This is a genomic window from Actinacidiphila paucisporea (genome assembly GCF_900142575.1).
Lineage (GTDB): Bacteria > Actinomycetota > Actinomycetes > Streptomycetales > Streptomycetaceae > Actinacidiphila > Actinacidiphila paucisporea.
Genome location: NZ_FRBI01000042.1, coordinates 1 through 42,531, shown reverse-complemented (window position 1 = coordinate 42,531; position 42,531 = coordinate 1). Strand labels below are relative to the sequence as shown.

At 71.8% G+C, this 42,531-nt stretch carries 32 protein-coding genes and 2 pseudogenes; 17 read left to right on the top strand and 17 right to left on the bottom strand.

All coding sequences use genetic code 11. The annotated features are described in order from the left end of the window. Window positions 1-8: 8 nt before the first annotated feature. The 6 genes from BUE44_RS33890 to glgX form a co-directional block, all read right to left on the bottom strand. Complete coding sequence (locus tag BUE44_RS33890) at window positions 9-2,369, bottom strand: M4 family metallopeptidase (RefSeq protein WP_079190330.1); 2,361 nt, start codon at window positions 2,367-2,369, stop codon at window positions 9-11. Between the two features lie 496 nt (window positions 2,370-2,865). Continuing rightward, complete coding sequence (locus BUE44_RS33885) at window positions 2,866-4,734, bottom strand: ABC transporter ATP-binding protein (RefSeq protein ID WP_073502864.1); 1,869 nt, start codon at window positions 4,732-4,734, stop codon at window positions 2,866-2,868. Then, entirely contained in the window at window positions 4,731-6,557 is a 1,827-nt protein-coding gene (locus BUE44_RS33880) for an ABC transporter ATP-binding protein (RefSeq protein ID WP_073502863.1), read from the bottom strand. Before BUE44_RS33880 ends, BUE44_RS33885 begins: the two co-directional genes overlap by 4 nt. 122 nt (window positions 6,558-6,679) lie before the next feature. Beyond that, window positions 6,680-7,426 carry an SDR family NAD(P)-dependent oxidoreductase gene (locus BUE44_RS33875; protein ID WP_073502871.1) on the bottom strand — a complete coding sequence of 249 codons (747 nt, stop codon included), beginning with the start codon at window positions 7,424-7,426 and terminating at the stop codon, window positions 6,680-6,682. A gap of 43 nt (window positions 7,427-7,469) precedes the next feature. Further along, window positions 7,470-8,786: an MFS transporter gene (locus BUE44_RS33870; RefSeq protein WP_079190329.1), complete on the bottom strand. Its 1,317-nt coding sequence runs from the start codon at window positions 8,784-8,786 to the stop codon at window positions 7,470-7,472. A gap of 92 nt (window positions 8,787-8,878) precedes the next feature. Next, window positions 8,879-11,116: a glycogen debranching protein GlgX gene (glgX, locus tag BUE44_RS33865; protein WP_073502870.1), complete on the bottom strand. Its 2,238-nt coding sequence runs from the start codon at window positions 11,114-11,116 to the stop codon at window positions 8,879-8,881. 318 nt (window positions 11,117-11,434) lie between these two features. On the opposite strand from glgX, the gene BUE44_RS33860 reads away from it, so the two are divergent. From BUE44_RS33860 to BUE44_RS33835, 6 genes are all read left to right on the top strand, one after another. Further along, window positions 11,435-12,655 carry a L,D-transpeptidase gene (locus tag BUE44_RS33860; protein WP_073502862.1) on the top strand — a complete coding sequence of 407 codons (1,221 nt, stop codon included), beginning with the start codon at window positions 11,435-11,437 and terminating at the stop codon, window positions 12,653-12,655. Between the two features lie 473 nt (window positions 12,656-13,128). Then, entirely contained in the window at window positions 13,129-14,355 is a 1,227-nt protein-coding gene (locus BUE44_RS33855; RefSeq protein WP_079190324.1) for a L,D-transpeptidase, read from the top strand. 46 nt (window positions 14,356-14,401) lie between these two features. Next, entirely contained in the window at window positions 14,402-15,169 is a 768-nt protein-coding gene (locus BUE44_RS33850) for an enoyl-CoA hydratase/isomerase family protein (RefSeq protein ID WP_073502860.1), read from the top strand. Window positions 15,170-15,457: 288 nt separating this feature from the next. Beyond that, entirely contained in the window at window positions 15,458-16,063 is a 606-nt protein-coding gene (locus BUE44_RS33845; protein WP_079190323.1) for an ATP-binding protein, read from the top strand. A 453-nt stretch (window positions 16,064-16,516) separates the two neighbouring features. Further along, window positions 16,517-17,035 (top strand): GtrA domain-containing protein, encoded by a 519-nt coding sequence (locus tag BUE44_RS33840; RefSeq protein ID WP_073502859.1) that lies wholly within the window; start codon window positions 16,517-16,519, stop codon window positions 17,033-17,035. Window positions 17,036-17,040: 5 nt separating this feature from the next. After that, on the top strand, window positions 17,041-17,976 hold the full coding sequence (locus tag BUE44_RS33835; protein WP_073502858.1) for an NADP-dependent oxidoreductase: 936 nt from the start codon (window positions 17,041-17,043) through the stop codon (window positions 17,974-17,976). A gap of 69 nt (window positions 17,977-18,045) precedes the next feature. On the opposite strand, the gene BUE44_RS33830 is transcribed toward BUE44_RS33835, so the two are convergent. Then, window positions 18,046-19,479, bottom strand: a complete 1,434-nt coding sequence (locus tag BUE44_RS33830; protein ID WP_073502857.1) for a discoidin domain-containing protein — start codon at window positions 19,477-19,479, stop codon at window positions 18,046-18,048. 419 nt (window positions 19,480-19,898) lie between these two features. After that, window positions 19,899-20,660: a helix-turn-helix domain-containing protein gene (locus BUE44_RS33825; protein WP_073502856.1), complete on the bottom strand. Its 762-nt coding sequence runs from the start codon at window positions 20,658-20,660 to the stop codon at window positions 19,899-19,901. A gap of 161 nt (window positions 20,661-20,821) precedes the next feature. On the opposite strand from BUE44_RS33825, the gene BUE44_RS39050 reads away from it, so the two are divergent. From BUE44_RS39050 to BUE44_RS33810, 3 genes are all read left to right on the top strand, one after another. Then, window positions 20,822-21,847, top strand: a complete 1,026-nt coding sequence (locus BUE44_RS39050; protein ID WP_073502855.1) for a helix-turn-helix domain-containing protein — start codon at window positions 20,822-20,824, stop codon at window positions 21,845-21,847. A 234-nt stretch (window positions 21,848-22,081) separates the two neighbouring features. Continuing rightward, window positions 22,082-23,068, top strand: a complete 987-nt coding sequence (locus BUE44_RS33815) for an ATP-binding cassette domain-containing protein (protein ID WP_073502854.1) — start codon at window positions 22,082-22,084, stop codon at window positions 23,066-23,068. After that, a complete protein-coding gene (locus tag BUE44_RS33810; protein WP_235002738.1) occupies window positions 23,065-23,916 on the top strand; it encodes an ABC transporter permease in 852 nt (283 codons plus the stop codon). The genes BUE44_RS33815 and BUE44_RS33810 overlap by 4 nt, the downstream gene beginning before the upstream one ends. Before the next feature lie 58 nt (window positions 23,917-23,974). On the opposite strand, the gene BUE44_RS33805 is transcribed toward BUE44_RS33810, so the two are convergent. Together BUE44_RS33805 and BUE44_RS33800 are read right to left on the bottom strand one after the other, a co-directional pair. Continuing rightward, a complete protein-coding gene (locus tag BUE44_RS33805) occupies window positions 23,975-26,407 on the bottom strand; it encodes an endonuclease/exonuclease/phosphatase family protein (RefSeq protein ID WP_107415936.1) in 2,433 nt (810 codons plus the stop codon). A 318-nt stretch (window positions 26,408-26,725) separates the two neighbouring features. Continuing rightward, a complete protein-coding gene (locus BUE44_RS33800; protein WP_200804610.1) occupies window positions 26,726-27,382 on the bottom strand; it encodes a TetR/AcrR family transcriptional regulator in 657 nt (218 codons plus the stop codon). 149 nt (window positions 27,383-27,531) lie between these two features. On the opposite strand from BUE44_RS33800, the gene BUE44_RS33795 reads away from it, so the two are divergent. Beyond that, on the top strand, window positions 27,532-28,956 hold the full coding sequence (locus BUE44_RS33795; protein WP_073502852.1) for a DHA2 family efflux MFS transporter permease subunit: 1,425 nt from the start codon (window positions 27,532-27,534) through the stop codon (window positions 28,954-28,956). A gap of 262 nt (window positions 28,957-29,218) precedes the next feature. On the opposite strand, the gene BUE44_RS33790 is transcribed toward BUE44_RS33795, so the two are convergent. After that, a complete protein-coding gene (locus tag BUE44_RS33790) occupies window positions 29,219-31,516 on the bottom strand; it encodes a glycoside hydrolase family 3 N-terminal domain-containing protein (protein ID WP_235002737.1) in 2,298 nt (765 codons plus the stop codon). Between the two features lie 514 nt (window positions 31,517-32,030). On the opposite strand from BUE44_RS33790, the pseudogene BUE44_RS38155 reads away from it, so the two are divergent. Together BUE44_RS38155 and BUE44_RS33780 are read left to right on the top strand one after the other, a co-directional pair. After that, a pseudogene (locus BUE44_RS38155) lies at window positions 32,031-33,101 on the top strand (hypothetical protein); the annotation flags it as partial. 744 nt (window positions 33,102-33,845) lie between these two features. Continuing rightward, window positions 33,846-34,025: a DUF6191 domain-containing protein gene (locus BUE44_RS33780; protein WP_073502850.1), complete on the top strand. Its 180-nt coding sequence runs from the start codon at window positions 33,846-33,848 to the stop codon at window positions 34,023-34,025. A gap of 144 nt (window positions 34,026-34,169) precedes the next feature. Here the strand turns inward: BUE44_RS33780 and BUE44_RS33775 are convergent, their stop codons facing one another. From BUE44_RS33775 to BUE44_RS33755, 5 genes are all read right to left on the bottom strand, one after another. After that, a complete protein-coding gene (locus tag BUE44_RS33775) occupies window positions 34,170-35,000 on the bottom strand; it encodes a ferritin-like domain-containing protein (protein ID WP_235002735.1) in 831 nt (276 codons plus the stop codon). Beyond that, window positions 34,997-35,785, bottom strand: coding sequence for a ferritin-like domain-containing protein (locus tag BUE44_RS33770; protein ID WP_073502849.1), 789 nt, complete (start codon window positions 35,783-35,785; stop codon window positions 34,997-34,999). Before BUE44_RS33770 ends, BUE44_RS33775 begins: the two co-directional genes overlap by 4 nt. 189 nt (window positions 35,786-35,974) lie before the next feature. Continuing rightward, entirely contained in the window at window positions 35,975-36,973 is a 999-nt protein-coding gene (locus tag BUE44_RS33765; RefSeq protein ID WP_073502865.1) for a bile acid:sodium symporter family protein, read from the bottom strand. Window positions 36,974-37,088: 115 nt separating this feature from the next. After that, on the bottom strand, window positions 37,089-37,415 hold the full coding sequence (locus BUE44_RS33760; protein WP_143172649.1) for a hypothetical protein: 327 nt from the start codon (window positions 37,413-37,415) through the stop codon (window positions 37,089-37,091). Between the two features lie 82 nt (window positions 37,416-37,497). Beyond that, the gene (locus tag BUE44_RS33755; protein WP_073502847.1) at window positions 37,498-38,391 is read right to left on the bottom strand and encodes an isocitrate lyase/PEP mutase family protein; all 894 of its coding nucleotides are present in this window, start codon (window positions 38,389-38,391) and stop codon (window positions 37,498-37,500) included. Window positions 38,392-38,998: 607 nt separating this feature from the next. On the opposite strand from BUE44_RS33755, the gene BUE44_RS33750 reads away from it, so the two are divergent. After that, window positions 38,999-39,169 (top strand): DUF5670 family protein, encoded by a 171-nt coding sequence (locus BUE44_RS33750; protein WP_073502846.1) that lies wholly within the window; start codon window positions 38,999-39,001, stop codon window positions 39,167-39,169. A gap of 275 nt (window positions 39,170-39,444) precedes the next feature. Then, on the top strand, window positions 39,445-39,636 hold the full coding sequence (locus BUE44_RS33745; protein WP_073502845.1) for a CsbD family protein: 192 nt from the start codon (window positions 39,445-39,447) through the stop codon (window positions 39,634-39,636). 171 nt (window positions 39,637-39,807) lie between these two features. Here the strand turns inward: BUE44_RS33745 and BUE44_RS33740 are convergent, their stop codons facing one another. Next, entirely contained in the window at window positions 39,808-41,199 is a 1,392-nt protein-coding gene (locus BUE44_RS33740; RefSeq protein WP_235002733.1) for a tyrosine-type recombinase/integrase, read from the bottom strand. Between the two features lie 55 nt (window positions 41,200-41,254). Between BUE44_RS33740 and BUE44_RS38150 the strand changes: the two genes are divergently transcribed. From BUE44_RS38150 to BUE44_RS38140, 3 genes and pseudogenes are all read left to right on the top strand, one after another. Further along, window positions 41,255-41,914, top strand: a complete 660-nt coding sequence (locus BUE44_RS38150) for a transposase family protein (protein WP_200804608.1) — start codon at window positions 41,255-41,257, stop codon at window positions 41,912-41,914. Then, entirely contained in the window at window positions 41,877-42,014 is a 138-nt protein-coding gene (locus BUE44_RS38145; protein ID WP_200804607.1) for a hypothetical protein, read from the top strand. The genes BUE44_RS38150 and BUE44_RS38145 overlap by 38 nt, the downstream gene beginning before the upstream one ends. 39 nt (window positions 42,015-42,053) lie before the next feature. Further along, a pseudogene (locus BUE44_RS38140) lies at window positions 42,054-42,488 on the top strand (ISAs1 family transposase); the annotation flags it as partial. Between the last annotated feature and the right edge of the window lie 43 nt (window positions 42,489-42,531).

Sequence of the window (42,531 nt, the reverse complement as noted above, 5' to 3'; positions counted from 1 at the left end):
CGCCGGTGTCAGCTGACGTTGACGGCGGTGTCGTCGATCAGGAACGAGGTCTGCAGCGAGGCGTCCTCGGTGCCGGTGAACTTCAGGACGACGGTCTTGCCGATGTACGGGGTGAGGCTGACCGTCCGCTGGACGTAGCCGGTGCCCTTGTTGAGGTTGGAGTACGAGGCCACGGTGGTGGTGCCGGCCGCGACGGTGAGCTTGTCGTAGGCGGTCGTGGTGGTGGTCTCGTCGGAGGTGACGTAGAGGTAGAAGGTGAGGTTGGCGCTGGTGCAGGTGGCCGGGATGGTCACGGACTGCGACAGCGTGTCGGTGTGGGTGGCGCCGTAGCCGTCCAGCCAGGCCTTCGCCGAGCCCGAGTGCGCCGGGGCGCCGGTGCTGGTGTCGATCACACCGCTGGAGTACGTCCAGCCGGTGGCGCCGCTCTCGAAGCCGGGGCTGGTCAGCAGCTGGCCGGCGGTGCAGCCGCCGCCTCCGCTGGAGGTGATCGTCCAGGTGAAGGACGCCGTCCCGGTGGCGTTGGTGGAGTCCTTCGCGGTGACGACCACGCTGTAGGTCCCGGTGGTGGCCGAGGTGGTGCCGGAGATCAGGCCGGTCGAGGCGCCGATCGTCAGGCCGGGGGGCAGGCCGGTCGCGCTGTAGGTCAGGGCGCCGCCGTTACTGGTGCTGGCCGAGATCTGCAGGCTGACCGCCGTGCTGACCTTGGTGGACTGGTTGCCCGGGTTGGTCACCGTGACGCCGGTCGGGGTGGTGACCCGGCTGCCGACGCCGATCGCGGCCCAGGTGTTGGCCACCGTGTTGTACGTGGCGCTGTTGGCGCCCCACAGGTCGGCCGCCGCCTGCAGCGACTGGGTGCGGGCCGACGCGTAGTTGGTGGTCGAGGTGAAGCGCTCGGTCAGCGACTTGTACCAGAGCTTCAGTGCGTTGTCCCGGCCGATGCCCGGCACCGGCAGGTTGTCGTAGGTCGGGCTGTTGTAGCTGACCCCGCCGATGACCTTGGCGCCGCTGCCCTCGGAGAGCAGGTAGAACAGGTGGTTGGCCGGGCCCGAGGAGTAGTGGACGTCCAGGCCGCCGAGGCTGGAGGACCAGTTGTCCTTCGAGCCGCCGTCCTTGCTGGGCTGGTCCATGTAACGCAGCGGGGTGCCGTTGCCGTTGATGTCGATCTTCTCGCCGATGAGGTAGTCGCCCGGGTCGGCGGCGGTGTTGGAGTAGAACTCCACGCCCGTGCCGAAGATGTCGGACGTCGCCTCGTTCAGGCCGCCGGACTCGCCGGAGTAGTTCAGGCCCGCGGTGTTCGCGGTGACGCCGTGGCTCATCTCGTGGCCCGCGACGTCCAGCGCGGTCAGCGGGTGCGCGTTGCCGCTGCCGTCACCGTAGGTCATGCAGAAGCAGGAGTCGTCCCAGAAGGCGTTGACGTACGAGTTGCCGTAGTGCGTACGGGAGTACGCCGCCCGGCCGTCGTTGGCGATGCCGTTGCGCCCGAAGGTGTTCTTGTAGAAGTCCCAGGTCTCCTGGGCGCCGTAGGCGGCGTCCACCCCCGCGGTCTGCGCGGTGCTGCCGTTGCCGTCGCCCCACGTGTCGTCGGCGTCGGTGAACAGCGTGCCGGTGCCCGACGTGGCATGGCTCAGGTTGTACGTCTTGTGGCCGCCGCGGGTGTTGTCGGTCAGCTGGTAGGTGCTGCCGGACAGCGTCGTGGTGATGCTCACCTGGCCGCTGTACTCGCTGTTGCCGACGCCGGTCTCGATGCCCTGGTACTCGAAGAGCTTCGCCCCGGTGCCGGCGTCGGTGACCACGTGCAGCTGGTTGGGGGTGCCGTCCTCCTGGAGGCCCCCGATCACCGACTCCCAGGCGAGCACCGGGGTGCCGGACGCCGCCCAGACCACCTTGCGCGGCGAGTTCGCCACCGTCGGGGCCTTGGCGCCGTCGGCCTTCGCACGTGACAGGGCGAAGGTCTTCGCCGAGTCCGCGCTCTTGAGCGCCGTCGTGGAGGCCACCGCGACCGAGGCGTTGGTCGCCTTGTCCACGCCGGTGGTCGCGCCGACCGGGCTCTGGTGCACGATCAGGTCGCCGCCGAGCACCGGCAGTCCCTGGTACGTACGCTCGTAGCGGGTGTGGGTGCTGCCGTCGGCGTCCTGGGACACCGACTTGACGACCAGCTTCTCCTGGGCGCCGAGGTGCAGCGACGATGCGGTCGTCGCCGCCTGCGCCTGGGCCCGCGTCGTCAGCGCGGCCTGCTGCGCGGGGGTCAGCGAGGCGGGCAGGGCGCCCGGCCTGGCCTGCGCGTGGGTGTTCGCGGCCGGGGCCGCCGAGCCGGTGTGTGCGGCGGGTTCTGCCGCCGCGGTGCCGGCCGGCAGTGTCACGGCGAGCATCGCCGCACCGGCGATCAGCGCGCCGACGGCTGCTGCCGTACGGGCCGTACGGGGGGATCGTGCCACTCGTCACTCCTTCTGCGGCGGCCACGGGTGAGCGGCCGGAGACAGTCCGGGCGGGTGGGGTTGGTGATCCGCCCGGGTAGAGCTGTGGTGTTGCTGTGGAACGGGCCACAGAGTGGCACTCTTTACTTGTTCATGTCAGTCCTGTGGTGCCAACTTGGCTGAAATTCGTTCGGTGTCCGGAGGGCGCTGTCCGCATAGCGGGCAGGTGTGAGAACCGTGTTGCGCGCGGAAGAATTCTGCGGCTCCCGTGACGGCGGCGAATCGGGCCGTACCGGGCGGATCGCCCGAGGCGCCGTCGCATCGCGACCGCCGTGATCAGCGGGGCGGTTGCGGTGATCCGGGACAGAAGTAGGCGCGATAGCGCCAGTGGAGCCACCGCATGATCGACGGCTCCCTCGTCACCGCCCGCTCCCCGCGGTGGCCCGCGCGCTCACGCCAGGCCGTCGCGCCAGGCGGCGTCGAGCTGGGCGTAGTGGCCGTCGCCCGCGATGAGTTCGGCCGGGGTGCCGTCCTCCACGATGCGGCCGTCGCGCATCACCAGCACGCGGTCGGCGATCGCGACCGTGGACAGGCGGTGGGCGATGATGACGGCCGTGCGGCCGGTGAGCACCGTGCGCATCGCGTACTGGACCGCGCGCTCGCCGGGGATGTCCAGCGACGAGGTCGCCTCGTCGAGGATCAGCACGCCGGGGTCGGCGAGCAGGGCGCGCGCGAAGGCGACCAGCTGGCGCTGGCCGGCCGAGATGCGGCCGCCGCGCTTGCGGACGTCCGTGTCGTAGCCGTCGGGCAGCGCGGTGATGAAGTCGTGCGCGCCGATCGCGCGGGCCGCGTCCTCGACCTCGTCGCGGGTGGCGTCGGGGCGGCCGATGGCGATGTTGTCCGCGACGGTGCCGGAGAAGAGGAAGGCCTCCTGCGTCACCATGACCACTCCGCGGCGCAGGTCGGCCGGCGACAGGTCGCTCAGCCGTACGCCGTCGAGCAGCACCCGGCCGCCGGTCGGGTCGTAGAACCTGGCCAGCAGCTTGGCCAGGGTGGACTTGCCCGCGCCGGTCGCGCCGACCACCGCGAGGGTCTGCCCGGCCGGCAGCCGCAGGTCGAAGGACGGCAGCACCTCGCCGCCGGTCCGGTAGCCGAACCGCACCCCCTCGAAGACCACCTCGCGCCCCGGCCGCCCGCCGGCCGTCGGCGGCAGCGCGACCGGGTGCTCGGGCATGGGCACGGTCGGCGTCTGGGCGAGCAGGCCGGCGATCTTCTCCAGCGAGGCCGCCGCGGACTGGTAGGAGTTGAGGAACATCCCCAGCCGGTCGATCGGGTCGTACAGCCGCCGCAGGTACAGCACGAAGGCGGCGAGCACCCCCAGTGCCATCCCGCCGCCCGCGACCCGGTAGGCGCCCCACACCACGATGCCGGCCACGGCGACGTTGGCGATCAGCCGGGAGGTGACGACGTAGCGGGCCATCTCCAGGATCGCGTCGCCGTTCGCCCGGTAGTGCCGGTGGTTCAGCTCGTCGAAGGACGCGTCGTTGGGCTGCTCGCGGCGGAAGGCCTTGACCGGACGGATGCCGTTCATCGTCTCGGTGAACTTGACGATGACCGCCGCGATGGCTGTGGAGCGCCTGCGGTAGGCGATCATCGAGCGGCCCTGGAAGCGGCGGATCGCCAGGTACAGCGGCAGGTACGACACCAGGGTGACCAGGCCGAGCCGCCAGTCGAGGAAGATCAGCAGCACCGAGATGTAGACCACCGAGAGCACCACCCCGATCAGCTCCTCCAGGCCGTCGGTGAGCAGCTCCCTGATCGACTCGACGTCGGAGGTGGCGCGGGCGATCAGCCGGCCCGAGGTGTAGCGCTCGTGGAAGTCCAGGCTGAGCGACTGGGCGTGCCGGAACATGCGGGCGCGCAGGTCGATCAGCACGTCCTGGCTGATCAGCGCGGCGATCCGGATGAAGGCGCGCTGCAGGGCGCCGGCGGCGAGCCCGCAGCCCAGGTAGCCGCAGGCCACCGCGATCAGGGCGGTGTGCCGGCCGTCGCGGACCTGCGGGATCGCGTTGTCGATGGCGTACGCGACCAGCAGCGGGCCGGCCTGCACCGCGGCCTGCTGCACCAGCAGCAGCACCGCGGCCAGCCAGACCCTGCGGCGGTGCGGGCCCAGCAGCGAACGCAGCAGCGCCGCCTGCGCGTTCGCGGGTGCGGGCAGCCGGTCCTGGTCGAAGGCGTCCGGCGCCGGCGGCGCGGGCGCAGGCGCCCGCTCGGCCTCGTCGGGGCCGTCCCTGAGCTGCTGCTCGGTGGCGGACGTCATCGGGCGTCGCTCCTCTCCAGGGGCTCCACGACGGTGTCGAGGCCCGACATCAGGCGGCGGTATTCCGCGTTGTCCCGCAGCAGCTCGGGGTGGGTGCCGACCGCGGTGATCCGGCCGCCGGACATGAGCGCCACCCGGTCGGCGAGCTGTACGGTCGACGGCCGGTGCGCCACGACCAGCGCGGTCGTCTCCCGCAGCACGTCGCGCAGCGCCGCCTCGACCAGTGCCTCGGTGTGCACGTCGAGCGCGGACAGCGGGTCGTCCAGGATCAGGAACTGCGGCCGCCCGACGACCGCGCGGGCCAGCGCGAGCCGCTGCCGCTGGCCGCCGGACAGGCTCAGCCCCTGCTCGCCGACCTGCGTGTCGAGCCCGTCGGGCAGCGCATGCACGAAGCCGCACTGCGCGATCTCCAGCGCCCGCAGCACCTCGGCCTCCCCGGCGCCGTCCGGGCCCGCCCCCATCGCCACGTTCTCCCGGACGGTCGCGGAGAACAGCGTCGGCTCCTCGAAGGCCACCGCCACCAGCTCGCGCAGCCGGGCGACCGCCATTTCCGCGGTGTCCGCCCCGTCCAGCGTGATCCGCCCGCCGGTCGGCTCGTGCAGCCGCGGCACCAGCGCGGTGAGCGTGGTCTTCCCGCACCCCGTCGCCCCGACCAGGGCCATCGTCTCGCCGGACCTGATGTGCAGATCCACCCCGCACAGCAGCGCCGCGCTCCCGGCGGGCGCGTCGGGATAGCGGAACCGCACGCCTTCCATCCGCAGCCCGTCTCCCCGCGGCGCGGCCGGGTGCGTGCCGGCCTCGGCTCCCGCCGACGACTCCGCGCCGTCGGTCGTCATCGGCTCGAAGTAGCGGTCGGCGGCGGTGGCCGCCTCGTTGCTCATCGCGAGCAGGAAGCCGATCGACTCCACCGGCCAGCGCAGCGCCAGCGCGGTGGTCAGGAAGGCCACCAGGGTGCCGGCGGAGAGCTTGTCGTCGGAGACCTGGAGGACGCCGACGACCAGGGCGACGCCGATGGCCAGTTCGGGGAGCGTCATGATGATCGCCCACAGGTCGGACAGCAGGCGCGCCTTGTGCAGTTCGGTGCCGCGCAGATCGCGGGCCTGGCGGTGGAAGGCCTGGGACTGGGTGCGGTGGCGCCCGAAGGCCTTGATGATGCGGACCCCGAGCACGGACTCCTCGACCAGGGTGGCCAGGTCGCCCGCCTGGTCCTGGGCGCGGCGGGCCGCCAGGGCGTACCGCGTCTCGAAGCGCATGGAGAGCACCACCAGCGGGGCCGCCGGGCCGAGCAGCACCAGGGTCAGCAGCGGGCTCTGCGCCAGCAGGATGCAGAAGCCGACGAGCAGTGTCGTGGCGTTCACGAAGAGGAAGACCAGCGGGAAGGCCAGGAACATCCGCAGGATCTGCAGGTCGGTGGTGGCCCGGGAGAGCAGCTGCCCGGACGCCCACTTGTCGTGGAAGGCCACCGGCAGCCGTTGCAGCCGCCGGTAGAGGTCGCCGCGCATCGAGGCCTCGACGCCGGCCAGCGGCCTGGCGACCAGCCAGCGCCGCAGCCCGAACAGGCCCGCCTCCAGCACCCCGAGCAGCAGCACCAGGCCGCCGCCGAGCCACACTCCCGACGGGTCCTGGTCGGTGACGGGCCCGTCGACCAGCCACTTGAGGACCAGCGGGATCAGCAGGCCCGTACTGGAGGCGACCACGCCGACCACCGCGGACGTCGCCAGCCGGCCGCGGATGGGCCGGACGTACGGCCACAGGCGCAGCAGTGAGCGGATCGAGGACCGCGGGCGGGCGGCGGGCGCGGGGTCGGGGGTCGTGGCAGGCATCACTCCTGACACTACGGTTGCCCACTGACAGCTCTCACCTGGTTTTCGCCACCGGCGCCCCGCCCGGCCCCCGCGACCCGGCCGGGACGTACGGGTCGCGAGGGCCGGAAGGGGCGCAGGTGTCAGACGGTGAAGCCGCCGTCCGCGTGAACGACCGCACCGGTCACGTACGACGCCGCGTCCGACGCCAGGTGCGCCACGACCGCGGCGATCTCGTCGGCGGCGGCGTAGCGGCCCAGCGCGGTGAAGCCGCGGACGGTGTCCGCGTACGGTCCGTCCGCCGGGTTGGCGTCGGTGTCGGTCGGGCCCGGGTGCAGCAGGTTCACCGTGATGCCCAGCGGGCCGAGGTCCCTGGCCAGGCCCTTGGTCATGCCGGCCAGCGCGGTCTTGGTCAGGGCGTAGAGGGTGTGGCCGGGGAAGGTGGTGCGGTCGGCGACGTTGCTGCCGATGCTGATGATCCGGCCGCCCGCGCGCATGTGCCGGGAGGCGGCCCGGGCCGCCAGGTAGGGGCCGCGGACGTTGACCGCGACCGAGCGGTCGAATGCCGCCGCGCCCAGGTCGGCGATCGGGCCCACCGCGTAGGTCCCGGCGTTGTTGACCAGGACGTCGAGCCGTCCCCACTCGGCCGCCGCGCGGTCCACCGCGTCCTCGATCGCGGCCGGGTCGCCGCTGTCGGCACGCAGGGCGAGCGCCCCGCGGCCCATGCCGCTGATCTTGCCGGCGACGGCTTCGGCGGCCGCCCCGTCGTGCTGGTAGGTGAAGGCCACGTCGGCGCCGCCCTCGGCCAGCCGGAGCGCGACCGCCGCTCCGATGCCGCGGGCGCCTCCGGTGACCAGGGCGGTCCTGCCGTCGAACTCGGTGGTTTCCATGCCCTCGATCCTGGCCGGGCCGGGCATCCGAATCTGGCGGGAATCAGCCGTCGACCTGCCCGTGGGCCGCCTTGCCGGGCGCGGCCCGCCGCAGTCCGCGCACCGCGGGTATCGACAGCAGCGTGCCGCCCACCGCGAGGGTGATGGCGCCGCCGGCCATGAGGACGTGCCGGGCCCCGAAGGCCGCGGCGGCCGGCCCGGCGAGCGCCTGGCCGACCGGGAACATCGCCACCGACCCGGCCACCTCGTAGGCGTGGATGCGGTTGAGGATGTCGCCGGGGACCTGGGTCTGCACGCTGGTGGCCCAGTTGACGCCCCAGAAGGCCATGCCGACGCCGGCGGCGAACAGGCAGCCGCACAGCCCGGCCACCGGCAGGTCGAAGCCGACGGAGGCGGGCATCAGGGCGACCGCGAGGACGCCGAAGCTGCCCGCCCGCAGCGGCCGTTCCGCGCGCAGGCGCATCGCCAGCAGCGCGCCCACCGCGGTGCCCGCGCCGAGCGAGGAGTTGACCAGGCCGTACGCCCCGGCGCCGTGCTCGGGGATGACCTGGCCGGCGGCCAGTGGGGTGTAGGGGCCCATGACGCACAGCGTGTAGACCGTCCACACCAGGATGACCGCCCACATCCAGGTCCGCGCCCTGAACTCCCGCCAGCCCTCGACGAGATCGGCCCGGAAGGTGGTCGCCTCGCCTGCCGTGGTGACCCGCGGCGGCGCGGGTGCCAGCCGCAGGAAGAGCAGGCACAGCCCGCTGGTCAGGTAGGTGGCCGCGTGCACCGCGAAGACCACGCCCGCCGAGCTGAAGCCGACCAGCACACCGGCGAGCGCGGGTCCCGCCAGGCCGGCCCCGGCCTCCGCGGTCCTGGTCACCGCGTTGGCACCCTGCACATCGCGGGCGACCCGCACCACCGTGCTGGCGACGCCCGGTTGGAAGGTCGCCGCGCAGGTGCCGTTGACGACCGCGATCACCAGCACCTCCCACAGCCGCACGCTGTGGGTGAGGAAGAGGAAGGCGGCCGTCGACTGGGTGCCGACCCTGAGCAGGTCGGAACCGATCATCATGGCGCGGGCGTTGAAGCGGTCGGCCAGCACGCCGCCGAAGATGACGAAGCCGGCGAAACACGCGCTGGTGGCGGCCATCACCAGGCCGATGTCGCCGACCGAGTAGCCGTAGGTGAGCAGGCCCGCGGACAGCGCGACGGGCAGCATCGTGTCGCCGAGCATCGCGACCGAGCGGGCGGTGAAGTAGAGCCGGAAAGGGGTCGACCAGAGGGGTACCTCGGGCGGGAGGTACGCCGGCAGGCCCGGCGCGCCCGTGGCTGCCTGCCCGGGACTGGGTGCGGAGGAGGTCACCGGGCCCATGGTGGACTGGACCACTTGCGGAGTCCAGCCGGTTCCGCCTATTGGTCTGGTGATTGAACTCATCTCCACGGCACGCCGGTTCGCCCGGCTCCTCAGCCCGCCGCCACCCCCTCCCGCACCGCCCGGTAGAGCCGTACGGAGCGCGCCGCGACCCGTACCGCCGTACCCGCCGCGGCCGGCGGCACCCGCGGCGGCGCCGACTGCTCCTCGGCGGCGGTGTCGAGCAGCAGCTCGTACGACGAACCCCACGGCATGCCCGGCAGGGTGAAGGCCACCGGACGGTGGTGCGCGTGCACGATCAGCAGGAAGCTGTCGTCCACCACCGGCTCGCCCCGGGCGTCGCGGTGCGGGATGTCGGCGCCCGACAGGTACATCCCCAGCGTCGCGGACCGCGCGAACCACTCCTCGTCGGTCAACTCCCGCCCCTGCGCCCCGAACCACGCCACATCCCGCAGCCCCTCCGGCGCCGTGGCCAGCCCCGAGAAGAAGCCGCCGCTGCGCAGCACCGGATGCGCCCGGCGCAGCGCGATCAGCCGCGCCGCCAGATCGCGCAGCGCCGCCCAGCCGGGCTCGGCCAGCAGCGACCAGTCCACCCAGCTCGTCTCGTTGTCCTGGCAGTAGGCGTTGTTGTTGCCGCCCTGCGTGCGGCCCATCTCGTCGCCCGCGACCAGCATCGGCACCCCCGTCGACAGCAGCAGCGTCGACAGCAGGTTGCGCACCTGCCGCCGCCGCAGCGCCTCGACCGCCGGGTCGTCGCTGGGGCCCTCCGCCCCGCAGTTCCACGACCTGTTGTCGTCGGTTCCGTCCCTGCCGTCCTCGCCGTTGGCCTCGTTGTGCTTGCGCTGGTGGCTGACCAGGTCGCGCAGCGTGAAACCGTCGTGCGCCGTCACGAAGTTCACCGACGCGTACGGCCGCCGGCCGCCCCAGTCGTAGAGGTCGCTCGACCCGGACAGCCGGTAGCCCAGGTCGCGCACGTCGGAGGTGGCGCCGCGCCAGAAGTCCCGCACCGTGTCGCGGAAGCGGTCGTTCCACTCGGTCCACAGCGGCGGGAAGGCGCCCACCTGGTAACCGCCCGAGCCGACGTCCCACGGCTCGGCGATCAGCTTCACCCGCCGCAGCACCGGGTCCTGGGCGATCACCGCCAGGAAGGGCGAGAGCATGTCGACGTCGTGCATCGAGCGGGCCAGCGCCGCCGCCAGGTCGAAGCGGAAGCCGTCCACGCCCATCTCGGTCACCCAGTAGCGCAGCGAGTCGGTGATCAGCCGCAGCACGTGCGGCTGCGTCACCGCCAGCGTGTTGCCGCAGCCGGTGTAGTCGGCGTAACCGCGCGGGTCCTCGCCCAGGCGGTAGTACGTACGGTTGTCGATGCCGCGCAGCGACAGCGTCGGGCCGCCCTGGGCGCCCTCCGCGGTGTGGTTGTAGACGACGTCGAGGATCACCTCGATCCCCGCCGCGTGCAGCGCCCGCACCATCCGCTTGAACTCCCCGACCTGCTGGCCGCCGCAGCCGCTGGCGCTGTAGGCGGCGTGCGGGGCGAAGTAGCCGATCGAGTTGTAGCCCCAGTAATTGCGCAGGCCCCGCCGCTCCAGGTGCTCCTCGTGCGCGAACTGGTGCACCGGCAGCAGCTCCACCGCCGTCACCCCGAGCCCGGTCAGGTGCGCGATCGCCGCCGGGTGCGCCAGGCCCGCGTAGGTGCCGCGCAGCTCCGGGGGGATGTCCGGGTGGCGGCGGGTGAAACCGCGCACGTGCAGCTCGTAGATCACCGTGTCCGACCACGGCGTCTTCGGGCGGCGGTCGTCCTCCCAGTCGTCGTCGTCGTCCACCACCACGCCCTTGGGCACGAAGGGCGCCGAGTCGCGGTCGTCGCGCACGGTGTCGGCGACCGACGCCTCCGGCCAGTCCCGCGCGTGCCCGTAGACCTCCGGGACCAGCACGAAGTCGCCGTCCACCGCCCGCGCGTACGGGTCGAGCAGCAGCTTCGCCGGATTCCACCGGCCGCCCGTCCACGGGTCCCAGCGCCCGCCGACCCGGTAGCCGTACCGCTGCCCCGGCAGCACCCCGGGCACGAAGCCGTGCCACACCTCGTGCGTCAGCTCGGTCAGCGGCGCCCGCGTCTCGGTGCCGTCCGGCGCGAACAGGCACACCTCGACCGATTCCGCGCCGCCCGCCCACAGCGCGAAGTTGGTGCCCGCCCGCCCGTCGGGCCCGGTGTGGAAGCGGGCGCCGAGCGGCTGCGGCGAACCCGGCCACACGTCGGCCGTCCGCGGCGCCGGGCGCTGCCGGCCGATGGCCGGCGCCGGGGCGGCGCGCGGCGGCGGGGGAGCGGCCAGGGTGCCGGTCCCGCTGCCCTGCGGCCGGGCCTCCAGGTCCGGGCCGGGACCGGTGCCGGCGGCCGGTGCCGCGGTGGGCAGCGGGGAGCCGTGCGCCCACCCGGATACGCCGAACTCGCGTGTCTCCGACACGTGTTTCCTCCCGCGGCTCGGACACGGCGCCGGCCGCCCGGGCGTCCCGTGCCCGGCGGCCTGCCGTGTCCCTGCACCATTCTTTCCCACCTGGGGCCTCGGACTCACCCCGGCGGCGGCGACACGGGCCGGTGTGACGCGTTTCCCCGGCGCGGGTGGCGTCGTTGACGGGGCGTGAGAGAAGCGGTGAGGCGCGCGCTGCGCGCGGGTACGGGTGCGGGTGCGGGTGCGGTGCTGTGCGTGCTGGCGATCGGCGGCTGCGGTGCGGGAGCGGGCGGCGGCGCCGGCCCCGACGCGAAACCGGCGGACCGGGCGACGGCCGCCGCGCCCGAGCTGTCCCGGGCGGTGATCACCGTGGCACCCGGCGACGGCGCCAAGGACGTACCCGCCGGCGGCCCCCTCGCCGTCACGGTCGCGGACGGCACCCTCAGCGGGGTCACCGCACAGGCCGCCGACGGCACCCCCCTGAACGGGACGCTGTCCGCGGACCGCCGCAGCTGGCACCCCGCGGGACGGCTCGCCCTGGCCACGCAGTACACGGTGGACGCCCTCGCGGTCGACCCGCAGGGGCGGACCGCCGCCAAGCACGCCGTCTTCACCACGGTCGTGCCGCAGCACACCGTGATCGGCTTCTTCACCCCCGAGGAGGGCGCCACCGTCGGCGACGGCATGATCGTCACCCTGCGCTTCAACCGCCCGGTCGCCGACCGCGCCGCCGTCGAACGCGGCGTCACCGTCGGCGCCGAGCCCGCCGCCACCGTCGTCGGCCACTGGTTCGGCGACCAGCGCCTCGACCTGCGTCCCGCCGACTACTGGCAGCCCGGTACCCGCGTCACCCTGCGACTGCGGCTGCGCGACGTCGAGGCGGCCCCCGGTGTCTACGGCACCCAGTCCAAGGACGTGCACTTCACCATCGGCCGGGACCAGCGCTCCACCGTCGACGCGGCGGCGCACACCATGACCGTCCGCAGGGGCGGCCGCGTCGTCCGCAGCCTCGACGTCTCCACCGGCGCTCCCGGCCACACCACCTACAACGGCGTCATGGTCATCGCCGAGAAGTTCCCGGTGACCCGCATGGACAGCAGGACCGTCGGCTTCGGCGGCGAGTACGACATCCCCGACGTCCCGCACGCGATGCGCCTGACCCGCTCAGGCACCTTCGTCCACGGCAACTACTGGTCGGACCCCGCCGTCTTCGGCCGCACCAACGTCAGCCACGGCTGCGTCGGCCTGCTCGACACCAAGGGCGGCGGCCCGGACACCCCGGCCGGCTGGTTCTTCACCCACTCCCTGATCGGCGACCCCATCCGGGTCGTCAACTCCCACGACACCACGGTCGCTCCCGACAACGGCATGAGCGGCTGGAACCTCACCTGGCAGCAGTGGACCGCCGGTTCGGCCCTGTAAGTCCGCGTTCGAACGGTTCGAACCTGTGAACTCCCGCCTGGTGGAACCGAATCACTCCCTCGTGCGTCGATCTTGACGACCGTGTGTCCGACGCTGCCGCATGCCGTGGCGCCGGTGCGCACGGTTGTACGCCTGCACGACAGCAAGGAGTGAGGAAGATGTCCTGCTCGAACCCGGACTGCCGGAAAATGGGGTGCAGTACCGACCCGAAACCGCGCCCCTCGCAGCCGACCGGACCACGCAAGGGCTGATCCGTACCGAGAGCGGGCGATACGCACCGCCACGCACCCGGTCCGCACGTCCGTACGGCCGCTCCCGCGGAGCCTGCCGCACACCGTACCCGGGTACACAGCTGTCTGGGACGCATTGGTGACATAGCAGGGTGCCCGAGCACGCCGCAGGTGTGGTTGTCTAGCGCCGTCCGGGGGAGTCCAGGGCAGCGAGCGCGGGTAGCAGGCAGGGGAGCAGCGGAAGTGAAGCCGATAGGTCTGGCGCCCGGCATCAGGAAGAACGCGGCGGCGCTCGCGCTCGGCGCGCTGCTGCTGCTCGCGACCGCGTGCAGCAGCAGCGGGGGCGGCGGTTCGGCGGCCGGTGACCCCAAGGCGCCCAGCGCGTCGTCCAGTGCGGACACCGTCGCCTCGACCGCGGTCGTCACGATAGCGCCGGGCGACGGTGCCGGCGACGTGGCCACCACCGGCACCCTCAAGGTCGCCGCGAGCGGCGGCAAGCTGTCGACCGTGGTGGTCAAGGACGACAAGGGCACCGCTGTGCCCGGCGAGATCAGCGCCGACGGCCTCGGCTGGACCCCGACCGGCCACCTCGACACCTCGACGCGGTACACGGTGGACGCGAGCGCCAAGGACGCGGCGGGCCGCGAGTCCGACAAGCACTCGACCTTCACCACCGTCACCCCGAAGGACACCTTCGTCGGCTACTTCACGCCGGAGGACGGCTCCACGGTGGGCGTCGGCATGGAGGTCTACCTCAGGTTCAACCGGCCGATCACCGACAAGAAGGCCGTCGAGGCCGGCGTCAAGGTGAGCGCGTCCCCGTCCGTCCCGGTCGCCGCCCGCTGGAACGGCAGCCAGGAGCTGTACATCCGCCCGGCCGCCTACTGGGCCGCCGGCACCAGGGTCACCCTCGACCTGGACCTCAAGGGCGTCGAGGCCGCCCCCGGCGTCTACGGCAAGCAGCGCAAGTCGGTGCACTTCACCATCGGCCGCCGCCAGGTCAGCATCGTCGACGCGGCGAAGCACTCGATGACGGTCTACCGCGACAACAAGGCGATCAGGACCATCGCGATCTCCTCCGGCGCCCCGGAGCACACCACCTACAACGGCAAGATGGTGATCTCCGAGAAGTACGTCACCACCCGGATGAACGGCGACACGGTCGGCTTCGGCGGCGAGTACGACATCAAGGACGTCCCGCACGCCATGCGGCTGACCACCTCGGGCACCTTCATCCACGGCAACTACTGGGCCGCCCCCTCCGTCTTCGGCAACAGCAACACCAGCCACGGCTGCGTCGGCATGCACGACGTGCGCGGCGCCGGCGACGCGACCACCCCGGCCGCCTGGTTCTACAACAGCTCGCTCCTCGGCGACGTGGTCCAGGTCATCAACTCCAAGGACAAGACCGTCCAGTGGTACAACGGCCTGAACGGCTGGAATCTCCCCTGGAGCCAGTGGACGTCCTGACGGTGTCCGCCGCGGGGCGAGGCGAGCTTCGCCGTAGTCTCGCGGCATGACTGTGACCCTCGAAGTCGCCGACGGCGTCGGCACGATCCGGCTGGACCGGCCGCCGATGAACGCGCTGGACAGTGCCATGCAGGACCGCCTCAGGGAGGTCGCGCGGGAGGCCGGAAGGCGGCCTGACGTGCGGGCGGTGGTGCTGTGGGGCGGGGAGAAGGTGTTCGCCGCGGGAGCGGACATCAAGGAGATGCAGGCCATGTCGTACGAGGACATGGCAGATCGGGCGGGGCCGCTGCAGGAGGCCTTCACGGCGGTGGCCAGGATTCCCAAGCCGGTGGTCGCCGCGGTGACCGGTTACGCGCTGGGCGGCGGCTGCGAGTTGGCGCTGTGCGCGGACATCAGGATCGCCGCGCAGGACGCGCGGCTGGGGCAGCCGGAGATCCTGCTCGGGCTGATCCCGGGGGCCGGCGGGACGCAGCGGCTGGCGCGGCTGGTGGGGCCCTCCCGGGCCAAGGACCTGATCTTCACCGGGCGGATGGTGGGCGCCGCCGAGGCGCTGGCGATCGGACTGGTCGACCAGGTGGTGCCGGCCGCCGAGGTGCACGCCCGGGCGCTGGCGTGGGCGGCGCGGCTGGCCCGGGGGCCGGCCTACGCGCTGCGGGCCGCGAAGGAGGCGGTGGACGCCGGCCTCGAGACCGACCTGGACAGCGGGCTCGCCATCGAACGCGGCCTCTTCGCCGGGCTGTTCGCGACCGCCGACCGCGAGACGGGAATGCGCAGCTTCATCGAGGACGGCCCGGGCAAGGCCGAATTCCGCTGACCGGGAAGCCCGGTGAGGTCTGTACGATTCCCGTACAGGCGAGCGAACGGCCGTAGCCCGCCGGTGGCGGCTCACCTTAAGGCAGTCTTATGCCAGCCTTAAGAGATTCCGGGCCGCCACCGATCACCGGGATGGTTGGCTTCGCCAACACCGCAGGTGGTACTGGCCGGGATGGGGTGATTCATGCCCCCGTCATATGCCGAAACGGTGGGATGGAAGGGGTCATTCCTCTTCGTCAATTCACGGGGTTGCGCCCCGCAACGCGATGCGGGCCGCCATGATGAACTCATGTCGGGCAGGGGTGGATCCGAGCAGCCGCAGCGGGTGAAGGCGCATACCGCCGTGGTTGCCGTTCCCGTACTGCCCGTTGACGCCGACGGCCCCGGCGTCGCTGACGGCCCCGGCGTCACCGATGGCACCGATGGCACCGACGGCCCCGGCGTCACCGATGGGACCGACGGCCCCGAGAGTGCCGCGGAGGCCGCGGGCACGGTGCTCGACCTGCTGGGTGACCCGTCGGCCGGCGAGGTCCATCTGACCTCCCGCCCCGAATCCGCCTCCACCGCCCGCCGGTTGGCGCTGTCGGTGATCCGGCTGTGGGGCCTGCCGCAGTACGGCGACACCGTGGAGCTGCTGGTCTCCGAGCTGGTCGGGAACGCCGTACGCCACACCGGCGCCCGCAGCTTCGGGCTGCGGATGCGGCGGCGGCGCGGCTGGGTGCGGGTCGAGGTGCGCGACCCCTCGCGCGCGCTGCCGTGCCTGCTGCCGGTGCGCGAGATGGACATCAGCGGGCGCGGGCTCTTCCTGGTGGACAGGCTCTCCGACCGCTGGGGCGTCGACCTGCAGCCGCGCGGCAAGACCAGCTGGTTCGAACTGCGGGTGCCCGAGCGGTAGTTCCGACCTGCTCAAGGGCATGCGAAGAGGCCCCTCGCGTCGGGTTACGACGGCGGAAGGGGCCTCTTCGTGACCGCCGCGGAGCAGGGGGGGTGTGGTCCGCGGCGCCTGTGGAACAGCCGTTGCTCGGGTCGATCGGCCGTTGTCACGACTGTGGCACGCCGACCGCCACAGAAGCAAGCGGTCATTCGGGTTATATGGGACATGCAGGGCAATTCACTGTGAGATGTGCGGGTGATGTGCGCCACTCGCCTTGTAAATCACGGGAAATTCTCCTCATGGGCTTCTAATATTTCATCTGCTGATATGACTCGGGTAAGACCCCGAGGCGAGGGTGGGGGTACCCCTACCCGTAATGGGGGATGCGCCGGATGGGCCGCCGCCACCTGCTGCGACACAGTCGTGCATGAGCCGGTCGCCGCCCAGCGGCCGCCCCTGACAAAGGAGTTGACCATGGCCGCGCCGACGGCACGCAGCGGACCCGTCGCCGCCTTCGTCCGCTTCGTCCTCTGCGGCGGCGGCGTCACCCTGCTGGCGAGCGGTGTGCTGCTGCTGATCGGCCACCGGGTGCCCTTCGCGCTCGCCAGCGCCGTGGTCACCGTCGCCTCCACCGTCCTGGCCACCGAGCTGCACGGGCGCTTCACCTTCGGGCGCGGCGGCGCGGGCTGGAGCGACCACGCGGCGAGCGGGCTGACCGTCGCCCTGTCCTACGCCTTCACCACCGGCGCCCTGCTCGCCTTCGACGGGCTGCACCCGGGTGGCGGTGCGCTGCTGCGGCAGGGCGTCTACCTCGGCGCCTCGGGGCTCGCCGGGATCGCGCGGTTCCTGCTGCTGCGGCATGTGGTCTTCGCCACCCGGGGCGCTCCCCGGGTTCCCGAGCGGCCGCGGCGCCGGGCGGCGACGATGGGGAGTGCCGGACGGCACACCGCCGTTCCCTACACCTCGGCTCCCCGACTGCTGCAAGGATCGTGAACTCAATGACCAAGGTCCAGGGCATCGCCTTCACCGAGTTCGGCTCCGCCGACGTGCTGCACCCGACGGACATCGACGTACCGGAACCCGGGCCGGGCCAGGTGCGTATCGAGGTGCGCGCGGCGGGCGTCAACCCGCTCGACCACAAGATCAGGGCCGGGTCCATGAACGCGGTCTTCCCGGTGCAGCTGCCGCACGTCCCCGGCGTCGAGGCCTCGGGCGTGGTGGAGTCCGTCGGTGAGGGCGTGACCGGCCTGGCGGTCGGCGACGAGGTCTTCGGGCCGACCGTATCGGGTGCCTACGCCCCGCTCGCCCTCGCCGAGGCCGCGAAGCTGGCGGTCAAGCCCGGCTCCCTCGGTTTCCCCGAGGCAGCGGCCCTGCCGATCGCCACCGAGACCGCCTACCGCGCCCTTGAGGCACTCGGCGTCCAGCCCGGCCAGACGCTGATCGTGCACGGGGCCGCCGGCGGAGTCGGCAGCATGGCCGTGCAGTTCGCCGTCACCCGCGGCCTGCGGGTCGTCGGCACCGCGAGCGAGGCCAACCACGAGCACCTGCGCGCGCTGGGCGCGATCCCGGTCAGCTACGGCGCCGGGCTCGTCGACCGGGTGCGGGAAGCCGCCCCCGAGGGCGTCGACGCGGCTCTCGACACCACCGGGTTGTCCGAGTCGCTGGCCGCCTCGGTCGAGCTGACCGGCGGCAAGGACCGGGTTCTGACCATCGCCGACCCGGTCACCGCCGGCGAGTACGGTGTCGCCTTCAGCTCCGGCGGCGGCAAGGACGGCTACCGCGGCGAGCCGGCCTTCGCCGAGGCGCTGGCCCTGCAGGCCGAGGGCGTCCTGGAGGTGGCCGTCCACCAGGCCTACCCGCTCGCCGAGGCCGCCGACGCCCAGCGCGCCAGCGAGGCCGGGCACCTGCGCGGCAAGATCGTGCTGCTGCCCTGACCCGCCCGGACGGAACGGGGGGCGGGCCGGACCGTGAAGGTCCGGCCCGCCCCCTTCGGTGTCAGCGGGTCAGCTGCCGAACACCTGGAACTCGAAGAGCGAGTAGCCGTACTGCGTGGCCCGTTGGGTGCCGTAGACCCGGACGTATCTGCCGGTGCCCGAGACGTTGAGCGTCTGGTTTCCTCCGGTGCCGGTGGTCGTGCTGTAGACGGTCGTCCAGTTGGTGCCGTCGGCCGAGGTCTGGATCTGGAAGGCCTTGCCGTACGCCGCCTCCCAGTTGAGCTGCACCTGGCTGATGGTGTGGCTGGCGCCCAGGTCGACCTGGATCCACTGCGGGTCGCTGAACGCGCTGGACCAGCGGGTGCCGGTGTTGCCGTCCACCGCGTTGGCGGCCGGGAAGGAGCCGTTCTCCGTCGAGGACGCGGTGGCCGGCTTGCCCTGCGAGAGGTTGCCGCCGGAGGGCGGCGGGGTGGTGCTGCCCGGGCCCTTGTTGTAGACCGCCACGTAGTCGATGTTCATCTGGCCGCCCGAGACGGTGGCGGCGTTGGGGCCGCCGCCGAAGGCGTCGGGGAAGCCGCCGCCCATCGCCAGGTCGTAGATGATGAAGAACGGGTGGTCGACCGCGTTGGCCCAGGTCGTGGCGTCCACCTGGGTGGCGTTGACGGTGAAGTAGTTGTTCCCGTCGAGGTACCAGCGGATCTGCTCGGGCGAGACCGAGCGGTCGATCTGCACGGCGTAGGTGTGGTAACCGGTCTGGCAGCCGGAGCAGGCCCGCTCGCCGCTGCCGATGCCGGTCGTCTCGTGGCAGGGGCCGCCGGAGCCGGTGCCGCAGTGCAGGGTGCCGAAGACGGAGCTGCGGGAGTTGATGTCCTCCAGGATGTCGACCTCACCGGAGGTCGGCCAGCCCACGCCGCTGCGCAGCGTCGAGCCCAGCATCCAGAAGGCCGGCCAGTAGCCGGCGCCGTTCGCGGTCGTCAGGTTCGGCTGCTGGATCGAGGACTGCATCATCACCACGCCGCCGGCGGGCGCCCCGAAGGTCGCCGCCTGCGTCTCGATCCGCCCCGACGTCCAGCCCGAGCGCGCGTCACTGCCGCTGTGCAGGGCCTTGAGGACGAGGTGGCCGTTGCCGTCCTGGTAGACGTTGGACGTGCTGTTGGTCATCGTCTCGATCTCACCGGTGCCGAAGCTGCTGCCGGGGCCGGTGTCGTACTTCCAGTTCCCGGTGTTCACACCGGTGTTGGCGGCGCCGCTGAAGTCGTCGCTCCAGGTGGTGGTGAAGCCGGACGGCGGCGCCGGGATCGCCGCGGGGGCGGCGGCGGGCGCCGCGGCCGCGGCTGCCCGGTTCGCCGGCGTGGCGGCGCCGCCGGGCGCCGCGGCGACCGCGAGCCCGGCCAGGCTCAGCGCACCGACGGTGAACGCGGCCAGGCTCAGCCGCGCTTTCGTACGCAGCCGGCGGTGGCCGCCCGGGGGTGTGGGGGGTATTGGTGCGTGTCCGATGGACATGCGTGATCTCCTGTCCCGATATGCCCGATGTGGGGGGTGCGAGGCAATCAGCCTGGGACTTGCGTGAGAGCGCTCTCTTTTGGGGTGAGAGCGCTCTCTGCGAGCAGGAGTTTTCTAGTACGCCGCCGATCCGGCGTCAAGGAGTTGCACAAGAGGCGCAGGTGACGGGGGTCACCTCGCCTCCGAAAGCCCTTACCTCCACGGCGCGGCGCCCCATCACCGGCCGTCGTGGGGTGGCGGCGACCACCACCGGCCCGCGGGTGGGGCGGTGTACCACTGGCCGTGGGGGGCGACGGGCCGTTTCCGGGCGGGAGGCCGGCTGCCGCTTGGTAAGACTGGCTTTCCGCCGCGCCCCGGTAGCCGTGCCGGCGGTGTGACCCCCGCTATATTCAAAGGGGAGGTCGGCTCGGGTGACGGGCTCAGGGGATTGGGGGGCGGTTGTAGGCGTCCATGGCGGCCTTGTTGGTGGAGGCGTCCTGGAAGATCAGTTCCCAGGGGCCGGTGTTGACGTCCATCTCCGTGCCGAAGCCGACCCATTTTCCTGTCAGGCGGCGGCCGGTCGGTTCGCTGAGAAGCTGGATGGCGCCGTGGTAGCGGGCGCCACGGTAGTGGCCTTCCTCCGCCGTCTGTTCGACCCACGTTCCCGTGATGACGTTGCCGTCCACGGTGAGATCCATCGTGAGCGGCGAGTCCGAGGAGCCGGGCAGGCTGCGTACGGTCAGGCGATTGGCGTGCTGGAGGATCACCACGTGATGCAGGCCGGTGAAGACCTGGTTGTCCCTGCTGGACGAGACGTACTCGTAGCGTGAGAGCCATACCCCGGAGTAGTTGCCCCGGAGGGCTGGTTGGGCGGTCGGCATGGCACGGGCTGCTGCTATCCCCGAAGCTGAGTTGTCCAGGTCGTAGCCGCCTTTGCCGTCGTCGCAGACCCGGACTTGGGGAACGGCGGGTGTGAAGCCGAGGACTTCTATGGGCAGGCCGGTGACGGATTCGAGGGCGCGGGCGTAGGCCGGTCGGGGCGAGGTGGAGACGCCCGCCTCCCAGCGCTGCACGAGCCGTTTGGAAGCATCGTTGGGCTCCCCGGCTCGCTGGCCGGCCTCCCGTAAGGCGCGGGCGAAGTCGTCTTGGGACATCAGCAGGCCCATGCGGGTGGCCCGGAGGGCGCTGTTGGGTGTGGCCATGGGTTCACGCTAGCTCTCTGACGGCGGCAATGGCACCGGAATGACGCCCTTGATGTCCTCGCTCTGACACCAATAGTGACGTTACGTGAGGCGACATTCCGACGTCATCCTATGGCTGTGAGCGATGCACTGCACTGGGGAATCTCTCGGGAGCCGCGTAAATGAGCAGTAGCCAGAAACGGGACGGGTCGCCGGACAGCGCCCCCGACCGGGACAAGACAGAGGCCGGGAAGTATGTCTCGGCCGCCGCCTCCGGGACCGGGGCGGTGCCCTCGCTGCGGTTGCTGCCGTGGACGGGGGAGGGTGGCAAGCCGTGCTATCTGAGCACCGACGGCGGGGACTCCTTCATGTCGAGCCTGGCCGACGACCTCGGATCCGCTCACCTGGGCACGGTTGAGGGCCCTTCGGACCACGCCGGGACGAGAGTGGAGGAGGACAGGCGCGCTGAGGAGATGGACGCCGCAAAACCGAGTGCTCAAGCCGATCAAGGGGGCTTGCCACCAACTCTGGTGTATCGGTGGCGTCGTGACCCGCGCATCGTGGTCATGGTGCGGCGGTTATTGCTCTGGCATCTGGATGCCTGGGACATGAAGGGGCTGGCCGACGTAGCCGAACTGGTGGTCTCGGAGCTGGTCACCAACGCCGTGACACACGCGCACGGCCCGGAGGACTCCCTGGTCGAGACGCGGTTCGAACGACTGCCGAGTGGCGCCCTGCGCATTGAGGTACACGACGCGAACGAGGACAAGCCGGAACTGCGGCGGCTGTCGGCGGACGCCGAGTCGGGGCGTGGCCTGGCGCTGGTGGACGCGCTCACCGGCGGGCGCTGGGGGGTGAGCGACCGCGAAGGAGTCGGGAAGCGCCTCTGGGCCGAATGCGCGGCCGACGACGGCAGCGGGGAGATGGTGGGTGAGGCGCGGGGCGGGCGTAGGCGGGAACGTCCGCGCAGGTTGCACCAGGAGCCGGAAGCCGTGACCTGGGCGCGTGAGAAGAGCGGACTGACGAAGCGGCGGCTCGCCGAGTTGGTGGGCATCTCGGAGCAGTTGATGGGAGAGGTCGAGTCCGGCTGGCGCAGCGCCACCCCGGCGAATCTGGCGAAGATCGCCCAGGCGTTGAACTGCCCGATCGTCGTCCTGGAACGCAAGAGCCCTGGCGCCACGCGTGCCCACGGCGAGACGACGACCTGACCGCCCGCCCCGTCGTACCCCGTGGCGATCATGTCTTCCGTGGTCGGCGGAAAGTCGCCCCCGCCGCAGGTCCATCGCCCGGGTGCCGCGCAGGCGGAAAGTCGCCGCCTGCCGCAGGCCCACCGCCCGCGCGCGGGTCGTCGGGACAGGAGCAGGTCAGGGGCCGCCTGCGGGAGGGGCCATGGAGGGTGACAATCGGGGGAGGGGGCGCACCCGGAGGAGTGAGGTGGGTCCGTGACCCAGGCACAGGCGCAGGCGCAGCCACAGGCACCAGCAATCACCGTGCACGGCCTGAGCAAGCGGTTCGGCTCGGTCACCGCGCTGGAATCCGTGGATTTCGAGGTCCAGCCGGGGACGGTCTTCGGCCTGCTGGGTCCCAATGGCGCGGGCAAGAGCACCGCCATCCGTATCCTGACCACGATCCTGCCGCCGAGCGGCGGCCGCGCCGAGGTGCTGGGGCACGACGTGGTGCAGAAGCCGGCCACCGTGCGCGGCCTGATCGGCCTGGCCGGGCAATACGCGGCGGTCGACAAGAACCTCACCGGCCGGGAGAATCTGCGGCTGATCGGGCGGCTCACCCATGTGCGGCGCTCCCGGGTTCGCCGGCGCGCAGCCGACCTGCTGGAGCGCTTCGAGCTGACCGGCGCGGCCGACCGCCCGGCGCGTACGTACTCGGGGGGTATGCGCCGGCGGCTGGACGTGGCGGCCGCGCTGGTCCCCGACCCGCCGGTGCTCTTCCTCGACGAGCCGACGACGGGCCTGGACCCGCAGAGCCGCAACGCGCTGTGGCACCTGATCAGGGAGCTGGTGGCGGACGGGACGACCGTGCTGCTCACTACGCAGTATCTGGAGGAGGCCGATCAGCTGGCCTCGCGGGTCGTGGTCATCGACCACGGCCAGGTCATCGCCGACGACACGCCCGCGCTGCTGAAGTCGCGCATGGGCAGTACGGTCATCGAGCTCGACATGGTCAGCGCGGACCGGGCTGCGCGCGCTGCCGGCCTGCTGCACGGCGGCTTCAGCGAGCCGCCCCGCGTCGACGGCTCCCGGCTCGGCCTGGCCTCGCGGGAGGGCTCCCGGCCGCTCCTGGAGGTGTTGCGGGTGCTGGAGTCGCACGACCTGGCGCCGGGCACCGTCGCGGTCAGGGAGCCCAGCCTCGATGACGTCTTCCTCCAGCTGACCGGGCTCCCGGGCGGCGACCCTCCTGGGAGCACGCCGTGACGGAGACCGCCCGCCTGCACCGGGACGGCGGCCCCACCGGCTCCGCCGACCCCCGCGAGCCGCTCACCGGCAGCGCCCCGCGCCTGGTGCGTACCGCGCAGGACGGCCTCGCCGTCGCCTGGCGGAATCTGATCGGGCTGCGCCGCGTACCCCGGCTGCTGGTCTTCTCCACCATCCAGCCGCTGGTCTTCGTGCTGATGTTCCGCTACGTCTTCGGCGGTGTCGTCTCCCCGGCCCTGCACGGGGTCAGCTATGTCGACTTCCTCATCCCCGGCATCTTCGTGCAGACGGCCGTCTTCGGGGCCATGAACACCGCGATCGGCCTGGCCACGGACATGCAGACGGGGCTGATGGAGAGGTTCCGCTCGCTGCCGATGGCCAGATCGGCGGTGCTGGTGGGACGCACCACGGCGGACCTCGTACGCAACGTCTTCGTCGTCGCGCTGATGACGGGGGTCGGGTTCGCCATCGGCTTCCGCATCCACGCCGGGATCCTGTCCTTCCTCGGCGGGGTGCTGCTGGTCGTGGCCTTCGGCTTCGCGATGTCGTGGATCTTCGCGGTGGTCGGCATGGCCGTGGGCGACCCGGAGACCGCTCAGGCGGCGGCCTTCCCCGTGCTGGCCCCGCTGGTCTTCGCCTCCGCGGCCTTCGTCCCGGTCAACACCATGCCGGGCTGGCTGCAGGCCTTCGCCGAACACCAGCCGGTGTCCAGGACCGCGGACGCCGTCCGTGTCCTGGTGCTCGGCGGCCCGGTGGTCTCCGACGTCTGGCAGGCGCTGGCCTGGGACGCGGGCATCGTCGCGGTCTTCGCGCCGCTCGGCGTCCGGCTCTACCGCAGGGCGGTGTGACACCCGCGCGGGACGGCGGTGGGGCGGGCAGCCGCCCGCCCCACCGCCGACGCGGGTACTACGGGCGCAGGCGGATGACCTGCGGGTCGTGGTCGCTGGTCTGGTTCGCGAACTCGGAGTTGATGTGCACCACGTCGTAGTCGACGCGGTCGTCCAGGTTCGGGCTGACCAGGATGTGGTCGAGGACCTGGGAGTTGCCCTCGTAGACGTACGAGTAGCGCTCCTTGACCGGCAGCGTGTTGACCAGGTCGGTCAGCACCGAGCCGTCGCCGGTCAGGCTCTGCACGGCGGGCGAGAACTGGTAGTCGTTCAGGTCGCCGAGGACGACCACGTCCGCCTTCTTGTCCGCGGTCTCCAGCTGCTGCACGAAGTCGTGCTCCAGGATCGCCTGGCGCACCCGCTGCACCTCGGAGCTGCGCACCGGCGGCTGGAGGTGGCTGTCGATGCCCTGGTCGCCGCCCTTGCTGTCGAAGTGGTTCGCGATCACGAACAGCTTCTTGCCGCGGAAGGTGAACTGGCCGACCAGCGGCTTGCGGCTGGTGTTCCACGCCTGGTCGGCGGGCAGGATGCGGCCGGGGGAGGCGGTCAGCGAGGTGCTGTCGCCGGTGCCGGTGATGCCGACCGGGGTGGTCGAGTCGCCGCCGGGGATGTCGGTGAAGCCGACCCGCAGCGGGTTGAACAGGAAGACCGACCGGATGTTGCCGCCCGGCTGACCGCCGTCCTTGTCGTTGACCGGGTCGATCTCCCGCCACTGGTAGCGCGGGCCGCCGGCCGCCACGATCGCGTCGGTGAGCTTGGTCAGCGTCTGGTCGGCGACGACCGTGCCGTCGTCGGTGGCGCCGGTGTTGTCCTGGATCTCCTCCAGGGCCACGATGTCGGGCGAGCGCAGGTTGTGCACCAGGCCCTGGGCGAGCGCGTCGAACTTCGACTGCGGATTGTCGGGCGCCAGGTTCTGCACGTTGTAGGTGCCCACGGTGGCCTGGTCCGCGGACGCCTTCGCGGTGACCTCGGGCTGCAGGCCGCCGCTGGTGACGGTGCCCAGGGTGCGGGCCTGGAGCGCGTACGTACCGGCGAACTGGTTGTAGTCCAGCGGGCCCTCGGTCGTCCCTGCCAGGGTGTCGCCGACGTTCGCGGTCGGGAAGGGCGAGGTGGCGCTCGGCAGCAGCGACTGCACCATCAGGCGGCCCGAGTTGGGCTGGTCGTAACCGGTGTAGAGGGTGCCGCCGCGCTTGGTCGGGTTCTGCTTGGGCTTGACCGTGACCCACAGCTCCGAGTACGGGTCGGTGGCGCCGACCACCCGGGTGTCGCTGATCTGCACGTTCATGCCTTCGAGCGACGCGTACAGGTCGAGCGCGTAGTCGGTGGGCCGCAGCGGCAGGTCCTCGATGCTGCCGCCGCCCGCGCTGGGCACGAAGGCGTCGGGGACCGTCTTGTCGTTCAGCACGACGGGTGCGGGCAGCGGGTTGCCCGCGGACACCGTGGTCACCGTGGGCTTGGTGATCTCGGTGATCGGCTGCGCACCGCCCGCGGCGCCGCCCGGGTAGAACTGCGAGACGGTGCCGGCGACCGACACGCTGTCACCGGCCGCGACGGTCGGGCTGGAGCCGGTGTAGACGAAGATGCCCTCGCTGGTACGGGGGTTGGCGTCCGGGTTCGGGTCCTGCATCCAGAAACCCTTGGACGAGCCGTAGTTGCGTACGCCGGTGACGATGCCCGTCGCGCCGGTGATCGCCTTGCCCGCGAAGGGCGAGTTGCGGGTGTCGCCCTGGATGTCGTGGATCTTCGCCTCGGTGCCGGTCGGCGGCGGCGTCGTGGGCGGGGTGGTCGGAGGCGTCGTCGCGGGCGTGGTCGGCGGGGTGGTGGGCGGCTGGGTCGGGCCGCCGTCGCCGGAATTCTGCGGGGTGGGCGGTCCCGCGGTGAAGTCCGCCGCGTTGTCGTCGGTGTCGGCGAGCGTGGCGCCCCGGGCCACGGAGGCGCTGTTGCCCGCGCCGGCCGCCGGGCCGCTGCCCTCGCGCACCAGCGCGGTGCCGTAGCCGACCAGGTCCTTGACCCGCGGGTCGGCGGCGCAGTCGGCCGCGGTCAGGCAGGTCAGCGGGTCGGCGCCGGTGACCAGCGCGACGGTGCCGGTGGTGCCCGACATGTTGACGGCGCCGCTGGCGTCCGGCGTCGGCAGCGCGGTGGTGCCGCCCGCGCCCGCGCCCTCCTGGACCAGGAAGCGGCCGCCGCCGGCCAGCGAACCGGTGAGCGGTGTGGCCTGCCACTTGGACGTGGCGGTCGGCGCGCCGGGCAGGTACTGCACGCTGTAGGTGCTCAGGTCCACCGCGGCGGCACCGGCGTTGGCCAGCTCCACGAAGTCGTTGGTGTAGGTGGCGCCGGAGTTGCCGCCGCCCCCGTAGACCTCGGCGATCAGCGCGTCGGCGGAGGGCGTGGCGAAGGCGGCGTGCACGCCGACCCCGGCGAGCACCACGGCACCGGCTATGCCGATGGGCAGGAACCGCTTGCGGAGCCCGGCGGGGAGCGGTCTGGTGGGGCGGGGCGATGCCTCGGCGGCCTCAGAGGGGTGCGACACCGGAGGGGTTCTCCTTCGGGGGGGCGACGGGTGGTGACGGCGCGTCACCCCGGGCCCGGGGTATGCGCGATCGGCCTCAAGATACGCGCGTAGATCCGGACGCAGAAGGGGTGTTGAGGTTAAATCTGGGTGTTGTGCGGCGTGCCTGTGCCCTACGGGGCGATACGTCCGACTGGTCGCGGATGACCGCCTGTCACGTACGCCCCGGGCGCCCCGGCGAGGCTGCGGCGGTACGGCCGCTCAGCGCGCGTCGGCCGTCTCGGCGCGGGCGGCGTCCCGTACGCCGGTGACGATCAGGTCGACGCCCCGGTCGAAGTACAGTTGCTGGTCGGCGCAGGCCGCCATCGCGTCGGCGGCGGCGACGATGTGCGGGTAGCGGCGCGGGGACAGGGCGAGCAGGGCGGCGCGCTTGGCGCGGACCGCGTCCTCGTTGGCCTCCGGGTCGGGGCCGAGGTCGCGCCCCGGTTCGGCGATGGCCAGCGCGACCAGTGAGCCGAGGATCTGGCTCGCGGCGTCCGCGCTGCGCTCCACCGACATGCCGCCCTGGGCCATCAGGGCCAGCGCGCGCTCGGTGACGGCCAGTCCGGGCTCGGTGGTCACCATGCCGTTGAAGACCAGCATCGCCGCGTTGGGGTGCGGGCGCAGGGCGTCGAGGAAGTTCCCGAGCACGTCGCGCAACTGCTCGTGCCAGGGCCGCTCGTCGGGCTCGGGCACCACCGCGCCGGACAGCAGCCGTTCGGCGAGGGCGACCAGCAGGCCCTCCTTGTCGGGAAAGTGCCGGTAGAGGGCCATCGGGGTGACGCCGTGCAGCTGGGCGACCCGGCGGATGGTCACCGCGGGGAGGCCCTCGGCGTCGGCGACGGCCAGTGCGGTGGTGACCAGTTCATCACGGTTCAAACGCTTATGAGCCGCCATGTCCGCTCACCTTTCACCCGACAGCCCCCCTGCGGTCTACAGCGTACACATCCGGTCCCTGTTTACAAAGTAAACAATGGCTGTATGGTGGCGCCGTAAGCATACGCTGTAAACATTCCTCCGAGGTTGCTATGCGACGCAGTCCCTGGGCCACTCTGACCGTGCTGGCCCTCGCCCAATTCATCGTGGTGCTCGACGTGACGATCGTGAACGTCGCTCTGCCGCACATCCAGTCCGACCTGGGCTTCACCGCCGACGGCCTGCAATGGGTGATCAGCGCCTACACCCTGGTCTTCGGCGGCTTCCTGCTGCTCGGCGGCCGGGCCGCCGACCTGCTCGGGTCCCGCCGGGTGTTCGTCACCGGCCTGATCCTCTTCGGCGTGACCTCGCTGGCCGGCGGCCTCGCCGGCTCGCCCGGCCTGCTCATCGCGGCCCGCACCCTCCAGGGCCTCGGCGGCGCGATGCTCTCGCCCGCCGCGCTCGGCATCCTCACCGTGACCTTCCCGCACGGCAGGGAGCGCAACATCGCCATGGGCGTCTGGGGCGGCCTGGCCGGTCTCGGCGGCACCCTCGGCGTGGTCGCGGGCGGCTTCCTGGTCGACGCGCTCAGCTGGCGCTGGGTCTTCATCGTCAACGTGCCGATCGTGGTCGCCCTGGTCGTCGCCACCCCGCTGATCGTCCCGCACGTCAGGCCGCACGCCGGCCGCCGCGGCTTCGACGCGCTCGGCGCGCTCCTGGCCACCGGCGGGCTGCTCGGCGTGGTCTACGCCGTCGTGCGCGCGGAACCGCTCGGTTGGACCTCGGCCGAGGTCCTCGGCTGCCTGGCCGGCGGAGTGCTGCTGCTGGCCGCCTTCCTGGTGGTCGAGGCCCGCGTCGACACCCCGCTGGTGCCGATGCGGCTGCTCAGGTCCCGCGCCCTGAGCAGCGCGGGCGCCGCCATCGCGCTGACCGGCGCGGCCTTCCTGTCGATGTTCTTCCTGACCGCGATCTTCCTCCAGCAGGTGCGCGGCGACAGCGCGTTGCGGGCCGGGGTGGAATTCCTGCCGATGGGCGGCGCCGCCATCGGCGCCGCGGTGCTCGCCACCCCGCTGATCACCCGCTTCGGCACCCGGCCCGTGCAGCTCGCGGGCACCGTGCTGAGCGTGGCGGGCCTGGTGCTGCTCTCCCGAGCCGACGCCACCGGCTCCTACGCGAGCCAGATCATGCCGGGCCTGATCCTCTTCGGCCTCGGCATCATCGCCGTCTCGGTGCCCGCGCAGATCGCCGCGGTCGTCGACGTCACCCACGCCGACGCGGGCGCCGCCTCCGGCGTCTTCACCGCCTTCCAGCAGGTCGGCGGCGCGGTCGGGCTCGCCGTGGTCACCACGCTGTCCACCTCCCGCACCACCCACGCGCTGGCCGGCGGCGTCTCGCAGTCCGACGCCCTGGTCGACGGCTTCCACCGCGGCCTGCTGGTGGCGGCGGCCTTCACCGTCGGCACCCTGGTGGTCACCCTGTTCTCGCCCCGCCTGGCCCCCAGCGCGGAACAGATCGCCGGGGCGGCGGCAGCGGCCTGACCGCCCTCCCCGCGGCGCCGGGCAAGAGACCCGGCGCCACGGGGACCGCGGCTGAGCGGCCCGGCTGGTGCCTGTCCGGCGGATCGTGCCGGACGGGCCCTGGGGCCTGTCGTGTGGATCTCCGCGGCGTCGCGGCGCCCGGCACGCACATCTGCCGCGTTGTCGTCAGTCGACGACGGCTCCGCGTCGCCTCCTTCCTCCGCCTTGCAGCTGCACGCACCGAGCACCGCTCCTTCCTCCACGGAGATCCACACGACAGGCCCTAGCTCGCCGTGCAGACCGGCGTCGGCAGCGGGGAGCCGGGGGTGCCGTTCGCGGTGAAGCCGAAGGAGACCGAGGCGCCGGGGGAGACGGCGCCGTTGTAGGGGGCGTTGGCCACCGTCACGCTCGCGCCGCTCTGGGTGAGGGTGCCGTTCCACAGGCTGGTGATCGTCGCGCTCGGCGATGACCAGGCGACCCGCCAGCCGGCGAGCGCGGACGTCCCCGCGTCGGCGACGGTCACGTTCGCCTGGAAGCCGCCGGACCAGGCGTTGGTGACCGTGAACTGGGCGGTGCAGCCGGACCCGGTGGGCGGCGGGGTGGTCGGGGGAGGCGTCGTGGGCGGCGGGGTCGTCGGCGGGGGAGTGGTGGGCGGCGGGGTCGTCGGCGGCGGGGTTGTCGGCGGCGTGCCGGCGTACGTCAGCCCGAAGCCGTACGGGAAGAGCGGCGTCTTGCCGTCGCCGTCGTTGATCGGCTCCTGCGACGCGCTCTGCATCCACGACATCGGCAGCTTGCCGGTGGGCGCGTAGTCGCCGAAGAGCACGTCGGAGACGCCGTTGCCCTCGGTGCCGGGCAGCCACGCGGCCAGCAGGGCCTTCCAGTCGGGGAGTTGGGCCGCGACGTCCAGCGGGCGGCCGGACACCAGCACGGTGACCACCGGTACACCGCTGGCCTTCAGCTTGGCCAGCACGCTCAGGTCGGCCTGGTCCAGGCCCATCGAACCGGTGCGGTCGCCGCTGCCCTCGGCGTACGGGGTCTCGCCGATGACCGCGACCGCGGCGGCGTACGACCCGTCGATGCCGTCACCGGTCTTGCTGTACGTCACCTGCGAGGCGTTGTTCACCGCGGACCTGATGCCCTGCAGGATCGTCGTCCCCGGGGTGATCGCGCCGCTGGAACCCTGCCAGCTGATCGTCCAGCCGCCGCTCTGGTTGCCGATGTCGTCGGCGGACTTGCCGGCCACGAAGACCTTCGCCGACTTGGCCAGCGGCAGCACGCCGCCGTCGTTCTTCAGCAGCACCTGCGACTCGCGCACCGCCTGCCGCGCGACCGCCCGGTGCGCGGCCGAGCCGACCGTGGAGGTGTACGACCGGTCGGTCAACGGGTGCTCGAAAAGCCCGAGTTGGAATTTCTTGGTGAGGATGCGCCGGTTGGCGTCATCGATCCGCGCCGTCGTCACCGCGCCGCTGCTGACATCGCTCTTCAGGTCCGCGACGAACGACTTGTAGTCGGTCGGCACCATCACCATGTCGATGCCGGCGTTGACGGCGGTGGCCACCTCGGCGGCCGTGAAGCCGGCCCGCCCGTCGATCTGGTCGATCCCGGCCCAGTCCGACACGACGAAGCCGGAGAAGCCGAGTTCGCCCTTGAGCAGGGTGCTGATCAGGTACTGGTTGGCGTGGTCCTTGACCCCGTTCCAGCTGCTGTACGAGACCATGACCGCACCGACCCCGCGGTCGACGGCGGCCTTGAACGGCGGCAGGTGGATCGCCCGCAGGTCCGCCTCCGAGAGGGTCGTGTTGCCCTCGTTGACCCCGCCGTCCGTGCCGCCGTCACCGATGTAGTGCTTGGCGGTGGCCAGTACCGAGGCCGGGCCGCCCAGCGTCTCGCCCTGCAGCCCGGTGATCTCGGTGGTCATCTGCGACGGCAGGTCGGGCTTCTCGCCGAACGACTCGTACGTCCGCCCCCACCGGTCGTTGCGCGCCACGCACAGGCAGGGTGCGAAGTCCCAGTCGATGCCGGTCCCCGACACCTCCTCCGCGGTGACCCGCCCGACCTGCTGCACCAGCGCCGGGTCGCGCGTCGCGCCGAGCCCGATGTCGTGCGGGAAGATCGTGGCCCCGTAGACGTTGTTGTCGCCGTGCACCGCGTCGATCCCGTAGATCATCGGGATGCCCAGCGGCGTCCCCAGCGCGGTCCGCTGGAAGCCGTCGTACATGTCGGCCCAGCCCGCGGCGTTGTTGCTGCTCGGCGCCGACCCGCCGCCCGAGAGCACCGAGCCGATCCGGTACGCCGCCAGGTCGTTGGGCGCGCCGGCCAGCGCGGTCCTGTCGACCTGCGTCATCTGCCCGACCTTCTCGTCGAGCGACATCCGCGCCAGCAGGTCGTTCACCCGCTGCGCCACCGGCAGCGAGGGGTCCTGATAGGGCAGTCCGGACGCGCTCGCGGCGGCGTTCGTCTGCGTGTCCGTGCGGGCGTTCGTGGTGGCGGCGGTGGCGTTCACCGCCGCGTTCGTGAGGGAGAGCATCGCGAGGACGGCGCCGACGGCGACGCCCGCTCTGCGGAGGGTCGGTCTGGGCATGGGGACTCCGTGTGGGGGGAGGCCGTGGGGGGCCATGGAGTATGGGAGCGCTCCCATAGATAAGGCCAGCGAGTGCGGGCCCTGTCAAGGGTGGTACCGCTGTCGCGCCGTGCCGCCCCGCCCGCAGGTCGGTGGCCTGCCGCGGGCTTAACCGGTGCAGCCGGGTGGCGGCGCGGGCGTTGACGCGACAGCAAGCGCTTGCTAATTTGTGGTCCGCGTCACGGCCCACCCGTGACATCTGGTGGTCTGCCGTGCCCTTCTGGGGGCCGAGGCAGGCTAGTAACCGCTTTCGCGAATCGCTTCATGCACGCTGATCCGCCGCCCCCACGGCGGCCCCCCCACACCGCACCTCCGGACGAGAGGTCTCAGCATCGTGAAACACCTTCGCAAGTCCCCTGCCCGCCGGCAGAAAGCCGCCGCCGCCGTCGGCGCGGCCGTTCTCGCGTCCACCGGGCTGCTCGCGCTCCACGCCGCCACCTCGGCCGCCGCGCAGCCGCAGCTCAACAGCAACGCGCTGTTCGTGTCGCCGAGCGGCACCGACAGCGCCGCGGGTACGCAGTCCGCGCCGACGACGCTCGCCTCGGCGATCACCCGGATCACCGCGGGCGGCACGATCTACCTGCGCGGCGGTACGTACGGCTATGCGCAGACGGTCACCATCGCGGCGGGCAACAACGGCTCCTCCGGCGCCCTCAAGGAGCTGTCCGCCTACCCGGGCGAGAAGCCGGTCCTGGACTTCTCCGCGCAGGCCGAGGACCCGGCCAACCGCGGGCTCGCGCTCATGGGCTCGTACTGGCACCTGTACGGCATCACCGTTCAGCGCGCCGGCGACAACGGCATCTACGTCGGCGGCAGCAACAACGTCGTCGAGCGCACGGTGACCGCCTTCAACCGCGACACCGGCCTCCAGCTCGGCCGAATCGCGTCCACCACGCCGAACGCCCAGTGGCCGTCGAACAACCTGGTCATCAGCGCCGAGTCGCACGACAACGTCGACAGCGGGGGCGAGAACGCCGACGGCTTCGCCGCCAAGCTCACCGTCGGCACCGGCAACGTCTTCCGCTACGACGTCTCGCACAACAACATCGACGACGGCTGGGACCTCTACACCAAGACCGACACCGGCCCGATCGGCCCGGTGACCATCGAGGACTCGCTCTCCTACGACAACGGCACCCTCTCCGACGGCACCCAGGCCGCCAGCGGCGACCGCAACGGCTTCAAGCTCGGCGGCGAGGACATCCAGGTCAACCACGTGGTGCTGCGCAACATCGCCTACGACAACGGCAAGCACGGCTTCACCTACAACAGCAACCCCGGCCACATGACGATCACCAGCAATGTCGGCATCGACAACACCGAGCGCAACTTCTCCTTCGACGCGGGCACGTCGGTCTTCCGCGGCAACACCTCGTGCCGCAGCGCCGGCGGGTCGAACGACAAGACCGTCGGCGACGCCGACAGCTCGAACCAGTTCTGGGCCGGTACGAACGGGTCCCGTTGCTCGTCCTACAGCGGCGCGCTGGGCTGGTCCTTCGCCGCCGACGGCACTCTCGACGTCACCTTCGGCGGCACCCACGTGACCGGCGGCTCCACGGGCGGCACCACCGGCGGGACCACGCCCCCCACCACCCCGCCGACGACGCCCCCCACCACGCCGCCGACCACGCCCCCCACCACGCCGCCGACGACCCCGCCCACCGGCGGTCAGCTGTTCACCGACGACTTCGAGGACGGCAACGCGAACGGCTGGACCACCACCGACGGCTCCTGGGCGGTGCGCTCCAGCGGCTCGCACGTGCTGACCCAGTCGACCGTGGCCACCGGCGCGGTCGCCCTGGCCGGCTCGTCCTGGTCGGCGCAGAGCGTCCAGGTCTCGGTGACCCCCACGCTCTTCCAGGGCTCCGGCGAATACGTCGCCGTCCTCGCCCGCGTCCAGGACGCCTCCAACTACTACGCGCTCACCCTTCGTGACGCGAACAAGGCGGAGATCCGACGGGTCTCGGGCGGTTCGAGCAAGGTGCTCGGCAGCGTCTCCCTCACCGTCGGCACCGGCGTCCCCTACACCCTGCGGCTGTCCGCGCAGGGCGGCACCCTGACCGGCTACGTCAACGGGAAGTCCGTGGTCAGCGCCACCGACACCACCTTCGGCACCGGAAGGATCGGCGTCGGCACCCTGGACGCCACGGCCGACTTCGACAACGTCGTGGTGACCACCTCGTAGCGTTCGGTGAGCAGCGGGCGGTCCGGCCGGCTTCGGCGACCGGGCCGCCCGACGCGCCGTGGGCGTAGCCTGGTCAGGACAGCGCCGGTTGCCGGGGAGGTCTTGGTGTTCAACATCCTGGAAGATTTGTTCGCGCCTTCGCGCAAGCACACCGACGACGAGCGCAACCGGCTGGAGCTGTTCCGCGAGGACGAGAGCAGCGGCGACCCGGGCCGAGGCCCGATAGACCTCGCCTCCGGCAAGGTCGTGGTCCGCCCGCCCCGCACATCCCCTGAGCAGGTCTAGCCGGTCGTGGCGGTCGTGGCCCAGAAGACGGCCCACTCGCGGTGAAGCGGAAGCGGTAGCCCTGCCCAAGGGTGCCCGGCGGCCACGTGGCCGCCGGGCACCTCTTCTGCTCGCCCGCCCCGCACGTCCGGCGGCCCCGCGGGGTCAGACGGTCAGGAGCGCGGGGTCGGCCGCCTTGTCGACCGGCAGGAAGTCGTCCGGTACCGGGTACTGGCCGAGGACGAAGTGCAGGATCGCCGCGTGCATCGCCTCCACCGGGGCGATGCTCGCCGCGGTCGCGACACCGGCCGCCGCGCTCACGTTGTAGGTGGCGAACAGGTACGTCTGCGCGGCCTGGTCCTCCAGCTGGAGCGCCAGCTTCGCCACGTCGGTCACCGTCGTGGCCTTGCCGAGCGCCGCCAGGGTCGCGGGCTGGTTGCTCAGCGGCACGTCGTGGATCGCGGGCACGCCGGCGCCGGTGAGCACCGAGTTCCACGCCTTGGCGTGGTCGGAGTGCTGCGCCATCGCCGTGGTCACGAAGGTGGCGACGGCCGGCGGCACCGTACCGAGCTTGCCCGCCTTGGCCGCGGCGAGGGCGGCCTGGTAGGCGCCGACGGCCTGGTTCTCCAGCGCCACCGCGAGCGCGACGACCTTCAGGTCGCCGGTGTAGCGGCTCTTGGCGGACCCGGAGGGGGACGGCGCGGCCCCGGCGCCCTTCGACGGCGAGCCCGAGCCCTGCTTGTCGCTGCTGGAGCACGCGGCCAGCGCCATGGCGGCCGCGAGGCCGCCGGTGCCGGTCAGGAAGCGGCGGCGGCCCGGGTCCCGCGGGGCGCCCTGGGGCCCGCCGCGGGTGTCGCGGATGTCCGCGGCGAGATCCACCGCGCCGGCGCGCATGGCCGGCAGAGTGTCGCGGTGGGCGGTTTCCATGTCGCGGGTGAGACGGGCGAGCTGGTCCTCGCTGATCGGCATGTCCCAGCCGTCGCGTGCGGTGGTCACTTCACGGCCCCCTCAGAGATCGGCGAGGCGTTCACGGTCGGGTAGAAGGCGTTCGGGATCCCGACGCTGCCGGCGGCCGCGGGCAGCTTCGCGACGTCGGTCGGGATGGCGATCAGGTCGTCGAGATTCCCGGCGAGCAGGGCCTGCACGGCCAGCAGCGTCGCACGGTGCTGGGCCTCCACGGGCGCCACCGAAGCGAAGAGCTTGCGCAGTTGGGCGCTGCTGACCTGGCTGACGTTCTTGGTGTACGTCTGCGCGGCCACGTCCTCCAGCGTGATGGCGAGCTTCACCACGTCGGCCGAGGTCTTGATGGTCGGCAGCGTCTTCCGCACCACGGCCGCGTACTTCGGGTCCGGGGCGTTCTGCGCGGTGCCGCCGGCCTGGGTGACGGCGGCGTTGAAGGCCTGCGCGTGTGCCTGGTGCTGCGTGGTGGTCTTCGCGATGAAGGCCGCGATCGTCTTGTTGCCGTCCTTGATGAACGGCAGGCCGGCGGCGGCCCGGTAGACGCTGATCGCCAGGTTCTCGATCGACGCCGCGGTCTGCAGCGCCATGATGTCGTCGCTCGACGTGGTGGCGGCGGCGCGCACCGAAGCCAGCAGGGCCGCGGCGCCCGCCGCTCCGGCGACCGTGCTCCCGCGCTGCCACCAGCGGCGCGGCTGAGGCCCGGTGGCCTCCGTGAAGTCGTCCAGCGCGTCCTGGGTGATGCGTACGGCGTCGCTGTTCAGGTCCTGTGACTGCTCGGTCAGTTCTTCGAGCAGCCGGGTGTCGATGTGCTCTCCGGCCATCACGCCCCATCTCTTCGGGCGCCCGCTCGGTCAGCGGGCGGGTCACCTCCCCTTCGTGACGGCCGGCCGCGCGGATTGGTCCTCCCGCCGGCGATCCCGCGAAGTCACCCTCCGGGGTGACCCGTTCGATGACCTGCCCGCACCCGGCCCGGAACAGCCGCACTTCCGGGCACCCTCCCGCGGCGGCGCTCACGCGGCGCCCGCCCCGGCCGGTACGGGCGCGGGCGGCGCGGGTGCGGGCCGGCGCGACCAGCGGGTCGCGATGACCGCGCACACCGCGAGCTGCATCTGGTGGAAGAGCATCAGCGGCAGGATCGCCAGGCCGGCACGCGGGCCGAAGAGGGCGGCGGCCATGGGCAGTCCGGTCGCCAGGCTCTTTTTCGAGCCGCAGAAGACGATCGCGATGCGGTCCTCGTCGGCGAAGCGGAGCCGCCGGGCGGCGGCGGAGGTGGCGGCGAGCGCGACCGCCAGCATGGCGGCCTCCACGAGCAGCAGGGCGGCGAGCCGCGGCACGGTGACCTGGTGCCAGATGCCCGCGGCCATGCCCTTGCTGAAGGCCGCGTAGACCACCAGCAGGATCGACAGCCGGTCGAGCCGGCCCAGGACCTTCCGGTGCCGGCTGATGAAGCCGACGGTCCGGCGGCGCAGCAACTGCCCGGCGAGGAAGGGCGCGACCAGCTGGATGCCCAGCGCCGCCGGCCCGTCCGCGGAGAAGCGCACGGCGGACCCGATCAGCCACGCCGCCAGCAGCGGGGTGAGCACCATGCCCAGCAGGCTGGAGTACGTGCCCGCGCAGATGGCCGCGGCGACGTTGCCGCGGGCGGTGGACGTGAACGCGATCGACGACTGGACGGTCGAGGGCACCACGCACAGGAACAGCAGTCCGGTGGAGAGTTGGGGGGTGAGCAGGCCGGGCATGGCCGCCCCGGCCGCCAGGCCGAGCAGCGGGAAGAGGACGAAGGTCGCGGCGACGACCACCAGGTGCAGCCGCCACCCGCGCAGCCCGTCCAGCGCCTCGCGGGCCGACAGCCGGCTGCCGTAGAGGAAGAAGAGCAGGCCGATGGCGACGTCGGCGGTGTCGCCCGCCGCGACGGCCGCGCCGCCCTCGGCGGGCAGCAGCGCGGCGAGCCCGACCGTCGCGGCGAGCGCGGCGACGTACGGGTCGACGACCCGCCCGACCCCCCGCAGCCCGCGCCGAAGGACGCCGCCCGGGCCGGGCGTTGCCGCGCCCGGCCCCGGTCCCCGCGGGGCGGCCGGGCGCGGCCGGGGCCGCCCGTACGGCGACCGAGGCGTTGCGGACACGTCAGCCGTCTCCTCCCGATGCGGTCTGCTGGGCCGCGTGCCCGGCGGGTTCGCGGTCGGTGCGGACGTCGCCGCCGTCGCCGTCGTGGTCGCTGCCTGCCGTTCCCTGGCTCTGCAGCAGGGTGTTGAGCGTGCGGTCCACCTCGAGCCACGAGTCGGCGCCGGAGTTGTCGATGATCACCAGGCCGTTGTTCGAGCCTCGCGACGGTGCCGCCGGCTCCGGCTCCTCCCGGTCGGCGCAGCCGCAGCCGGCCGGCGCCGCGACCGCGGACTGCGCGCTGCCGCAGCCGGCCAGGACGCCCGCGGCCAGCAGCGCCGCGACGCCCACCCGGCGGACCACCGTGAGCCCGAAGGGCCTCCCGTACGCTCCCGGTCGCCGGACATGCCTGCCCATGGTGCTGGACACCGGCTCAGACGGCGACGGGCCGGCGGTCGGGCGCCGGTGAGGTGTGCGGTACGGAAACGCGGTGGTGCCGGCTGAGGTTGCGCTCCAGCAGCTGCGTGGAGCCTGCCACCCCGACCGCGCCGGCGCCGCGCACCTCGGGCAGCCGCCCGTCGGCTTCCTTGAGTTCGGTCAGCGCGTTGTCGATCGCGGTGTGCGCCGCGAACAGGCACGGCGTGCTGTAGATGGCGACGTCCACACCCAGCTCGGTCAGCTCGGACAGCGACAGCCGCGGCGACTTGCCGCCGGCGATCTGGTTGAACAGCAGCGGCTTGTCGCCGATGACCTCGCGGATCCGGTGCACCCACTCCACGCTGCGCACCCCGTCGACCAGCACGACGTCCGCGTCCGTCTCGGCCAGCGCGGCGGCCCTGCGCAGGATGTCCTCGTCCTCGGTGGCGTCGGTACGCGCCACCACGACCAGGTCCGTGCGGCTGGCGAGCACCAGCTCCAGCTTCTCCAGGTACTCCTCCAACGGCAGTGTGAGCTTGCCGTCGGCGTGCCCGCAGCGCCGCGGCCGCTTCTGGTCCTCCAGGATCACGCCCGAGGCGCCGGCCCGCTCCAGCCGCTGCACGACGTGGCAGGCGACCTCCGGGTCCACGTAACCGTCGTCGATGTCGACCAGCATGTGGTGCGCGGGGAATGCCAGCCGCAGCCGCTCGGCGAAGGCGACCATGTCGGGCCAGGCGATGAAGCCGATGTCGGGAAGTCCGTAGTGGGACGCGGCGAAGCCGAATCCCGAGACGAAGAAGCCGTCGTAGTGCTGGGCGGCGATCGAGGCCGAATACATGTCGTAGATCCCGATGAGCGGGGTGGTCCCGGTGGCGGCGATCTCGTTGCGCAGGGCGGTTCCGTACTGCACTCGTGCTCCCCTGGTGAAGGCAAGGAATGGCAGGGCATGAAAGGGCAAGGCAAGGGCGTACGGTATATTCCGACGCTTTGCCCAGCTTTGCCGAAATTTGGCGGCGGCCACAACTTCACATGGCCTAATCGGCCCGTTCGGACTATTCCGCGACGCTGGGGGCGGGCCTATTTCCGGTCACCACCATTGCGATGATCGGGCGTCAGGAGGCCGTTCACCGCTACGAGGAGGTCATCGCCGCGTGGTCCTGGTCACCACAGGGGACGGTCTTCCGGATCCACCAGTGGCTCGACGCCGGCACCTGGGCCGAGTCCCGAGTCGTCGCCCCGCGTCCAGCCCCGTCGGACGTCCCGCGCCGCTCTGCAGGATGTGAACCCTCGGCCTGCTCTCGCCCATCGAGGACGGTGTGTACGACGCGCCCTGGCCCGCCGCGGTGCTCCGGTTGGCGGCCGAGGAGTGAGCGGACCGGCTCCGGCCGGGGCTTCAGCTGTGCACGCCGGCGACAGGGCAGGCCCCGCCTTCGTCACCGGGCGACAAGGCACGTCGTATTTCTGTAGTGCATGACAGGTTCAGGACGGGGAACGCGGCCTCTTGGAGGTAGATAATCATGGGACCGTTGCTCGTTGTTCTTCTGCTCGCGCTGCTCTTGTTCGGCGGGGGTTTTGCTCTCCACCTTCTGTGGTGGATCGCTGTGATCGTCCTCGTCGTGTGGGCGCTCGGCTTCGTCATGCGGGGCACCCATTCCAGTGGCGGCAGGAACCGCTGGTACCGCTGGTAGACAGGCTGGCACGTCATGCGGGCGGTGGCCCACCCGGAGCGGGTGGGCCACCGCCCGCACTGCTGTGCCGAATATTACCCGGCGGTCAGGAATGCCTTGGCGAATTGTGGACAGGAGCCTCCTGCCGGGAGGTTTCCGGAAAATCTGCAGCGTCTCAACCTCCGCCGGAAACCTTCCGGCGCCTGTCGTCAGAGCCGATTCGTCGCCGTCGTTCCTCCCGCTTTCCTTCGCGGTCGAGACGGCGACCGAAGAGGCCGAAGAATGAGGAGTTTCCCATGAGTGACAGTGACAAGGTCGAAGCCAAGGCCGAGCAGGCGAAGGGCAAGGCCAAGGAGACGGTCGGCCACGCGGTCGGCAACGAGAGCCTCGAAGCCGAGGGGCGCGGCGACCAGGCCAAGGGCGACGTGCGCGAGGCGGGCCAGAAGCTCCAGGACGCCGCCAAGAACGTCTTCAAGCACAAGGACTGACCCGCTCGTGCCACCTCGCAGCCGGGGCCGACTACAGGGAAAGTAGCCGGCCCCGGCTGCGAGCTGTGCTCCGACCGGCGATGAGCCGCGGGCCCTCCTGGGACGGGTGCGCGGACGGAACGGGACGTGCGGGCGGGTGGCTCAGGTGCCCGGAAGACCCCCGGCGCGGGATCAGCACTCGATGACGTTGACCGCGAGCCCGCCGCGGGCCGTCTCCTTGTATTTGACCTTCATGTCCGCGGCACCGCCTGCGATGGCGGTGACCTGCGGTTTCAGCGACTCCGGGGTGAGCCACGACGGCGCCAGGGACTTCTCAGGGACTTTCCGCTGCCGGTCGCTCGCCAGCCAGGCGTCCATGACGGCCAGACCCCGCTGGCCCGCGCCGGGCATGAAGTGGGCGTAGTGGGCGAGCGTGATGTTCGGCGAGGAGTGCCCCAGCCAGGCCGACACGCTGACGATGGACTCGCCCGCCTCCAGCTGCACGCTGGCGTAGGTGTGCCGCAGGACGTGGAACATGTCGCGCCGTGAGCGTTCGAAGACGGGAAGACTGCGGGTGCGCGCGCCGTGCTGCTCCACCTTCCGGCCGACCTCGTGGAGCACGCCGGCGCTTGCGAGCGCCGGCTTCCAGCTGCGCTCGTTCCAGGTCTTGTAGTTGATCCGCAGGCCGTGCGAGGAGCTGAGGGCGAGCCGCACCGTGATCGGCTTGCGCTGGCGCTCTTCGAGGTCGGTCGTCGGCTCCTCCGGGTTCCGCCACGGCAGGGTGCACGCGACTGGAGGGAAGCGCCGGAAGTGGAGGCGTGCCCTTCGTGCGAGATTGGGGGAGAGGGGCACCTCTCGGGTCTTACGGCCCTTGGGTAGGCAGAAGTACGGTCGGCCCTTCGCGTCCCAACGGAGCTGGCGCCGCACGCGTACGACCATGGCGTTGAAGTCGAAGTCCTCTTCATCGAGGCCGAACGCCTCGCCTTGACGAAGTCCGAGGCCGAGTCCGAGGTCCACGGCGAGCTGGTAACGCTCCTGCAGACTGGCCCGCACGGCATCGGCGGTTGCCCGAGGCCACGCCTGCGCCTTCCTCTTGACGGGCTTGGGCCGTTTCACGCTGCGGTTGGCGGCTACCGGGCTCTTGGCCAGGCACTTGTCGTCGACCGCTGCGTTGAGAACGGTGGTCAGGTGGATCCAGATGACCTCGGCGGTCGACTCCTCCACACGGGAGAGTAGACCCGCCTTGAACTTGCGGAGAGCTGAAGCATCGATCTCACGCAGGGGGTACGAGCCGAGGAGCGGAATGATGTGGTTCCGGATACGGCTGCGCATGGGCGCCGCGGTCGAGGGTTCATCGGTCCGGCTGGGCCACCAGCAGTCCTCGATGTAGTCGGCGAGGAGGATGTCGCCGTTCCTTGGGTCGACGAACTCCTGCCGCGAACTGTCCGCCTGGGCCACGGCGAGCCACTTCTTCGCGTCCTCGCTGGAGTCGAAGGACCGGTCCTGGACCCCGGGTATGCCTTTGACCCGGTAGCGATTTCCCTTCCCCCACAAAGAGGTGCGCTCGCGCCAGGGCGATTTCAAAGTCGGGTTGATCTTGTAGGTGTGCTGGTCACGGCGGTGTGACGATGTCCCGTGGGTGCGCTACCAACGCAACGAAGCTCCCGTTGATGCGGGTGACCTTGCCAAGTCGCCTGCGCCAACCGGAGCTTCGATGTGCCGTCAGTCTGCCACCGTCTGCCTGATCAAGTCGCCCAAGCGTCAGCATCGTGTGACCGGGCCGCTGGCGACACGGCTGCGGACGCTGGCCGATCCACGGCACCGGCGCGGGAAGCGTCACCCGTTCGTGAGCGTAATGCTGGTGGCCTGCTCGGCCGTGGTGGCCGGGGCCCGCTCCTTCGCCGCGATCGGCCAGTGGGCGCGCAACGCCCCACAGGACACCCCCGCCCGGCTCGGCGCCCGCACCGTGACGGCGCTCGGTGTCCGCCTGGCACCAAGCCCGGCCACCATCCGCCGCCTGATCAACCGCGCCTGCCCCGGCGGACTGGCCGACCTGCTGGGATACGACCCTGCTGGCACGAACACCCTGGCCGTGGACGGCAAGAGCGCACGCGGCTCGCGCCATGCGGACACCCCGGCCGCGCACCTGCTCGCGGCGATGACCGGCACGGGCATGACAGTCACCCAACTGCGAGTGCCGGACAAGACGAATGAGATCACCTGCTTCGCCGCGCTGCTGGAGCCCTACAACCTGACCGGGGGTGACGGTCACCGCCGACGCCCTGCACACCCACCGTGACCACGCCCGCTACCTGGTGGAGACCAAGAAAGCGCACTACGCGTTCACCGTCAAGAAGAACCAGAAGGGCCTGCACGAGCAGCTTCGGATTCTGCCCTGAGGCGAAGCGACAGCGAAGTTCTACGACCGCGACCGCTCCACCGGCCACGGACGCCTGGAAACCCGCGTCGTACAGGCACTGACCGTCACCGACCTCGGCATCAACTTCCCGCACGCCGCCCAGGTCGCGAAGATCGTGCGCCACCGCACCTCGGCCCGGACCGGCAAACGCACTCGCGAGACCGTCTACGTCATCACCGACCTGACCAGCCGCCAGGCCACTCCCGAGCGCATCGCGAAGGTCGTGAGGTCACAGTGGGTGATCGAAAACCGACTGCACTTTGTGCGGGACACCGCCTTCCACGAGGACGCCTCCAAGGTCCGCACCGGACACGGACCGGAGAACATGGCCACCCTCCGCAGCTTCGCCATCAACCAGCTCCGTGCCGCCGGCCACACCAACATCGCCGCCGGACTCCGCGAGATGTCCCTCCGCCCCTTCGAGCGGCCACTGACCCTCCTCGGACTCAACTGACCAGCACCAATCCAAGATCATCAGACTTTGCAATCGCCCTGGG

What these genes read in the sequence shown, in the direction of transcription:
- BUE44_RS33890 (WP_079190330.1), bottom strand. Translation starts at nt 2,369, where the DNA reads ATGCTCGCCGTGACACTGCCGGCCGGCACCGCGGCGGCAGAACCCGCC.
- BUE44_RS33885 (WP_073502864.1), bottom strand. Translation starts at nt 4,734, where the DNA reads ATGACGTCCGCCACCGAGCAGCAGCTCAGGGACGGCCCCGACGAGGCC.
- BUE44_RS33880 (WP_073502863.1), bottom strand. Translation starts at nt 6,557, where the DNA reads ATGCCTGCCACGACCCCCGACCCCGCGCCCGCCGCCCGCCCGCGGTCC.
- BUE44_RS33875 (WP_073502871.1), bottom strand. Translation starts at nt 7,426, where the DNA reads ATGGAAACCACCGAGTTCGACGGCAGGACCGCCCTGGTCACCGGAGGC.
- BUE44_RS33870 (WP_079190329.1), bottom strand. Translation starts at nt 8,786, where the DNA reads ATGGGCCCGGTGACCTCCTCCGCACCCAGTCCCGGGCAGGCAGCCACG.
- BUE44_RS33850 (WP_073502860.1), top strand. Translation starts at nt 14,402, where the DNA reads ATGACTGTGACCCTCGAAGTCGCCGACGGCGTCGGCACGATCCGGCTG.
- BUE44_RS33845 (WP_079190323.1), top strand. Translation starts at nt 15,458, where the DNA reads ATGTCGGGCAGGGGTGGATCCGAGCAGCCGCAGCGGGTGAAGGCGCAT.
- BUE44_RS33840 (WP_073502859.1), top strand. Translation starts at nt 16,517, where the DNA reads ATGGCCGCGCCGACGGCACGCAGCGGACCCGTCGCCGCCTTCGTCCGC.
- BUE44_RS33835 (WP_073502858.1), top strand. Translation starts at nt 17,041, where the DNA reads ATGACCAAGGTCCAGGGCATCGCCTTCACCGAGTTCGGCTCCGCCGAC.
- BUE44_RS33830 (WP_073502857.1), bottom strand. Translation starts at nt 19,479, where the DNA reads ATGTCCATCGGACACGCACCAATACCCCCCACACCCCCGGGCGGCCAC.
- BUE44_RS33825 (WP_073502856.1), bottom strand. Translation starts at nt 20,660, where the DNA reads ATGGCCACACCCAACAGCGCCCTCCGGGCCACCCGCATGGGCCTGCTG.
- BUE44_RS39050 (WP_073502855.1), top strand. Translation starts at nt 20,822, where the DNA reads ATGAGCAGTAGCCAGAAACGGGACGGGTCGCCGGACAGCGCCCCCGAC.
- BUE44_RS33795 (WP_073502852.1), top strand. Translation starts at nt 27,532, where the DNA reads ATGCGACGCAGTCCCTGGGCCACTCTGACCGTGCTGGCCCTCGCCCAA.
- BUE44_RS33790 (WP_235002737.1), bottom strand. Translation starts at nt 31,516, where the DNA reads ATGCCCAGACCGACCCTCCGCAGAGCGGGCGTCGCCGTCGGCGCCGTC.
- BUE44_RS33770 (WP_073502849.1), bottom strand. Translation starts at nt 35,785, where the DNA reads ATGGCCGGAGAGCACATCGACACCCGGCTGCTCGAAGAACTGACCGAG.
- BUE44_RS33750 (WP_073502846.1), top strand. Translation starts at nt 38,999, where the DNA reads ATGGGACCGTTGCTCGTTGTTCTTCTGCTCGCGCTGCTCTTGTTCGGC.
- BUE44_RS33745 (WP_073502845.1), top strand. Translation starts at nt 39,445, where the DNA reads ATGAGTGACAGTGACAAGGTCGAAGCCAAGGCCGAGCAGGCGAAGGGC.